Here is a 57,671-nt window from a genome sequence, read left to right on the forward strand (position 1 = left end):
GTGAAATCGAATTCGGTGCCGTCTGGTAGGGCGTCGGTGTCGGCGACGCTGTTTTTCGGCTCGGGGTCCTCGCCGTATTTGACGTTTTGGGCTTGGCCCTGCGGGTCGTAAAGGTCATCCATCGTTGTGACCGTCACCGTCACATCGAAGGCGGGAGATACAGAGCCGTCGGAGAATTCCACTTGAACTGGTACGTGATGTACCCCTTTCAATGCAATGTCGTTAGGGCGAGCGACAATTTCGCCGTTCTCGATGCGTACCCAGTCGCGATTATTCCCGACATCGGAAACGAAGAACCTCGCCCCCTCAGGCTGCTCGTAACTTTCACCACGAGCTTTATGCGTGTCGATCAACAGTGGCGTAGGTGTAGAGCCAGATGCATTCACCCCGACGGTAATCTCGCTGACCTTCTCTGGCAGATATTGGGTGGATTGGTGTGGCTCGCCCACAAAGATATGGAAGTTGGGCAGGTCATACTGGCCGTTGCTCTTGTCATAGTCGACATCGAGAGGGATTTCGAGTAAGCCAGCACGTTCAGCACCGTCAGCGACTTCGATCTTGAGCTTATTGTCGGTGACGCTGACATTGTTTCCTGGCTGGCTAAAGAAATCCCGAGTTTTTTTAAAAGCGGGCTCATTATCTAGCGTGTTGCGGTCTACGGTGAGGATAGCTTGCGATCCCGGTTTGCCCATATGTAGCGGCCATTTGTCGGAAGACTTCTCGCGGAACGGATCGGACCATGCAACCTCTTCCAGAATGAAAGGTTGGTCGCCCGGTTTTATCACCTGGGGGTGCCGGGGGAACTTTGGCTCGTAACGAATGTGAGCAGGAAGATCTTCTTCGCTATCGGCAAGGTAAACGTGGACATAAGTAGTAAAAGTGGTTCCGTCGAGAATAGCTTTGACCCCGAGGCGAGCCTGCTGGGCGTCGTTTGGAATCCCATTGGTTAAATCAAGGGTCATACTGCCGTCGTCGTGAAAGTCCACCCAGCTCAAGTCGTCACCATTTTGCACCAACTCGTATGTGACCCCAGAAGGTTCTGGGCGCTGCAGCTCGGAAGGGTAGAACTCCCAGTACTCGGGGGCGGGGACTTCTACTTTTTGGCCGACCTTCCCCAAAACGAAGTCGGGGTAGGTGGGTACGTAACTTTGGTACCACGCGTAGCCGGTCCCCGTCCCCTCGAGTCCCACGGGCGCGCCGTCCACCTCCGGGATCGCAGTGTCATCGCGCTCCGGTACTGCCGGCGCTTCGTCTTCGGCCTGCGCGTACGCTGCAGGCGGAGCTGCGATGCTTACCGCGGCGGTGCCAGAGATGGCCAGCGTAGCTGCCATGGATGCGGCGAGGGCCGGGCGAAGATCAACCTTGCGGGGGGTGAAGATAGACCGCATGTGGGTCCCTTTCTGAGGAGACGGCTAATAGGAAGAATCAGTCCCGGGAACCTGATCTACGGCACCAAACTGTTTTGAAAATCGCTTGATGCAGGGTTGGAGGGACCTTTGTATGGAATGTTACGGCATTGGTCATACAAAGGCACGGGGAGGCGCTGATACGTGTCGCCAAAATGGGGGTAACCGGCGGAATTCCAGCGCAGTTCGGGTGAGGTGGCTACAAGCGGGGCCCGGCAGCCAGCGACGCACCTTGGTTTTTCCTGGAATCGTCGGCGCTCGTCGCGAGCTCTTAGTGGCGGAAGTTGCCCACCCAACGCTGCCAGGCGTGCTGGGCGTCGGAGGAGAAGCCTCCGGGCTGCGGCGCGGCCGCTTCCTGCGGCTGCTCGGAGGAGGCTGCGGGTGCTTCCGGTGCTGCCGGTTCGGACTGCGGCTGCCCGGCCTGCTCAGCCTGGTTCGCCGGCTCTGCCGGTGCCTGCTGCTGCGGAGTGCCCGGCTCGCTCTGGCTGTTGTTGGCGCCATCGTTGAGGCCCATCGGGCGCAGTGCCTCGGAGGCCTGCTGTGCGGCCTCGCTGGCGGCGGACTGTGCTGCGGATTCGGCCGCGCTCGCCGGGTTCTCCGCACCTTGGTCGCCCGGGCCACCCGGGGTTGCGGATGCGGTCGGCTCCGTCGCTGGTGCGGCGGTCGTGGGCTCGCTGTTCTGGGCGTCGGCGGTGTCGGCGGTGCCCGGGGTGCCCGCAGCGCCCGGCTGCGCCGAACCGTTCGCGCCGCCGGTGGTGCCCGTGGTCGCCTGCGCCTCGGGGCCTGCCACCGCAGTCGTGGGCATCACGGTCGTGGGCACCACGTTGGTGGGGCGGAAGACGCGCGTGGACTGGTTCGACGGCTGTGCGGTACCCACCACCGCGTGCTGCGGCGCGTACGGGTCGGAGTTCAGGTTGTAGTTGGAACCGCCGCCCTGCTGGGCGGGCGCGGCCTGGTACGCGTCGGTGTCGTGGTGCGCGTTCTGGTGACGGGGGTCCTGGTTGTCCCCGCTGGTGGTGGAGGAATTGTGGTCCGCGGGGGCGTCGCTAAGCGCCGTTGCCTTCGTGGACTTCGAGATTGCAGACTCGGTGCTGGAGGCGGAGGTGTCCGGGTGCTTCGTGTCGCTGTCCGTGACGTACCCGGCCTGCGCGGAGCGGTCGGAGGCGGAGGTGTTGAACACCACGATGCCCACCACGATGGCTACCAGGATGCCGGCCGTCATGAAGAGGCCCACGCGGGGCTGGTTGTCCTTCATCGCTCCTCCTCTCGCATGTCACGCTATTGAGTCAAAAGTGTTACAACCCTATAACAAAAGTTGCGCTGAAGCCGTTATAGCACGCCGCAGGGGAAATTTTGTGTCCGAGTGATCGCAAACACACCCGCGGTGGCGCGATCGTGGTAGACCTAAGGGGCAAACTGCCCGATATAGAAGGAGACGCCGATGAGTACGTGGGACGAGGAAATCTTTTCCATCGACGCCAACACCGACTTTCTCGACGAGCTGGATACCCTCGAGGGGGACGAGCTCGAGCAGGCGCTTATCGACGCCGTGCTGCTGGCCGCCAACCAAGATCCCAGCACCGTCAACGAGGACGAGTTGCTGAACGCCCAGGCCGCGGCGACGATCGTGGCCATCTGGTCCGGCGCCCCCTTCTCCGCGGGCGAGACGGCCGATACGTACACCTTTATCCGCACGCACAACGGCGCGCTGGACGAGGAAACCTCGGAGGCGGCCACGTCCGTGCTCGAGGCCGCGGCCGAGCACACCGACGCGGACCTGGACCAGTTCCTCGAAGCGCTGGCGTAGGCGCGCGAGCATGATCATTGCAGTCGAAGGCATCGACGGCGCCGGAAAGAACACCCTGGTCCAGGCGCTGCGCCGCGAGCGGGGCGCGGACGCGCTGGCGTTCCCCCGCTACGCGGACTCGATCCACGCGCAGCTGGCGCAGCAGGCGCTGCACGGGAAGATGGGCGACCTGACCGATTCTGCGTACGGCATGGCCACCATGTTTGCACTGGACCGCTTCGGGGCGAGGGCGGACATCGCGCGCTACAAGGGCAGCGACGAGATCGTGATCCTTGACCGCTACGTGGCGTCAAACGCGGCGTACTCCTGGGCGCGCACCGGCGACGAGACGGTCGTGGAGTGGGTCCGCGAGCTCGAGTTTGACCGGCTCGGCCTTCCTCTGCCGGACCTGCAGGTGCTCGTGGACACGCCCCCGGAGGTCGCGCAGGAGCGGGCCGTCCAGCGCGCGGCGCAGGACGCCTCGCGCGAGCGCGACCGTTACGAGCGGGATGCGCAGCTGCAGCGCGACACCCACGGCGCCTACGTGTCCCTGGCGGAAGCCGGCTGGGTGAGTCCGTGGATTCGCACCAATGATGCGGGCACTATTATGCAAGCAGTGAAAGACTTCTACGCCAAGGAGCCGTGATGCAGCCGAAGATCCTCGTTGTTGATGATGACCCAGCCATCAATGAGATGCTCACCATCGTGCTGGAGGCCGAGGGCTTCCGCACCGCGTCCGTCCAGGACGGCGCGGAGGCGGTGGACGCGTTCCACAGCTTTGACCCGGACCTGATCCTGCTGGACCTCATGCTCCCGGGCGTCAACGGCATTGACATCTGCCGCGAGATCCGCCGCACCTCTCCGGTGCCCATCGTCATGCTGACCGCGAAGACCGACACGGTCGACGTGGTGCTCGGCCTGGAATCCGGGGCGGACGACTACATCACCAAGCCGTTCAAGCCAAAGGAGCTGGTGGCCCGCATTCGCGCCCGTCTGCGCCGTACCGACGACCAGGCCAGCGACGTCCTCCACGTGGGTGACCTGACCATTGACGTCCCGCAGCACATTGTCAGCCGCGGCAGCGAGGAGATCTCGCTGACCCCGCTGGAGTTCGACTTGCTGCTCGAGATGGCTCGCAAGCCCAACCAGGTGCACACCCGTGAGGAGCTGCTGGAAACGGTGTGGGGCTACCGCAACGCCTCGGACACCCGCCTGGTCAACGTGCACGTACAGCGCCTGCGCTCCAAGATCGAGCGCGACCCGGAGAACCCGGAGATCATCCTGACCGTGCGCGGTCTGGGCTACAAGACCGGCAAGCCGGGGGTGTAGCACATAAAGCGCAACGCAGTCTGGCGGGCGAGAGAGCGCGTCGCAGAATCTTGGCGCACCTCCCTGCAGGTTCGGTTCGTGGGCACGGTGCTCATCGTCTCCACCGTGGTCATGCTCGTGCTCGGCTTCGCCATGGCTTCCGTGGTCACCCAGCGCATCGCCGCCACCAAGCTCGACGCGGCGAGCGTGGAGATTGACCGCGCGCGGGTGATGGTGGAGGACCAAGTCAACACCACTGGCAGCGCGTCCTCCCTGCAGGTGCGGCTGAACTCAGCGCGCGCCGCGCTGACGCAGCGCTCCCAGCAAAGCGCTGAGGCTCCGAGCGTGTACGAGCCGGTCCTGGTGGTCAGCGGCGGCCCCGGCGCCGGTACCTCCTCGCCGGAGTCTTTCTCCATCCCGGAGCGGCTGCGAACTTACGTGTCCGAGGGCAACGTGGCCTACCAGTATTCCAGCGTGGAGCGCGCTGACGGCACGACCTACAACGCCCTCATCATCGGTACGCCGACGAACGCGGACGTGCAGGACCTCCAGCTGTACCTGGTCATGAACATGGACAACGAGGCCTCCACGCTCGCGCTTATGCGCGGCCTGATTGCGTCGGCGGCGGTGATCGTCATCGTGCTGCTGGTGGGCATTGCGTGGCTCGCTTCGCAGCAGATCGTCGCGCCGGTGCGCTCGGCGTCGCGCACGGCGGAGCGCTTCGCCTCCGGCCACCTCCGCGAGCGCATGCCCGTGGACGGCGAGGACGAGATGGCGGTGCTCGCACTGTCCTTCAACAACATGGCGGACAAGATCTCGCAGCAGATCAACCACCTCGAGCAGTACGGCGACCTGCAGCGGCAGTTCACCTCGGACGTCTCCCACGAGCTGCGCACCCCGCTGACCACGGTCCGCATCGCCGCCGACATGATCGCCGCCAATGAGGATGAGCTGGACCCGGCGACCAAGCGCGCCTCGCAGTTGATGATCAGCGAGCTCGACCGCTTCGAGGCCCTGCTCACCGACCTGCTCGAGATCTCCCGCCACGACGCCGGTGTTGCGGACCTCTCGCTGGCAAACATCGACGCCCGCGCGCCCATTGAGTCGGCCTGGGCACAGACGAAGCACCTGGCAGAGGAGCTCGAGGTCGAGGTGCTTTTCGACGTCCCCGAGGACCCCGTCAACATCGAGGGAGACCCGCGACGCATCGAGCGCATCGTGCGCAACCTCATGGCCAACGCCATCGACCACTCCGAGGGCAACCCGGTGCGCGTGGTGCTGCGCGCCAACGACGAGGCTGTCGCCATCACCGTCACCGACGGCGGCGTGGGCCTTAAGCCCGGCCAGGAGGAGCTGGTGTTCAACCGCTTCTGGCGCGCGGACAAGTCGCGCAAGCGCCATTCCGGCGGCACCGGGCTGGGCCTGGCCATTGCCCGCGAGGACGCGCTGCTGCACAAGGGAACGCTCGACGCTGCGGGCACCCCGGGCGTGGGCGCGCAGTTCCGGCTCATTCTGCCGCGCCACACCGAGGACGGGTTCACCGAGGAGCCCCTGCCGCTGGTCGCACCGGGGGCGGAGCTGGAAGCGGCGGCGGAGCCCGCGGAACCTGCGCAACCCGCGGGGCCGGCGGCACAGGACGACACTGCAGCGCTAAAGGAGGCGACAGATGCGGAGGAACGGTAAGGCCAAGGCGGCGGTGGCGGTGGCGTCGATAATCGCCCTGACCTCGGGATGTACCTCCTTGCCCGCGAATACTGACCCGCACGTGCTGCACCCCTTTGACGAGCAGACCGCGGGCGGCCCGGACGTGACCCCGGTGCAGGGGCGAGAGCCGGACCTGCTGCTGCGCGACTTTTACAGCGCGGCCGCGGTTCCCGCCGGCGACTACGAGGCGGCGCGCGCGTTCCTCACGGGCGACGCGCGCTCGGCCTGGGACCCGCGCGTGCAGACGCTGGTGGTGGACAGCCTCGGGGTGACCACGCTGGTCGGCAGCGCGGGGAACAAGCGCAGCTTCAGCGTCCACGGCGACGTGGTCGGCGAGCTGCACGACGGCGGCGCGTTCACTCCGGAGCATGGCTCGTACGAAGCCACGATCGAGCTCGAGCTTGTCGACGGCGAGTGGCGCATTTCCTCGCTTCCGTCCGGCGTGGTACTGGAGCGCAGCGAGATGCGCGACGAGTACCAGCCCTACGACCTCTACTTCTTCGACCCCGCCGGCAACGAGCTCATCACGGATCGTCGCTGGGTCTACGCCCGCCGCGAGTCGCTGCCGAGCGCCCTGATCTCCCTGCTCACACAGGGGCCGTCGGACCGCCTCCAGCCCGCGGTGTCCGGCCCGAACGCGCTCGCCTCTGCGGAGGAGGAGGACGCGACGATCGCGTACACCGGCTTCAACGACGGCGCGTACGAGTTCACCGGCTTCGGCGGCATGGACGAACAGACGCGCAAGCAGTTCGCCGCGCAGGTGGTCTGGACGCTCGCCTCCGCCGGCGTGACCGGGCCCTATAACCTGCAGGCCGACGGGGAAGCGCTCTTCGACGGCGCCGACAAGCTCACCGTCGACGACTTCGCCGAGTTCAGCCCCCTCGTGGACCTCGTGGGCGACAGCACGCTCTATTCGCTTACCGACGGCCACGTGTCCCGCGTCAGCGGCGGCACCGCCAGCCAAGTCGACGGCCCGCTTGGGCAGGACGGTAACGTCATGACCGCCGACATCTACGGCGAGGACGCCTGGGCCGGCGTCTTCGGCGACGGGCCCGAGGGCGAGGACGACACGTTCCGCGTCGGCCGTTTCGGCGGAGGGGACGAAGAGGTAGTGAAGGGCAAGACGTTCTCCAGGCCCACCTTCGAGCCGGACGCGGCCGCCGTGTGGATCGTTGCGGAAGGCAAGAACGTGCTGCGCACGTGGCGGTCCACCGCCACCGGCGAGTACACCACGAGCGAGATCACCGTCGACCTGCCGGAAGGCGTGGAAGGCAACATTTCGGTGCTACGCCTAACGCGAAGCTCGGCGCGCGTCCTCATGATCATCGACGGTCATCTGTACACCGGCATCGTGCAGCGCGGGCAGACCGGCGATCGCTCCATCGTGAACGTGATGGAGTACGCCTCCGAGCTCGGCGGGTCATTCATTACCGCCGAGTGGCAGCCGGACGGGTCGCTGCTGGCCGGCACCTCCAGCGCGGCCGCGCCGGTGCTGCGGGTGGAGCAGGACGGTTCCTCCACGACCACGCTGTCCGCGGGCAACATTTCCGCGCCGGTGGTGGCCGTGGGCACCTCGCCGAACATGCTCTACGTCACCGACGCCAACGCGTTGCTGCAGATGCCCATCTCCGGTGCGGATAACCCGCTGTGGCGCGAAGTCCCGGGCCTGCTGGGCACCCGTGCGCTGCCGATTGTGGCCCGCCACTAGGCAGCGGTTCCGGGGGAGGGGGAAGACAATGCTTGGGGGCGTCGCCGACCTGATCCTGCCGCGCTACTGCGTCGGCTGCGGCGAGCCGGGCGCGGTCCTGTGCGGGCGTTGCCGCACCCTGCTGGCGGCGCCGCCGACCCGCGTGTTCCCCAACGTCGCCGTCCACGCGCCCGTCTTCGCGCTCGGCCCGTACGCGGGGGCGCACCGCGGCGTCATCCTGGCGATGAAGGAGCGCAAGAACCTCGCGGTGCGCCGCCACGTCGGCGCGGTCATCGGGGCCGCGGTGGAATTCCTCGAGGTGCGCGGTGATCTCGCGGACGTGGACGTGCTCGTCCCCGCGCCGACGCGTGCCGCGAGCGCGCGAGAGCGCGGCGGTGATCCGGTGCAGGCCGTGTGCCAAGCGAGCGGGCGCGCGACGGTGCCTGCGCTGGAGTTGGACCCGCGCACCGCGGACCAATCCGAGCTGGACGAGGCGGGCCGCAGGGCCAATCTGGCGGGGGCAGTGCGGGTGACGGCTACCCCCGCTGGAAACGTGGTGATCGTAGACGACGTGGTGACTACGGGGGCAACGCTGGGGGCAAGCGTGGCCGGGCTGCTGGCCCACGGGGTGCGGGTCGTCGGCTGCCTCACGATGGCCGAGGCGTGAATAAAAGTGCAGGCAAGAGTGGGTTCTGTGTGGTATGCGTGCCGCCGGCTGCGAGGCGCGGACGCATTCAGGAAGTTGGGCGGGAGTTCTTTGGAAAAACAGACACATTGGTTATGACCAGTTGTATAGTGGACGTAGACCGAGTTCCTACTACTCAAGGGAGGACGCAGATGACTTCTGCAGACCAACACGACAGCCTGAGCCCCAACGCGCAGGTGACCATCACCGGCCGAAATGTCGATGTCCCTGAGCACTTCCAAGAGCGCGTGAACGCCAAGCTTGCCAAGGTGGAAAAGCTTGACCCGTCGCTCACCTTCTTCCACGTCGAGCTGCAGCACGAGCCCAACCCGCGCCGCGAGGCGCAGGCGCAGCGCGTGCAGATCACCGCAACCGGCAAGGGCCACCTCGCCCGCGCCGAGGCGAAGGAGGACAGCTTCTACGCCGCGCTCGAGTCCGCGCTGGGTAAGATGGAGCGCTCCCTGCGCAAGGTGAAGGTCCGTCGCCAGGTTGCCCGGTCCGGCCACCGCGCGCCGAAGTCCACCGGCCAGATCGCCGCTGAGCTGGCGCAGGAGGCCGAGGAGGCACGCAACAAGGCGGAGAATAACTACGACGTTGACCCGTACGCGGCCACCATTGAGGACGTGGAGCCGGGCCAGGTCGTGCGTCGCAAGGAGCACCCCGCCACCCCGATGAGCGTGGACGAGGCCCTCTCCGAGATGGAGCTGGTGGGCCACGACTTCTTCCTTTTTGTGGATGAGGAGTCTAAGCGCCCGTCCGTGGTGTACCGCCGCCACGCCTACGATTACGGCCTGATCGTCCTCGCGGACGCCGAGGCGTAAGCGCCGACGCCGGCTGTACCGCCCGCGCATCCCAAGTTCGCACGGGGTGCGCGGGCGGTTGTTGTGTGCGGTGGCGGAGGGGAGGGGGGCTCGGGGGCGTCGATAAGCATGCGCCCTTGCGCTCACATCAACCTTTTACCGGACAGTCAGGCCGGGGGTTGCCAACAGCTGGAGGAATATGCGTACAATTGCCCGTTGGTACACCATAATGAACTCCACGTAGAACGCGTTTTTTCGCATTCGCTACGCCAAGAACTGACTCAAGAAGGATTCGCACAACGTGTTTGGACTTTCCAAGTTGCTCCGCGCCGGTGAAGGGCGCACCGTCAAGCGCTTAGCCAAGATTGCTGACCAGGTCATGGCGCTGGAAGGGGAATACGAGGCCCTGACCGACGAGGAGCTCAAGGCGAAGACCGGCGTGTTCAAGCAGCAGGTCGAAGAGGGCGCGTCGCTGGACGACATCCTCGTCGACGCGTTTGCCACCGCCCGCGAGGCGTCGTGGCGCGTGCTGGGGCAGAAGCACTACAAGGTGCAGATTATGGGTGGCGCGGCGCTGCACTTCGGCTCCGTCGCCGAGATGAAGACCGGTGAGGGCAAGACCCTGACCTCGGTGCTGCCCGCATACCTCAACGGCCTGTCCGGCAAGGGCGTGCACATCGTCACGGTCAACGATTACCTGGCCAAGCGTGACGCGGAAATGATGGGCCGTGTGCACCACTTCCTCGGCCTGGACGTGGGCGTGATCCTCTCCGAGATGCGCCCGGACGAGCGCAAGAAGGCCTACGCGGCCGCGATTACGTACGGCACCAACAACGAGCTGGGCTTTGACTACCTGCGCGACAACATGACGCGCTCCATGAACGACATGGTGCAGCGCGGCCACAACTACGCCATCGTGGACGAGGTTGACTCGATCCTCATCGATGAGGCGCGTACGCCGCTGATTATTTCCGGCCCCGTCGACGGCTCGAGCCAGTACTACACCGTCTTCGCGCAGCTGGCGCCGCGCATGCGCGAGGGGAAGCACTACGAGGTGGACCACCGCAAGCGCACCATCGGTATTACTGAGGACGGCGTGGAGTTCGTCGAGGACCAGCTGGGCATTACCAACCTCTACGCGCCGGAGCACTCGCAGCTGGTGAGCTACCTCAACAACGCCATCAAGGCGAAGGAGCTCTTCGAGCGCGACAAGGACTACATCGTCCGCCAGGGCGAGGTCATGATCGTGGACGGCTTCACCGGCCGCGTGCTGGCCGGCCGCCGCTACAACGAGGGCATGCACCAGGCCATTGAGGCCAAGGAGCAGGTGGAGATCAAGAACGAGAACCAGACGCTGGCTACCGTCACGCTCCAGAACTACTTCCGCCTGTACGACAAGCTGGCGGGCATGACCGGTACCGCCGAGACCGAGGCGGCCGAGCTGCACCAGATTTACAAGATGGACGTCGTGCAGATCCCGCCGAACCGTCCGAACCAGCGCCAGGACCGCGACGACCTGATCTACAAGACGCAGGAGGCCAAGTTCGCGGCCGTGGCCGAGGACATTGCAGAGCACTCGGAGAAGGGCCAGCCGGTGCTGGTGGGCACCACCTCGGTGGAGCGCTCCGAGTACCTGTCGCAGCTGCTTACCCGCAAGGGCGTGAAGCACAACGTGCTCAACGCGAAGCACCACGAGGAAGAGGGCCGCATCATCGCCGAGGCCGGCCTGCCGGGCCGCGTGACCGTGTCTACCAACATGGCCGGCCGCGGTACGGACATCGTGCTGGGCGGCAACCCGGAAATTCTGCTGGACGCGAAGCTGCAGGCGCAGGGCCTGGACCCGTTTGAGAACGAGGAGGGTTATCAGGAGGCGTGGGACGCACAGCTCCCGGCTGCAAAGGAGCGCTCCAAGCAGCTTGGTGATGAAGTCCGCGCTGCCGGCGGCCTCTACGTCATCGGCACCGAGCGCCACGAGTCGCGCCGCATTGACAACCAGCTGCGCGGCCGCTCCGGCCGCCAGGGCGACCCGGGTGAGACCCGCTTCTACCTCTCCATGCGCGACGAGCTCATGGTGCGCTTCATGGGCCAGTCCATGGAGAACATGATGAACCGCCTCAACGTGCCGGACGACGTGCCGATCGAGGCGAAGATGGTCTCCAACGCCGTGAAGGGCGCGCAGGCCCGCGTGGAGAACCAGAACTTTGAGATGCGCAAGAACGTGCTTAAGTACGACGAGGTGCTCAACGAGCAGCGCAAGGTGGTCTACCGCGAGCGCCAGGAAATCCTGGGCTCCAAGGACATCAAGGACCAGGTCCGCCGCATGATCGATGACACCGTCGGCGCCTACGTCGAGGGAGCCACCATGAACGGTTACGTGGAGGACTGGGACCTGCGCGAGCTGTGGAACGCGCTCGACTCCCTCTACGGCCCGACGGTGTCCTCCGAAGAGCTCGTCGAGGGCTCCACCTACGGCAGCCCGGGTGAGATCAGCGCCTCCGAGCTGCGCCAGGCGCTTATCGACGATGCGCAGGCCCAGTACGACAAGCTCGAGGAGAACGTCGCCGCGATCGGCGGGGAAGACCAGATGCGCAACATCGAGCGTTCCGTGATCCTGCCGATCATCGACACCAAGTGGCGCGAGCACCTCTACGAGATGGACTACCTGAAGGAAGGCATCGGCCTGCGCGCGATGGCGCAGCGTGACCCGCTGGTGGAGTACCAGAAGGAAGGTGGCGACATGTTCGCCGCCATGAACGAGGCCGTCCAGGAGGAGACGGTGCGCCAGCTGTTCCTCATCCGCAAGCAATTCGAGGGGCAGAACGGCACTGAAGGCGCTGACGGTGCTGCGGGCGCAGAGGGCTCCGGCGACGCACCGCAGGGTCAGCAGGCCTAAGTTCCCGTACACTACCGGGAGTGAAGAAAGGAGAGAGGCAATGCAGGGACTGATTATTGATTACGCCGGCGTCCTGGACCAGGACCCGGAGGATGTCGCCCGCTGGCGCGAGCTCATCGCCGAGGTGAAGAAGCAGGAGATCTCCGTCGGCATCCTGTCCAACGAGGAGGCGGACAGCCCGATGGCGGAGGCCATCCGCGAGTGGGAGTTCCGCGGCGACGTGGACGCCGTTGTCCTCTCCGGCGAGGTCGGGGTGGGCAAGCCTGACCGCGCCGCGTTCCAGGCTGCGGCCGACGCCATCGACGTGATCATCAACGACTGCGTGATGATCGACGACGACATTGTCAACGTCCGCGCGGCCGTCGAGTTCGGCATGATCGGCATCCTGCACACCGCATTCGAGCGCACCGCGGTGGAGATCCAGACCCTGTTCGGAGTTGAGGGCGAGTTCTAATGCGCGTCTACATCCCCGCCACCTTCGCCATGCTGGAACAGCTCAACGAGCAGGGCGTCCTGCACGCCCGCAATGGGTGGGGCTTCGCCGCCACCCCGGAGCTCACCGAGTTTTTCAACTCCGGCGACCAGGAAGAGATCGAGGCCATCGCGTTCGATGACGCGGCGCTCGCCTCGATCCGCTTGCTCGCCATCGGCGACGAGGAGCGCTTCCCGCACCGCCGCGTCGTCGTGTCCGCCGACGTTGACGCCACCGGAGAGCCGGACATGGGCGAGTCCGTGGTCAAGGTGTCCGGCCCCGTCGAGCTCAAGGACGTCGCTGCCGTCCACGTGGACGTGCGCGAGGCCGAAGACGCCACGAAGCGGGCCACCGAGCTCATCGACGCCGCCGATCTCGGCGACGAGGACGCCGAGCTGGCCGTGGGCGACGCCCAGGACAACTACATGGCGTTCTTCGACCCCAGCGAGCTACCGTTCCTCATCGAGCTGCTTTAGCTCCCACTCATTATTCGAGTGCAGCGCAGCCAACAGGTTGCGCACCGCCGCCGCCCGCCTGCCCACAGGCGAGTCGGCGGCGAAGTCGTCCCACGCGCACTCCGGGTCCGCGGGCGGGCCCAGGTGGGTGCAGCCGCGCGGGCAAGCGTCTGCGGCCTCGGACAGGTCGGGGAAGACGTCGATGATCTGCTCCGGCTGGACGTGCGCCAGCCCGAACGACCGGATGCCGGGGGTGTCGATGATCCATCCGCCGCCCGGGCCGGTGAGCTCCAGGGCGACGGATTGGGTTGAGGTGTGGCGCCCCTTGCCCACGCCGGAGACGTCGCCGGTCTCGCGCTGGGCGTCCGGCACGATGCGGTTGACCAGGGTGGACTTGCCCACGCCGGAGTGGCCGATGAGGGCGGAGACGTGGGCGTCGAGAAGCTGCTTGAGCGTCGCCAGGTCGTCGTCCGTGCCCGTGCGGAGCACCTGGACGTCCAGGTCGGCGATCTCGCGCTCAAAGTCGGTGGGGTCGTCGAGGTCGGACTTGGTCACGCAGACCACGGGGCGCACCCCGCCGACGAACGCGGCGATGAGAGCGCGCTCGACAAAGCCGGTGCGCGGCGGCGGATCGGCCGCGGCGACGACGATGAGCAAGAGCTCCGCGTTGGCCACGATGATCCGCTCGTAGGGGTCCGTGTCGTCGGCGGTGCGCCGCAGGACGGAGGTGCGGTCGGCGCGTTTGACGATGCGCGCGATCGTGTCCTTCTTGCCCGACGTATCGCCGACGACGCCGACGCGGTCGCCGACCTCCAGGCTCGTGCGCTTGAGCTGGCGGGCGCGGATGCAGTTGACCACCGGGCCGTCGTCGAGGACGACGCCCCAGCGACCGCGGTCCTTGGTGACCACCATGCCGTAGACGGCGTCGTTGTGGCTGGGCCGGTCCTTCGAGCGGGGGCGTTTGCCCTTGCCGGGGCGGACGCGGACGTCGGACTCGTCGTAGTCGGAAAATCGACGGCCCATTAGCCCTCCACCATCGCGGTCCACATATCGGCGAAGCCCGGCAGGGTCTTCGCGGTCGTGGCGATGTTTTCCACCTGCACGCCTTCCACGGCCAGGCCGAGGATCGCGCCGGCGGTGGCCATCCGGTGGTCCTCGTAGGAGTGCCAGGTACCGCCGTGCAGCGTGGCAGGGGAGATGCGCAGCCCGTCCGACAGCTCCTCGCAGGAGCCGCCGAGCCGGTTGATCTCCGTGGTCAGCGCCTCGAGGCGGTTTGTCTCGTGGCCGCGCAGGTGCGCGATGCCGGTGAGCTCGGACGGGGTGGCCGCCAGGGCGGCCAGCGCCGCGACGGTCGGGGTGAGCTCGCCGATGTCGCTCATGTCCAGGCGGATGCCGCGCAGGTTGCCGCGCTGCGGGCCGCGCACCTGGAGGGTGTGGTCGGCGCCGGTGGCGTGCAGCTCGACCTCGCAGCCCATGCGCTCGAGGATGTCGCGGATCACGTCGCCCGGCTGCGTGGTCTGGATCGGCCAGTGCGGCACTGCGGCGACGCCGCCGGTGACGGCCGCGGCGGCGAGGAACGGGGTGGCGTTGGACAGGTCCGGCTCGATGACCCACCGGTTCGGCCGGATTGGTTGCGGCTCGACCTTCCAGGTGTGGGCGGTGGCGGTGGTGTGCACGCCGGCGTCGGCAAGCATGGCCACCGTCATCTCGATGTGGGGCATGGACGGCAAGGTGCTGCCGGAGTGGGTGATGGTTACGCCGCGGTCGAAGCGCGGCGCGGCCAGCAGGAGGCCGGAGACGAACTGGGAGGAACCGGACGCGTCGATGGTCACCGCGCCGCCGTCGGCGTGGCCGGTGCCGTGGACGGTGAAGGGGAGTGCGTCGCCCGCTACGGCGACGCCGAGGTGGCGGAGCGCGTCCAGGATGGTGCCCATGGGGCGGGCCTTGGCTTGCACGTCGCCGTCGAAAAGCACCGGGCCCTGCGCAAACGCGGCGACGGCGGGCACGAACCGCATGACGGTGCCCGCGAGGCCGCAGTCCACCTCTGCGCCGTGGAGTTCGCCGGGCGTGACGCGGATTTCCTCGCCGCTGTGGGTGAACGTGGTGCCCATCGCGGCGAGCGCGGACTCCATGAGTTCCGTGTCTCGCGAGCGCAGCGCGCCGACGACGGTGGACTCGCTGTCGGCGAGCGCGGCGAGGATGAGCGCGCGGTTGGTCATCGACTTCGACCCCGGCACCTGCTGCGTGTGCGAGATGGGGTCGGGCGAAAACGGTGCGGTCCACAGTTCAGTCATGCGGTCCATCATAATAGAGGCATGTGTGGTCGTTTCGTGCTTTTCACCACCGGCGACGAGCTGCTTGACGCCGTCGGCACCCTGCCCGGGGCCGGCACCGTCGACGCCCCCGACGGCACGCCGCCCGCCCGCTACAACATCGCCCCGACCCAGCAGGTGCCGCTCGTGCGCTTCCAGGAGCAGGGGGCGCTTGTCGACGCCGCCCGCTGGGGCCTCCTCCCGTCCTGGAAAAACGACGAAACGGGGCCGCCGTTGTTCAACGCCCGCGCCGAGACCGTGGCCGAAAAACCCTCGTTCCGCTCCGCCTTCAAGTCGCGCCGCGGCCTGATGGTGCTGGACGGGTACTACGAGTGGAAGGGGGAGAAGGGCAGCAAGCAGCCCTACTTCGTCCGGCCCGAGTCCGGCCTGCTGTTCGCCGCGGCCCTGTGGGAGACAGGTCTGGACCGGTTGTCCACCACGATGGTGACTACCGCGGCGGCTGAAAATATGGCGTGGCTGCACCACCGACTCCCGCTATTCCTGGCCGCAGACGAGGTGGAGCAGTGGGTGTCCGGCACCCCGGAGGAGGCCGCGGAGCTACTCGCGCCCTCGCGGGTGGCGGACACGCTGCGCTGGCGGAAGGCGGACCCGGGCGTGGGCAGCGTGCGCAACGAGTATGCGGAGCTGACCGGGGTGGGCGAGCTGACGGACGTGCCCGCGGAGTAGGGGCTTACTGCGCGGCGATGTCGGCGAAGTCCGCGCCGGTGAGGGCGGCGAGGTCCTGCGGGGCGAGCTCCGCGGAGAGCCCGCGTTGGCCGGCGGAGACGATGATGGTGGGGAAGGGGGAGACGGAGGCGTCGATAAGCACTGGCAAACGCTGCAGGGTACCGAGCGGCGAGATGCCCCCGACGACGTAGCCGGTCGCGTGCTGGGCTTTCTTGGGGTCCGCCATCGCCGCCTTCTTCCAGCCGAGTGCTTTGGCGGCGGCCTTGAGGGAGAGGTGGCCGGCGACGGGGACGCAGCACAGCGCCATCTCGCGCTCGTTGGTCTCGTTGCGGACAACGAGCGTCTTGAGCGCGGCGGCGGGGTCCACCCCGAGCTCGTCGACGGAGTGCTCGCCGAAGTGGTCCTGGCTGGCCGCATATTCCAAGATGGTGTGCTCGGTGCCTTCGAGCGCGGCGATCGCGCGCGTGCGTGCAGACATAATTGGTACTCCTTTTGGTTGCTCCCGCCCGATCGTACGCCCGGCGCATTGCCCTACAATGGCGGGCATGCCCGAGACAGACCTGAAATCGCGCTTCACTGATGAAGCCATGCCCCTGCTTGACCAGCTCTATGGGGGCGCGCTGCGGATGACGCGGAACCCGCAAGACGCCGAGGACCTCGTGCAGGAGACGTACCTGAAGGCCTACAACGCGTTCGATCGGTTCAAGCCGGGCACGAACCTGAAGGCCTGGCTGTACCGGATTATGACCAACACGTATATCAATACGTACCGGAAAAAGCAGCGCCGACCGCTGGTGACCTCGGCGGATGACGTGACGGACAACCAGCTTTATACGTCCAGCTCGCACGAGTCGACGGGGCTGGAATCCGCCGAGGTGGAGGCGCTGAAACTGATGCCCAATTCGCGGATCTCGCAGGCGCTCAACGAGCTGAACGAGGACTACCGCATGGTCGTGTACTACGCGGACGTTGAGGGGCTGGCGTACAAGGAGATCGCCGAGGTCATGGACATTCCGCTCGGCACGGTGATGAGCCGGCTGCACCGTGGAAGAAAACAGTTGCGCGAGATGTTGAAAGACGTAGCGCGCGATCAGGGCATCGGACTGGATCACGCTGACATGCAGGACAGCGCCAAGAAAAGCGCCAAGAAAGCGGAGGAGAAGTGATGAGCACGCCCGGAAAGCACAACGACGCCGCTGGTCGGAGCCACGACGGCGCAGGCGGATGCTCGGGGGACTGCAGCGACGTGCACCCGCTGCTGTGCGAACTGTTCGATCCGGATACCCCGCCCGCGCGTGTACTGGAAATTCGTGAGCAGATTGCGGCGTGCCCGCACTGCTTTGGCAGGCTTGAATCGGAGCAGGCCGTGCGCGATCTGGTCCGCGATTGTTGCGGGGAAGCGCGGGCGCCGGAGCCGCTGCGTGACCGGATCATCGCTTCCATCACGTCTGTGAGTTACACAGAAATTCGGTATAACTGACCATCAGCCAGTTTTTATTAATCCCGTGATCGCGCAGGTCACGGGATTTTTTGCGCCTAGATTTTGCTGAAATATGGGGGCATAGTAGTTCTTTGCTTAGAGCGTTCCACAGGTGCAAACGGGGGTGATTTTCGGGGGTGGCGATTGGTGAACAATTGCCGCCCCAGTCGGCTGAGGAAACCTAAGTATTTTTTGCCTAGGTGTTTCCTGATTGGTCTGTCTTAGGAAAACGTTCACTATTCGGAGGAATGTCCAAAAAGTCCAGGTTGCTGGGAATGATAGCTGTGATTGCATGTATAACTATTCTTAGTAGGTATAATATGCAATCTTGTGGGCTGTTGAACAATTCTTATGGTTCTTAAATGTCGGCCGTATTTCGGGGGCGGTTGTAGAACAATTTACGTATGCACGTGACCACAAAGCCCAGCCAGACCCTGATAGCGTGTTGAACAATCAGTAAATAGAACGGGTAAAACGGTAAAAATTCGTAGCTGGATTTACACAGCTTCCCTCTGCATAGTCCTTGTGCATAAACTAAAGCCCGTAAACAACAGAACAGACACGCTGCGGACAGCGCACGGACACCATCCCCGCGACCCGCTGAACCGAGAAGAGGAACCAGTCATGAACGTCATCGCCCGCAAAGCACTTGCCGCCACTTGCGCGCTCGCAGTAATGGTTCCCGCCTTCCGGGTTCCCGCGGAGGCAAAGGTTGTTGACGACCCGAGCGTGGTCACCGTGACCGCCGACGAGGTCGGCCCCTTCTTCCACAACGTCGAGCTGGACAAGGGGCGCATCTCCTCCTTTAAGTTCACCGACCCGGCTTCCGTCGGCGGCACCCGGGACTCTTCCTTCTACATCGACTTCCGCTTCGGCGGCCAGAAGCTTGAGATGAGCGGCGCGAACACAAAGGTGCAGACCCGCAAGGACGGCAAGGCTGACGTGATCACGATGCGCAACGAGGACCGCAACCTCGGCGTGCAGTTCACCCGCGAGTTCCGCATCGATGGCAACACGGCCACCGTCCGTACCGAAATCACGAACACCAGCGGCAGCGACTCCTACTACCAGCTGGACATGACCAACCAGATCAACACCGCGCGCGAGCTGCAGGGGTCGTACGAGGATGGCCGCTTCACGGTCGGCCCCGAGTCCCTGGGCTACGATACGGAGATCTCCTTCGATGGCGCGACCTACTCCGGCGCTGCGAGCTCCTTCAACGGCACGACCAACCCGGACGAGGTCGGCTTCGTCGACGAGTCCGGTGCCCAGTTCCAGCGCGGCCGCTGGTTCGACGACATCGCCGCCGGCCAGACCGTCGTTGCAGAGACCACGATGACGATGCGCACCCAGGACGGCGCCGAGGACACCGACGGCGACGGCCTCGCCAACGCGTGGGAGGAGCAGGGGCTCACGCTTAACGACGGCACCGAGCTCCCCCTTAACGCGTGGGGCGCAGATCCGAACCGCCCCGACATTTTCCTGCAGATGAACTGGATGCCGTCCGAATACGAGTCTCTCGGCTGCTTTGACAATCCGCAGCAGGCAGCCTGCGCGGACGCAAACACGAAGAGCTACCGCCCGAGCAACGACATCCTGCAGCAGCTTGTCGACCTTTTTGCGGACCACGACGTGAACCTGCACATCGACGCCGGCGAGTCCTACACCAACATCCCGAACTACTCGGAGCGCCACGGTGGCGTCTACGGCGACTATACGAAGTACTACTTCCAGAACGAGCCGCAGGGCGTCAAGCTCATGGACAACATCGATGAGATGCTGGGCGACCGCTCCGCAGTCTTCCGCAGCGGCATGGTCGGCGACCAGATGGACCCGAGCACCTACTCGGTGGGTGTCTCCACGGTTGGTGACAACGCGTTCTACGTGGCCAACCACGACCGGATGACCACTGACGAGCAGTTCCGCAACACCATCCTCCACGAGCTGGGCCACACCCTCGGCCTGGACCACAACGGCTCCACCAAGTTTGCCAACCAGGTCCCGGACTCCGACTACCTGCCCAACTACTACTCGGTGATGAACTACCTCTACCAGTTCAGCCACTTTGACTATTCCGACCACGAGTCCGTCTCCGGCGGCGAGCTGCCGCAGGAATGCTACAACCCGGGCGCAAACTGCTACACCGGTGACTACCGGGTCCCCGCCGACTGGGACAACCTGATCATCAACACCGGCCACATTGGCAAGCCCGTGGGCACCGTCGGCGTCAAGAGCACGAAGGTTGATGCCGCTGCCGCGAAGACTGCAGCCAAGTACCAGCAGGACCTGACCAAGGCGGAGAAGAACGAGGGCACCGTCGACGTCGAGGTGGCAAGCTCCAACCTCGAGGCGGGCAAGGCCGGCAAAGTCACCCTGAAGGTGAACAACAGGGGCGCGGACCTGAACCGCTACACCGTCCAGGTGGTCACCCCGCACGGCGACGCCTCCAAGGACATCGTCCTCGACGGCGCGCTGACCGACCGCGACGAGGCCACCGTCACCGTGCCGGTGACCGCTGGCGACGCAGCCATCATGCCGCTCGACGTGAAGGTCACCAACCAGAATGGCGAGACCGCCTTCGAAGATCGCTTCGCCGTTGACGTCAAGGCCGGCAAGGCATCCGCGAACCCTGCAGCGATGGCAGGCGCTACCAACGCGCCCGCAAAGACGACCAAGACCGCGAAGTCTCAGGAGGCTGCGACCGAGACCGTGACGGCAAATCCGACCGTCGAGGCGGCACCGTCCAAGGCGGCGCCGGCGAAGTCGGCACCGGCAAAGTCGAAGGAATCCACCAAGAACGACGACGGCGCAATGACCACGGTGGCGTCGCCGAAGACGCAGGACCAGCCGGAAAAGAAGGAGCTGCACACGGCTTCCGACGACAGCCGTACGGAAGGCGGCCCGAACATCGCCGCCATCATCGTGCCGATCATCGCGATCCTAGCCATTATCGGCGGCGCTGCCGCTGCCCTCGGCTCCGGGGTGCTCGGCTAAGCGTGTTCGGCTAAGCGAGACGGATTGTGCGGAAGGCCTGGCCATGTTGGCCAGGCCTTTGGCGTATCTACGCCAGGGTTTCTCGTGCGCGGAGGCGGAGTTTTCCGGGTTCTGGGGGGACTTGAGTTTGGGTGCGGTGCGGCGTCTGTTGGTGGTGCGGCGTTTGCTGGTGCGGTGGCGCGCGGCCAGATGGAGCTAGCTCCGTTTGGGTGACGGGCTGCGCGTCGACCTGGGGGTTTGTTGGTGGTGCGCGGCCAGATGGAGCTAGCTCCGTTTGGATTGCGGGTTGGGAGCCTACCTGGGGTTTTGTTGGTGGCGGCGGGCCAGATGGAGCTAGCTTCGTTTGGCTCGTCACCGTGGGTGAAGCGGCCATCACCGGGTCAGGCGGCACGCCCGGACGCAGTTGCCAAGACAGGCGCCGATGTCACCGATCGACCCCGCGCATGACAACGCCCCCTCGCCGACATTGCGTGAAAGTCGGGGAGGGGGGCGCTGCGCTGTTCTTAAGAGTTAGGACGCTTGCCGCGGTTTGCACTCTTCTTGCGACGGTCCTTGCGCTTACGACCACGCTTGCTCATGGGAGCCTCCTTAGTTCTGTTCGGTTCTGGGCGATCAAAGTTCAGGTACTCCACTTTATCGCTCGGACGTGCCTACAGGGAAATTGTCCCTGCTTCACGGGGATGTACGCCCGGGCGACGCGATGCGTGATGCGGAGTGGGGGGAGTTCGCGTTACGCGGACAGGCGGGCGCGGTTGCGAGCCAGTGCCTTGTTGCGACGCTTGATGGCGCGGCGCTCCTCCTCGGACAGGCCGCCCCACACGCCTGCGTCCTGGCCGGTCTCCAGGGCCCACTTCAGGCACTGGGAGGTGACGGGGCAGCGGTTGCAGACCATCTTGGCCTGGGCGATCTGGGACAGAGCCGGGCCGGAGTTACCGACGGGGAAGAACAGTTCCGGGTCCTCGTCGCGGCAAATTGCTTCGTGGCGCCAATCCATGATGAAATACTCCTTACATAAGCGTTGAACAGGTTTCGCGCACACCACTTCTTCGCCTCTTCGCGGGAGGCGAGTTGCAAACTAAGTTTGATTCCAGGTTCCGGGCGGTGTTCCCTTCGGTGGGATCCGGCGGCCGGTTTCCCTGGCGTTAACCCTGTGGTGTCTTGGGGTTAAGGGCTGTGTTACCAGCCCGTTGTTTTTGCTACCTGAGAATAATGGCACGAATTGCCAATGTGCGCTAGGGGTAAAGGCTGAAATGTGACACTAATCATATGAATTTTTCCCCTCCGCGCAGTTCATATTGGGATTTCCAACGAATTTGGGAACGCATCATCAACGGTTTGAACTGCGGAAATGGGAATTTTCGCGCACGCACACGCGGGTGGGAAGGTCAAATCAAGAATCTGTGATTCCGCCCCGATTCTTCCGCGGTGGCTGTGACGGTGCTGCTACTGCACCCGGTGATGTCGCGGTGAAGTCGACCGCAAAGTGACGGTTAGACTAACAAGACGTGACTGAAAAGAAATCCCGCTCTCCTCGTCAACCACGCCCGCCAATGGACCTGGAAACGGCACGGCGTGCCTCCGCAGTGGTTCCGCCCATCATGCGGTTCGGCGCCGTCGTCGTCCTCGTCCAATGCCTCGCCATGTTTGTGTACGCGGGCAGCCTCCTTGTCGCCCAGGTCCGCGGGGTGCAGGACAGCTCGCTGGAGTCCGATTCCGCAGCGACGCACTTCGTCCCCCTCGGCACTGCGGTCTTCCTGCTCATCATCTTCGGCTTTGTCGCGTTCGTGGCCGTCCGCACGCTGCAGGGCCGGCCGCGCAGCACGGGCGCAATCGTCTTGATCCAGGCGATCCTCATCGGTGTCGCCTTCTATATGGTGACCGGCGGCGCGGTCGCCCTGGGCATCGTTACCGGCATCTCCGCCGCACTCGTGTTGTTCACCGTGTTCCACCCGCAGACGGCGCAGTACAACGAAGCCCGTTACGAGCTGCGCAAAGCAGAGCGCTAATCGACGCCCCGGTGCCCGCGACTACTCGGCGCTGAGCGCGACGATCTCGTCGCCGCGCTTTTCCACCACGGTGGCGCCCGCGGAGTCGATGGAGATCGGCCCGTTGTAGTCGCCGCGGTCCACGGGGATGATCTTCTCCACGGAGTTTTTGTCCCAGTTGATGACCGCGACACCGGAATCCGAGGCGTAGAGGAGGCGATCGTCGGCGGCAAAGCCGGTGCCCTTCGCGCCCTGGAACACGCCGGTGACGTTGAGCTCGGCGGGGTCCAGGAGCAGGAGGTAGTCGCCCACGTGGTACGTCATGTGGTGGGGGAGGTCGTGGACGGGGAGGATGCGGGTGGCGTCGTCAAGCGGCTCAGGCTCTGGCAGCTCCGGGACCTCCGAGACCTTGAGCTCCTTGCCGTCCTTGTTGTAGGAGCGTACTTCTGAAGACTGCGGGTCGTAGATCGCGGCGGCGTCCTGGGAGATACCGACGAGGTAGGCGCCCTCGGGGAGCTCGACGGAGCCGTTCATCTCCGGGGAGCGGGAGTCCTCCGGGGTGGCGTTTTGGAAGCGGAGGAACGTGCCGCCGTCGCACACCTCGGTGACGGCGAGGAGCTCGGTGCGGGTGAGCGCCGACGTGATCGGGCACTCGTTGGGCTGCATGTCGGGCTCCTGCGGGGCCTCGATGGTGCCGTACTCCACGGTGCGCACCAGGTCAGAGCGCCACAGCTCGACGTGCTGGGAACTGACGTACCCGACGCGGTCGTTGGAGGAGACGTTCGCCACCTGTTCGGGGCCTGGGGCGGAGCGTGTCGACGCGTACTCGCCGGTCTTCGCGTCAATCCCCACGACGTCGCCGCAGCCGCCATTGCCGCGGTAGTCCGCAACCACCTTGTCCCACGCTCCGGCGAGCGTGCACAGCTCTTTGTCGCGGGTATACGTCCAGGCGGTGTCGCCCTCCGGGGTGGTGGCGGTGATGGTGTGGTCGTTGTACGTGATGATGAGGCCGTTGACCACCAGCGGAGCCGAGTTGGGGGAGGAGTCGGGCAGGCGGAACGACTCGGTGAGCGACTCCGGCACGACCGCCAACTGGCCGTAGTCCTCCTGCTGCTCGGCAGCCGGGGTGAGCTCAGAGGAGCGAATCGGCGCGGTGAAGAACGCTGTGGCCAGGAGGCCTGCCGATACGGCGGTTATGACACCGGTGGCGATCAGATCGCCCCGGGTACGTCGCAACGGTCTATTCAACGCCGGTTCCTTCCCTGCTTTTTCTGGCTCTTTTCCGCTGGCCGTTTTGGCCGCGCCCCGAGAACTTTACGCGGGCGGCCCACGGTTGGTGCAGCCGAGTCCGGAATGTCCAGCGCCTCGAACAGTTCCGGGGAGGTGGAAAACCAGGTGGGCAGCTCCTTCTTGCCTAGCGAGAGCTCGGAATCGATGAGTTCCCACTTGTGTTGCTCGTCGAACCCGACCAGGGTGACCGCCGTGCCGGAGTGGCCGGCGCGCCCGGTGCGTCCGATGCGGTGGACGTACGTCATCGGGTCATCCGGGGTCTGGTAGTTCACCACGTGCGTGACGTCGTCGACGTCGATGCCCCGGGCCGCGACGTCTGTGGCCACGAGGATCTCCACCTCGCCGGTGCGGAACGCGTCGAGTGACTTCTGCCGCGCCTCCTGGCGAAGGTCACCGTGGACGGTGCCGACGGGGAAGCCGCGCTGCGCCAGGTCCTCGGCGACCTCGGCGGCGGTGCGCTTCGTCCGTGCGAAGATAATGGTGCGCCCGCGGTGCGGGGCCTGCAGGAGACGTGCGAGGACTTCCGGCTTGTCCATCCGGTGGGAGCGGAACACCACCTGTTTCGTGCTCGCATGGGTGGCCGACGCGTTCGGTGCCTCGGCGCGGATGTGCACGGGGGTGCGCATCATTGAGCGGGCGAGCGTGAGGATCGGCGCCGGCATCGTCGCGGAAAAGAGCATGGTTTGGATCTGTTGCGGCAGCGCCGACCAGAGCTTCTGGATGTCGGGAAGGAAGCCCATGTCCAGCATCTCGTCGGCCTCGTCGAGCACGAGGATGGCCACCTGGCTCAGCGAGAGGTCGCCGCGCTGCAGGAGGTCGAGCAGGCGTCCCGGGGTGCCGACGATGACGTCCACGCCGGCGTCGATAGCCGCGAGCTGCTCCTCGTACGGCGTGCCGCCGTAGATGGTGGCGACACGGACCGGGGTGTGTATGGAGGCGCGCTCGAGGTCCTCGCCGACCTGGGCGGCGAGCTCGCGCGTGGGCACGACGACGAGGGCGCGCGGCGTGCCGTCGAGTTCCGAAATCGCGGCGTCATCAAACACGCGGTCCAGCAGGGGGATGCCGAAGGCGTAGGTCTTGCCCATGCCGGTGCGGGCCTGCCCGATGAGGTCGCGCCCGTCGAGCGCGAGTGGGATGGCCAGCTCCTGGATGGAGAAGGTCCGCTCGATGCCCTGCTCTGCCAGCGCGTCGAGCAGCTCGGCGGCGACACCGAGTTCCTCGAATGTCGGGGCGGGGCGGTGTTCACTCTCAGCTGATCTAGGCACACGCTCATCTTAGCTTGGGGCCGTTACAATAGGGCCACCGCTTAACAACGAGCCGGTACAAGCAAAACTACTAGTGAAGGAACGTGACCCGCTTTTATGGACATCAAGTTTGGTCTGGCCGACACCGCGCGCGAACTCGTGATCAAGCTGCCGGAAGGGCAGGAGGACATCCTCAGCGTGGTTGAACAGGCGATTGAGTCCGGGCAGTCGACCCTGAAGGTGGTGGATGAGAAGGAGCGTACCTACCTCATCCGCACGGACCGGATCGCGTACGTGGAGCAGGGCTCGACCACCGCGCGCTCTGTCGGCTTCATGCGATAGATTGAGAGGTTATGACGACGAGGCAGAGCAACGCCGAGTGGCCCGACGCGAACGACCGGCGCGATGTGGACGCACCGGGTGCGGATGACGCAAACGCCAACGCGGAGGACTTCTTCGGTGAGTGGGATGGCGACGATGACGGCGGCGAAGGCCGCCTCGTCCGCTTTGCCCGCGAGTACGGGTGGCGTGCCTACGCAATCCCGGTCCTCGCGGTCCTGACGCTGCTCGTCGTAGTGAACATGTTCCAAAACCCGGGCTCTCCCGTGGTGGACGCTGCCGGTTCGGAGGGGCACTCCGAGCGCGGAATTGGCGCCGCAGGCCAGGATTCGAGCAGTGACGAGGGCGGCGTTGAGGGCGACGTCGAGCGCAAGCCCGCCGAACTGCCGGAGGGGGTGCAGAACGCGTTGGAGCTGCCGCCGGGTGGACCGATCGCGGAGGCCGGAGAGGGCACGTACCGCGAGGTGGGCGCGCCGGGCGCCAACGGGGGCAAGGGCGACGAGCTGACGCTGCGCTACGTCGTCGAGGTGGAAAACGGGGTGGATACCAACCCGTACGGCGGCGACCAAGCCGTCGCTGAAATGGTGGACGCGACGCTGCTGGATCCGCGCAGCTGGACCAACGACCCGCGCTTCCGCTTCGAGCACGTCTCCGGCGCTGACAACCCGGACGTGAAGATCCGCCTTACCTCCTTGAACACCGCTAAGGAGATGTGCGGCATGGAGCTGGACATGGAAACGAGTTGCCGGACCATGATCACGGGGGATGACACCGTGGTGCTCAATGAGGCCCGCTGGGTGCGCGGCGCAGCGCCGTTCGAGGGCGACCTGGGCCGCTACCGCCAGTACCTGATCAACCACGAGGTGGGGCACGCTCTTGGTTTCGCATCGCACGAGCCGTGCCCGGCGGATGGCGCCCTCGCGCCGGTGATGATGCAGCAGACCCTGAGCCTGAACAACGGCCAGCTGCACTCCTTTGACCCGGAAGAGGTCTACCCGGATAACCCGGACACGTGCCTGGCCAACCCGTGGCCCTACCCGCGCCCTGCGGCGAGCTAGGGGGGCGCCTTGATTCCGGAGCACGTACTTTCCGCCTTCCAGTTGGAGGGGCGCGGCACGCCGACCTCGCCCGCGTGGGACAACGGCCTGCGCTTCGGCCACGTTGTGGTGGCTCGCGCGACGCAGACCGCCGCCTGGTCGGGCAAGGTGCGCGACAAGCTGGGCGATTCGCTCGGCGGCGTCCGCTTCGCGCGACCGGTGCGCTCCACCGACGGCCGCCTCGTGGTCAACGGGTTTTGCGCCAACGAGTTCGCGCCAGGGGAGCCGGCCGCGCGCGTCGATGAGGCGATCGCTGCGGCGTTGCTTATCGACGCCCCACTGACCCAGTTCAACGCCCCACCCGCACCCCGCGACGATGCGTGGGCGGAGGCGGACCGCGCGGCATGGCGTGGCTTCGACCTGGACCCCGCGGAGAACCAGCTGGTCACCGCCCATATCGATTTCCTCGCCTGCTGCCTGTTTTCCGGCACGGATGCGCCGGTGGTGACGGAGCTGGTGCCCTCGGTGAGCCCGCGCCCCCGCGGGTATACCGCCGCGCTGACGATGGTGGACGGCCTGCTCGCCGGGGCGGTGGATGATGGCGTGGTGTCGCGCTGGGCGCACATCCCCGACGTGGGGTTCTTGGCTGAGCGGGCGCTCGAGTTCCGTGAAATCGCAGCCCGCACCGCGGGTGCGAACATAGGTTCGAGGGTTTCGTGGGTGCGTGAGGTCCTCGTGTCCGCCTAGCCTGGCAGACTAGGGCGCATGCCAACCCCACGCACCGAACCGATGACTCCCGCCGCGCGGATCCCCCGCGCGCGCCTTGTCCCGCGCCGCCGCACGACCACGCAGCGCTCGTGGCCCGTCACGCTTCCGGCGAGCGGGCTGTGGAAGGTCACCGGCGAGGCCGGCTCCGGCGTGTCCAGCTTCCTGGCGGATACGGCGGTGGCCGCGGCGCTTCGGCTGGCCGAGCAAGGCGGGGACGCCAGCGGCGTCGTCGTGGTCACGGACTCCAAGGAGGCGGCGGCCCGGCTGCGCGCAGAGATCTCCGACCGGCTCGCGCGCAGCGGGTTTGTCGCCAGCGAGCCGATGGTGCGCTCCGTCCATTCGCTCGCGTTCGCGGTGCTGCGGCAGCGCTTCGACGAGGAGATCCGCCTGATCTCCGGCGCCGAGCAGGACGCCGTGATCCGCGAGCTTCTTGCCGGCCAGGTGGAGGATGTACGCGGCACCTGGCCCGAGGAGCTGCGCCCCGCGATGGGCATGCTCGGCTTTGCCCGACAGCTGCGCGATGTGCTCCTGCGCGCGGTCGAGCGCGGGCTCACCGCTGACGAGCTGCGCGGACTCGGCGAGCGCTACGACGTGCCCATCTGGTGCGCTTCCGCCGACTTCCTGCGCGAGTACCAGCAGGTCATGGCGCTCACCCCGGCCACCAGGTTCTCCGCGTCCGAGCTGGTCAGCGAGGTCCTGCGCGGGGAGGTGCCTAGGTGGGACGCAGTGCTTGTCGACGATGCCCAGCACCTCGCCCCCGCCCCCGCCGAATTCGTGCGGCGGCTCCTTTCCGGCGCAGAACTCGGCGTGGTCGGGGGAGACGTCGCCCAGTCCATCTTCCACTTCCGCGGCGCCTCCCCGCGCTTCTTCCACGACCTGGGCGGTCTCGACCACCAGGTGATCGACCTGGGGGAGTCGCGCCGCGACCCCGAGCGGCGCGTGGCCGTCACGCGGAGCGACGCCGCCCAACACGCCACGGCGGCGGACGCCCTGCGCCGCGCGCACCTGGAGGACGGGGTGGCCTACCGGGACATGGCCGTCGTGGTGCGTTCCACGCCGATGCTGGAGCCGGTGCGCCGCGCGCTGCTGCACGCCGGGGTGCCGGTGATGCTCAACCCCACCGACGTGGTGCTCGGGGAGCAGCGCATCGTCGCGGCCCTGCTCACCGGCCTGCGCGCGCTAGACCAGGAGCTCACCCCCGCGCAGTGGCGCGACTTCCTGCTCGGCCCCGTCGGCGGCGCCGACCCCGTCACCCTGCGCCGCCTGTTGCGCGGCCTGCGCCGCTGGGAACCCGAGGTGCGCGCGGAGGAGAGTCTGCGCCGCCTGCTGCTCAGCCCTGCGGAGCTGCCGGACTTCGGCCCCGTGCTCACGGACCGCGAGCTCTCGATCCTCACGCGCGTGCGGCGGGTGCTCGACGCCGCCAGGCGCGCGCAGGCGGACGGCGGCAGCGTGGAGGAGGTGCTCTGGGCGCTCTGGCACGCGACCGGGCTGTCGGACCACCTGCTCGCGGTCGCCCTGCGTGGCGGGGCGAGCGGCTCGCAGGCGGACCGGGACTTGGACGCGGTCATGGCGCTTTTCGACGCCGCCGGCGACTTCACCGAGCGCCGCGCAGCAGCAGGAGTGGACTCGTTCGTGGCGGACATCGACGCGCAGGAGCTGCCGACGGGCGTGCGCGACCGCCGCAGCGCGGCGCCCGACGCGGTGGCGCTGCTCACCGCGCACGGCGTGGCGGGCCGCGAGTTCGCGCGCGTCATCGTGGCCGGCGTGCAGGAGAACTCGTGGCCGAGCCTGGGAGAAACCGGCTCGCTCTTCCGCCAGGAGGACCTCATGGACCTGCTGGACAACGGGGTTGAGCCGAACGTGCCGATCTCGCGGACGGCCGAGCGCCTGGCCGAGGAGCGCCGACTGTTCTGGGTGGCTGTCACACGCGCGACGGATCGCGTGCTCGTCACCGCGGTGGACGATCAGGACGGTGACGAGCTGATCGTCCCCTCGCGGTTCATCGAGGAGTACTGTCGCGACTTCGACATCGAGGCCCAGGACGTGGAGCTCGCCCGAGAGACCAGCGGGGTCGGGGGCGACGCGGAGCCGGAGGCGCGGGTGCGCCTGCTCGCCCGGGACGAGATCGTCGCGGAGCTGCGCCGGGCGCTCGCCTCGCCCGAGAGCAGCGAGGCGGTGCGGGAGCAGGCGGTGCGCCAGCTGGTGCGGCTGGGCCGAGCCGGTGTGCCCGGGGCTGATCCTGCGCAGTGGTGGGGGATCGGAGGGGCGTCGGTAAGCACTGCCCTGGCGGAGGCGACGACGCTGTCACCGTCGCGCATCGAGCGGCTACTGCAGTGCCCGATGCGCGAGGTGCTTGAGCGGATGGTTGGGCTGGATGACAACCTGGCGATGATTTACGGGTCGATGGCGCACGCGTACCTGGAGGCGCTGGGGCGCGACGTGGACGAGGCGGAGGCGCGCGCGACGGCCGTGGCGGCGCGGCGCGACGCCGAGGACGGGCCGGCGTGGAAGGCGGAGCGCGACGTGGCTGACTTCGAGGCGATGCTGGAGCGGACCGCGCAGTGGCTGGAGGAATCCAGAAGCGCGTTTACCCAGGTTGGGGTGGAGATCCCGGTGAGCGTGGACGTGGGCGATACGGTGCGCATCGCCGGGCGGCTGGACAGGCTTGAGCGCGAGGAGTCCGGGAAGGTCCACATCGTGGACCTGAAGACGGGCAGCGCGGTGCCAACGAACGCCGACACGGCCGAGAACATGCAGCTCGCCGCCTACCAGCTGGCGCTGTCGCGGGGGCGGATCGACGGGAACGCCGTCACCACCGCGCGCGACGGCGACGAGCCGCTGGAGGTGGGCGGGGCCGTGCTGGTCTACCCGAATGCGGACAAAACGAAGCGCGCCACCCGCGAGCAGGCGCCGAAAACGCCCGAGGAGCTGGACGCACTCACACAGTTGTTGGAGCCGCTGCCGGCGGCGCTGGCGGGGCCCGAGCTGCGCGCCGTGGCCGGGCCGCATTGTGAGCGCTGCGCGGTGCGCGCCCTGTGCCCAGTACAACCGGAAGGAGAGGTGGTCACCCGTGTCGCAGACGACGCCTGATATGTCACCAACCGTGCTCTCGCGGTACCTGCAGCAAAAGTTCCCGCCCACCGAGCAACAGGCCGACGTGATCGGCGCGGCACCGGGCCCGCTGCTGGTGGTCGCCGGCGCTGGGGCCGGAAAGACGGAGACCATGGCCGCGCGCGTGGTGTGGCTCGTGGCCAACGGCTACGCCCGCCCCGACGAGATCCTGGGCCTGACGTTTACCCGCAAGGCGGCGCAGGAGCTGGGCAAACGCATCCGCGACCGGCTCGGCACGCTGGCCGCCAACCAGGACCTGGTGCGCCGCCTGGACCCGGGCGGGCAGCTCGCGGACGCGCTGCAGGTCATCGCCCCGACCGTAGCTACGTACGACGCGTACGCCGGAGACCTCGTCCGCGAGTTTGGGCTGCTCGTGCCCGTGGAACCGGACTCGCGGCTCATCACCGCGGCGGAACTGTACGCCATCGCCACGGAGGTGGTCACCGACTACCCCGGACGCATCATTTCCGCCGACGGGCGCAACCCGTCCGTGTCCACCGTGGTGGACGGGCTGCTGGCGCTGATGACCTCCATGGGCAACGAGCTGACCACGCCCGACGAGGTAGACCAGGAGGCGGCGGCGTTCCTCGCGGAAACGGAGTCGCTGCCCTTGGCGCCGCGGGCGCGCACCGAATTCACCAAGAAGCTGCGCGGATGGCGCGCGACCCAGGAGGAACGCCGCGCATACCTGCCGCTGGCCCGGGCCCTGAACGAGGAGCTGCGGGCGCGCGGGGTGGTCACGTTTAATGAGCAGATGTCGGTCGCCGCCAAGCTGGCGCGCGACCACCAGGGCGTGGGCAAGGCGCAGCGCCAGCGCTTCCGCGTGGTCATGCTGGACGAGTACCAGGACACCTCGCACGCCCAGCGCGTGCTACTGCGCAACCTGTTCGGGCAGGGCGCGGACCCAGACCTCACCGTGACCGCCGTCGGCGACCCGATGCAGGCCATCTACGGCTGGCGCGGGGCCACCGCCGCCAACCTCCAGGCCTTCGTCCACGATTTCCCGGCCGCGGGCGGCGCACCCGCGCCGAAGAAGCAGCTGACCACGTCCTGGCGCAACCCGCCGGAGGTCCTCGCGCTGGCGAACAGCATCTCCGACGCGGTCCTCAGGCGCGGGGACAACCGCGCTGTCGCGCCGTTGGCGGCCCGCCCCGGGGCGCAAGCAGGCGAGGTCGCACTCGGCTTCTTTGCCACCAACAAGGAGGAACTCGCGTTCGTGGCGGACGATCTGGCCGCCCAATACGTACAGTGCGCGCGAGACAACGCACCGTTTTCCGCCGCCGTGCTGGTGCGCAAGAACCGGCACTCCGCCGAGATGGCGGAGGCGCTCGCGGAGCGCGGCGTGCCCTTCGAAATCGTCGGCGTGGGCGGGCTGCTGGACATCCCCGAAGTCGCCGACACCCTCGCGGTGGCCACGATGCTGGTGCGGCCCGCGGACTCGGCAGCCGCCCTGCGCATCCTCGGCGGCCCCGCCGTCGGCCTGGGCCTGGCGGACCTCGCCGCGCTGGCCTCGCGTGCGGTGAACCTGCGCGCGACCGGAGCCAGCGCCGGCGTCGACCCCAGCGGGCCCGAGCACGCGGACCCGCAGACCGCGCAGGAGCGGCTGGCGGCCCAGCTGGACGAGCTCGTGGCCCGCGCCGCGGAACTCAATGCGTCTACCGATCGCCCCGCAGGCCTCGCCGACGCGGTGGCGGACCTGGGCGAGCCCGAGCGATACAGCGAGGAAGGACTGCGCCGCTTGCAGGACCTGGCGGCTAAGCTCCGCTCCCTGCGCACCAACAGCCTGGGCAAACGCCTGCCTGACCTGTTCGCGGACATCATCGACGTCTTTGGCATCCGCACCGAGGTCCTGGCCCGCCAGGGGATGGGCAACACCGCAGGCACCGTCCACCTGGACAGTCTGCTCTCCGCGGTCGCCGCCTACCCCGGCACCAGCGTGGAGGGACTGCTGGACTATTTCGCGCTCGCCCGCGAGCACGAGGACGGCCTGGCACCCGGCAACGTGCCGACACGCACGGACCGGGTGCAGATCCTCACAGCGCACAAGGCGAAGGGGTTGGAGTGGGACACCGTCGCCGTCCTGCACGCAGACGCCAACACGTACGCGGCCAAGGCGGAGACATTCCTCACCTGGGTCCAGCGCGTGCCCGACGCGTCGTTTGGCAACCCCGAATACCTGCCGGACTTCGGTGAGGTGGAAAACCGCACCCAGTTTGAAAAGGCCGCCGACGCCTGGCTCAAGCTCGTCCGCGCGGGCCTGGCGGAAGAATCGGCGCGCCTGTTCTACGTCGCCGTGACCCGCGCGGAGCGCAAGCTCCTCATCACCGGATCGCGCCGCAAACCCGACGTGCGCCGCGACGCGAAGCCCTACGAGCACTTCGCCCCGCTGCGCCAGCTGGTCCCCGAGACGGTCGAGTGGGCCGAGGCAGCGGAGGCCGAGGAAACGCCCGCCGAGGACGCCCCGGCGCTTGTCGACGCCCCCGCCACCGGCACCTGGCCCGCCTACCAGCTCGCCCCGGGGGAGGTGGAGGCCGCGGGGTGGGTGCGTGGCGTCGAGAAGCTGCCCGAGCTCGCGGAGGGCGAACTCTTCTCGCTGTGGGAACGCGACGTCACCGCGCTCATCGAGGAACACGAACGGGCGAAGTCCCCGGACACGCTGGTGGTCATGCCCGCGGAGCTGACGGCCTCGGACGTCGTCGCGCTCAAGGCGGACGAGGAGCAGTTCGCGCGCCGGGCGCGCAGGCCGGTCCCGTTCAAGCCGAACACCTACGCCAAGCGCGGCACCGCGTTCCACGAATGGCTGGAAGAGTTCTACGGGCAGCGCCCGCTGCTCACGGAGGACGAGCTGCCCGGCGGCGACGAGGCGGAGGTGGACGCCGCGACGCTGCGCCGACTCAAGGACTCCTTCGAGCGCAGCGAGTGGGCCGCCCGGACCCCGGCCCACGTGGAATATCCGTTTGAGCTGGCCCTGGGTACCTCCGTGGTGCGCGGCCGGATGGACGCCGTGTTCCGGGATGCGGGCGGCGCAGGGTGGGTCGTCGTGGACTGGAAGACCGGCGAGAAGCCGAAGCCGACGCAGATGGAGGCAGCGAAACTGCAGTTGGCCGTCTACCAAGAAGCGTGGCGCAGGATCGCGGGCGATGGCGCCCCGGTGCGCGCGGTGTTCTTCTACGTGCGCACCGGCGAGACCTTCGCACCCGAGCACCTGCCGGGCGCGGACGAGCTGGAACAGCTCCTCGACGTTGACGGTGATAATGTTTCGGATTCGGAGACAATTCCGTCCACCGACCCTGCCGTACCTGCGGCGGAGCGATAGAGCAGAAGGGAGCCCGATTCGATGCAGCTGCGCTACCCCTTTGCCTGGCGCGACCGGGTCCGCGACGACGAGGAGCGCGACGACATCCCAGTCCATACGCTCCTGGACGTCATCAATATCCCGACCGCGGAGCGCACGACGCCGTGGGTGCTCATTGCCCGCCGCTTCGGCTACGCGGCGGTGCTGGTCCTGGCCATGGCGCTCATCGTGTACCTGGACTCGAACGGCTACTCCGAGCCGCTGACGTTTGTGGACGCCCTGTATTACTCGGCCGTGTCGCTGTCCACCACCGGCTACGGCGACATCACGCCGGTGACGCAAGGCGCGCGCCTGGTCAACATCTTCGTGGTCACCCCGGCCCGCGTCGCCTTCCTGATGCTCCTGGTCGGTACAACCCTGTCCGTGCTTACGGAGGACTCCCGTAAGACACTCCAAATTCAGCAGTGGAGGAGAACTGTGCGTAATCACACCATCGTCGTCGGCTACGGCACGAAGGGGCGCTCCGCAGTGGACGCCCTGCTCGCCGGTGACACCGCGCCCACCAGCATCGTCGTCATCGATTCGGACCCGGTCACCCTGGGCCAGGCGGAGAAGCGCGGCCTGGTCACCGTCCACGGCGACGCTACCAAGTCCGACGTGCTGCGCGTCGCCGGCATCACCCGCGCCCGCTCCGTCGTGGTGGCCCCGAGTTCGGACGACACCGCGGTCCTGGTCACGCTGTCCGTGCGCGAGCTCGCCCCCAGCGCCATGATCGTGGCCAGCGCCCGCGAGAGCGAAAACCAGCACCTGCTCATGCAGTCCGGCGCGGACTCAGTGGTGGTCTCCGCGGAAACGACGGGCCGCCTGCTGGGACTCGCCACCGTCACCCCGCCGGTGGTGGAGATGATGGAGGACCTGCTCAGCCCCGACGAGGGCTTTGCCGTGGCGGAGCGCCCCATCGCAGACGACGAGGTCGGCTCCAACCCGCGCCACCTCGCCGACATCGTGCTCGGCGTCGTCCGCTCCGGAGAGCTCTACCGCATGGACGTGCCCGAGGCGGAAACCGTCGAGCCGGGCGACCGCCTGCTCTACGTGCGCATGACCCAGCCGCAGGAGTCGCCCGAGGCACAGAAGCCGTCGGAGTAGCGCGCCCGTGCTCTTGCTTATCGACGCCACCTCGCACCTCCCCCTCACCGCCGAGGGCGCACCACTCCTGTTTCCGGAGCTTCCGGCGGGGATCGAGGTGACCACCCGGGTGCAGATCACGCCCGAGGTCACCGCCGCGCGGCTGCGCTCCGCCAGCGCCGCCGACCTCGCCCCGCGCACCGGCCACGCGCGCAGCCATGCGGACAACTACCTCGTCTCCCGGGCCGTGGGGCTGCTGGCTGCGCGGGAGCGTTACGCCTTCGACCCGACGGACGGCTCGCCGCTGACCTGGGGCGAGTCCGGGATCGTCGCTCGCGGCGCGTCCGGCACGCCGATCTTCCCGCGGATCGACCCGTGCGTGATCGGGGTCGTCGAGCACGCCGCCGGCGACCGCATCCTGCTGGGGGAAAACCGCCGCCGCCCGGGGTTCTTCACCTGCATCGCCGGCTACATGGACGTGGGCGAGAGCGCGGAGGACGCGTTCGCGCGCGAGGTCATGGAGGAGACGGGGCGGCGGGTCACCGACATCACGTATGTTGGGTCCCAGCCGTGGGCGCTGTCGGGCTCGCTGATGCTGGGCTTCCGCGCCCGCACCGTCAACGACGCCCAGGTGGGGGACACAGATGGAGAGCTCAGCCAGGTCATCTGGGCGACGCGCGAGGACCTGGGCGAGCTTACGCTCGCGCCCGAAGGCAGCATCGCCCGGCAGCTGATTGAGCGCTGGGCCGCAGGCGAGATCTAAGAGGGAAGGACAAAGGACACACCGATGGCAGTGGACTTGAGTTTGTTGGATGAGGACCAGCGCGTGGCAGCCACCGCTCCGCGTGGCCCGGTGTGCATCCTCGCGGGCGCCGGCACGGGCAAGACGCGCACCATCACGTACCGCATTGCCAACCTGGTGGACCAGGGGATCGTGGCGCCCACGAAGGTGTTGGCGGTGACGTTCACGCAACGCGCCGCGGGCGAGATGCGCGACCGCCTGCGCACCATGGGGGTGGGCGGGGTGCAGGCCCGCACCTTCCACGCTGCGGCGCGCCGTCAGCTGCAGTACTTCTGGCCGCAGATCGCCGGCGACCTGCCGTGGAAGCTGCTGGACAACAAGTTCCCGCTCGTTGGCCGCGCGGCGCGCTCCGCCGGGCTGGACTCCGGCAAGGAAATGGTGCGCGACCTCCTCGGCGAGATCGAGTGGGCGAAGTCCAGCGTCATCGGCCCGGACGACTACGCCGAGCGAGTCGCGGGCACGAAGCGCACCCCGCCCGCGGACGCGGCGAAGGTGGCCCAGGTCTACCGCGCCTACGAGGAGTCGAAGACGTCGCCGGACGGCATGCTGCTCGACTTCGATGACCTCTTGCTGCACGTCGCGGGCGCGCTGGAGAACGCGCCCGCGGTGGCGGAGGAGTTCCGCGCCCAGTACCAGTCCTTCGTGGTGGACGAGTATCAGGACGTCACGCCGCTGCAGCAGCGCGTCCTGGAGGGGTGGCTGGGCCAGCGCGACGACCTCACCGTCGTCGGCGACGCCAACCAGACCATTTACTCGTTTACCGGCGCGACCCCGGAATACTTGTTGAACTTTTCGCGGACGTACGAGCACGCGACCGTCGTGAAGCTGCAGCGCGACTACCGCTCGACCCCGGAGATCACGGACTTGGCCAACACCGTGATTGGGAAGGCGAAGGGGCGCGAGGCGGGCACCCGGCTCGAGCTGCAGGGCATGCGCGAGCACGGCCCGCAGCCCACGTTCACCGCGTACGATGACGAGCCGACCGAGGCGCGCGAGGTAGCCATCCAGATCAGGGAGCTTCTCGACGCCGGCGTGCCCGCCCGAGAAATCGCCGTCCTCTACCGCATCAACGCACAGTCGGCGGCGTTCGAAGCGGCGCTCGCGGACGCGGGCATCATGTACCAGGTCCGCGGCGGGGAGGGCTTCTTCCAGCGCGGCGAGATCCGCGAGGCGATCCGCGCACTCGTTGCTGCATCGCGCCGCGGCGACCTGCCGGACGATCCGGTGGCGGTGGCCCGCGCCGCCCTCGGCCCGCTGGGGCTGACGCCGACCGAGCCGGAGGGCGCGAAGGCGCGCGAGCGCTGGCAGACCCTCGGCGCGCTGGTGGACCTCATTGAGGAGATCGTGCGCAGCCGCGAGGCGGAGACCCTGCCGGAAGTGCTGATGTCGCTGCGCCGCCGCGCGGACGCGAAGCAGCCGCCGTCGGTGGACGGCGTCACGCTGGCCAGCCTGCACGCCGCGAAGGGCCTGGAGTGGGACGCGGTGTTCCTGATCGGTCTGGTGGAGAACACGCTGCCGATCTCGCACGCGATCAAAGCGGGCGATGACCAGGTTGAAGAGGAGCGCCGCCTGTTCTACGTCGGCGTGACGCGCGCCCGCGAGCACCTGCGCCTGTCCTGGTCCTTCGCCAGACAGGAGGGCGGGCGCAAGTCGCGCAGCCGCTCGCGCTTCCTCGACGGCATCGCCCCCGAGCTGGAGGTGGAGAAGGCCCCCGAGCGGCTGAAGCGCAACCGTCGCTGCCGCGTGTGCAACAACCTGCTGTTCACCCCCGCGGAGAAGACGCTGGGACGCCACGAGGACTGCGAGCCCAGCTACGACGAAGCCGTCTTCGGCGCCCTCAAGCGCTGGCGTAGGGACCAGGCGCGCGAGGCCGGCAAGCCCGCCTACATCGTGTTCACGGACGCCACGCTGCTGTCTATCGCGGAGGCCATGCCCGCCGACGAGCACGAGCTCCTCGGCATCTCCGGCGTCGGCCCCGCCAAGATTGAGCAGTACGGCCAGGGCGTGCTGGACACGCTCGCGGAGTTCCGGTGACGCGCGTGAGCGAGCAGCCCTACCGCGTCATCCGCTCGGCCCGCCGCACCCGGTCTGTGCAGGCACGCCTGGTCGGCGGCGTCGTGGAGATCCGAATCCCCGCGCGTTTTTCTCAGGCGCAAGAGGCCCAGACCGTGGAGGAGATGCTCGCGCGCGTCGCGAAGAAGACGCAGGCGAGCGCGCTTAACGACGCCAACCTCACCGCCCGCGCCACGCAGCTGAACGACACCGTGCTCGACGGCCGCGCCCGCGTCGGCTCCATCCGCTGGGTGGACAACCAGCAGACGCGCTGGGGGTCGTGCACCACGACCACCGGCGACATCCGGATCAGCTCCCGGCTCAAGGGCGTCCCGGACTACGTGCTCGACGCCGTGATCGTCCACGAGCTGGTGCACACGTTTATCGCCGGGCACTCCGCCGAGTTCTGGGAGTGGGCGGACCGGGCGCCGCGGGCGGAGCGGGCGAAGGGCTACTTGGAGGCCTACCAGCGCTTCGGGTGAGCGCTACTCACCGCAGCCGTGGACTTCCTTGCCCGCGGCGAAGTTGTCCATGGCGGTGACGGCGTCTTGCAGTGAGCCCACGCTCGCCACGGTCATGTCGCCGGGGTCGACGGTGCGGACCGCGTCGCAGTTGCCCTCCGGGGCGAGGAACAGCTCGACGTGCTGGTCGCGCGCTGCGGCGAGCTTGTGCTGGATCCCGCCGATCGGGCCGACCTCGCCGTCCTCCGCGATGGTGCCGGTGCCGGCGACGAACTTGCCGTGGTTGAGCTCGCCGGGGCTCAGTTTGTCTATCACGGCCAGCGAGAAGATCATGCCGGCGCTGGGGCCGCCGACGTCGTTGAGGTTGTAGTTGACCGTCACGTCGCCGCCAGGCTCCGAGGTCATGAGGATGCCTACCATCGGGGTGCCCTTGTCCTCGGGGCTCTCGCCGAGGCGGACGCGGACGTCCATCGGGGCGCGGTCACGCTCGATGCTCACGGTGATCTCGTCGCCGGGGGAGTGGGCGTGAACCTTTTCCTGCACCTCGCTGGGCTCGGTGACGGGGGTACCGTCGATGCGGGTGATCACGTCCTCTGCTTCCAGCACACCGGACGCGGGGGAGTCATCCACTAGGTCGTGGATCAGCACGCGGGTCGGTTTGCCCAGGTAGCGCATGGCGGCCACAGTCGCGTTGCCCTCCGAAGCGGCGAACTCGGCCTGGTTGTATTGGCGCATCTGCTCCTCGTCCACGTCAGGCGGGATGATCTGCTCCACCGGCACGATCGTGTCGTCTGTGCCGATCCACCGGCCGACCGCCTGCGCGAGCGACATGTTGGTGCGCACGGACACGGTGGTCATGTTGAGGTTGCCCGAGACGGGGTCCGTCTCAGTGCCCTCGATGTCAATCACCGGCTCTCCCTCGACCTCACCGAGGGTATTGAACATCGGGCCGGGGCCCTCCGCCGCGTACGGCACGGCCAGGGAAATGTTGGTGCCGGGGACGTGGTTGATGGACATCATGACGGCGAGTGCTGCCACGGGGATCGCTCCCCACACCACGGTTGACCACCGCCTGCTGTGAGTGGTTTCCTGCGCGGATGCGTCCGCCTGGGGCTGCGCCCCGTCTTCCTGTTCTTCCACGCAGCGCATCTTAGCGCAGCCGTCATCGATCACCGTGTTCGCTCTCAGCGTCCCGGTCTGCGCAAAAAGTGCTCGCGCGCAAGAGTCGGCGCTATGTATCGTGGCAGGTATGAATAACGGATTTGGATTTTCCTTTCCCAACAATGATGACGACGAAGACAAGAACAAGCGCGGCGACAACAACGGTGGCGACGCGTCGAACCCCTTCGCCGCCTTCGGGTTTGGTGGCGGACAGCAGGGCGGCGGGTTCGGCGACATGCTGAACCAGTTCGGCCAGATGCTGTCCGGCATGGGCAATTCGTTTAATCAGGCGAGCCAGTCGGGCGACTCGGCCGTGAACTTTGACATGGCGCTGCGCATGGCCCGCCAGCGTGTTGGTGACAAGGCGGCGGTCTCCGCCGGCGATAAGAAGGCGGTGGAGGAGTCGCTTGGGTTGGTCAACCACTGGCTGAGCGAGACGACCACGCTGCCCGCTGCAGATTCGAAGGCGCAGGCCTGGAACGCCGACGATTGGCTGGTTGAGACCATGCCGATGTGGAAGCGCCTGGTAAATCCAGTTGCGGAGCATATGAACCGCGCGCAGTTAGACCAGATGCCCGCTGAGGCCCGCGAGATGATGGGCCCCCTCGCCGGCATGATGAACTCGATGAATTCCATGAACTTCGGCATGAAGCTGGGCCACGCGCTGGGAGATCTGGCGCAGCAGGCGCTCACCGGCACGGACTTCGGCCTGCCGGTCGCGCCCCGCGGCGTGGCGTCGGTGCTGCCCAAGAACGTGACCCGGATTTCCAAGGACCTCTCGGTGCCCGGGCAGGAGGTGCTGGTCTACATCGCGGCGCGAGAGGCCGCGCGCCAGCGTCTGTTCCAGCACGTGCCGTGGCTGGTCGAGCGGATCGTGGCCTCGGTGGAGGAGTACGCCGCGGGCCTGGAGATTGACACCTCCAATATTGACGAGGCCACGCGGAGCCTCAACCTGGAATCGGGCGACCCGCAGCAGATCCAGGAGGCGCTGCAGAACCTGCAGAACATGGACCTCTCCCCGCGTGTGGTGTCGCGTAACGCTGGGGCAACCTCGCGGTTGGAGACGCTGCTCGCGCTGGTGGAGGGCTGGGTCGACGTGGTCGTCGACGCGTCGCTGGCGGAGCGCATCCCGTCTGCTGCCCAGCTCGCGGAGGCGTGGGCGCGCCGACGCGCCACCGGTGGATCCGCAGAGCAGGCCTTTGCCAGCATCGTCGGCATTGAGCTCGGCGCCCCGAAGGTCCGCGAGGCAGCGGAGCTGTGGCGCCGCGTGGACAATGCCGTGGGCGTCGAGCGCCGCGATCAAGTCTGGAACCACCCGGACTTCCTGCCGGACGCGGAGCACTTGGATAACCCGGCAGCGTTCATTGACACGCTGCTGGACGACACCACCGACGCGGACTTCGATGCGGAGTTTAGCAAGCTCGAGGAGGAGCTGCGCAACAACCCGGAGCTCAAGCGCGAGGACGGCGACGGCAAGGACAACGGCAGCGAGGACGGCACCGAGCTCTAGACCTTCGCACGCGCTCGTGTCAGGAGCGGGGTGAGCGACTGCACAGCGCTCACCCCGCCCTTTTGCCTGCATTTCTCCTGCAAAGCGCAATAAAATAGATGGTGAAGCCACGCTGCTCGCAAGGAGAACACGCCATGACCGCCGCCGCCCGGGCCGAGAACCTTTTTAAGCAATACGGCGACGCAGATACCGCTGTTGTTGCGCTTGACCACGTCACGGTCGAGTTCCATCGCAACTAGTTCACCGCCATCATGGGGCCATCCGGGTCCGGCAAGTCCACGCTCATGCACGCAATGGCGGGGCTGGACACGGTCACTTCTGGTGAGGCCTACATCGGCCAGACCTGCCTGACCAACCTGCGTGACCGGGAGATGACGCAGCTGCGTCGCGATCGCCTGGGCTTTATCTTCCAGTCCTTCAACCTGGTGCCCACGCTCACCGCGCGGGAAAACATCACGCTTCCCCTTGATATTGCGGGGCGTGACGTGGATGAACGATGGCTCGAGGAGATCACCACCCGGTTAGGTCTGGCGCAGCGCCTCAATCACCGCCCGGCGGAACTCTCCGGTGGGCAGCAGCAGCGTGTTGCGTGCGCGCGAGCGCTGGTATCGCGCCCAGAGATCATTTTCGGCGACGAGCCGACCGGCAACCTGGACTCGAACGCCACGGCTGAGGTGCTCGACATTTTGCGGACGGCGGTGGACAAAGACGAGCAGACCGTGGTCATTGTCACGCACGATGCGAAGGCTGCGTCCTACGCTGATCGAGTGCTCTTCCTCGCCGATGGCCGGATCGTGCGGGAGCTTCGCGACCCGACGATGGAGGATATTCACACCGTCATGGCGGAAATAGAGGGCTGACATGGCACGCAACGCAATGCGCACCGTTTCGCTGCGCACCATCGCGCAACACAGGCTTCGGCTCGGACTCACCGTGCTCGCGGTCATTTTGGGAACGGCGTTTGTTTCCGGTTCGTTCATGTTCACTACCTCGCTGTCGAACACGTTCGACGCGGCGGTCAACAACGTCTATCGCGGCGTGGATGTAGGCGTAGGGGACAAGGACGGGGATGGCCCTCCACTTGACGCGAGCATGCGCGACCGGCTTGCGCAGGACTCGCTGGTGCGCGAGGTCAACGTGCTGAGCCCGCAACCCGTGGTGATTGCAAACGAGGACGCTGTGGCGTATCAAACGCAAGGCGATACCTCGGAGGTGATCGCGTACTACCCACCGGAGCAGACTGTGGGCGGGGAGAACGCGCTTGTGCAAGGTCGCGCGCCACGCGGCGCGGGCGAAGTCCTGGTAAGCGAATCTGCCGTTGAGGACTACGGTATTGGGCTCGGTGATCGGCTCATGCTGGTGCACCCGGAACATCGCGACACGGTCACCGTCGTGGGGGTGTCTACCCCCGCGTCGCAGCTTGGCGACGACATCACGATCAGCATGGCCGCGCCCGCCTTCCTTGACGTGTACGGCGACCCTGTGCAGCTGAAGCTCTCCGCTGCCGAAGGCACCACGGCAGAGGACCTTGCGCAGCACCTCAGCAGCACCTACGACGTGGAAGCAGAGACCGGCGAGGCGCTTGCGGACGCGGCCCGCGAGGAGATGGCGTTCGCGCTGACAGCGATCCGCTACCTGCTCATTGCCTTCGGCCTGATTGCGTTGCTGGTCGGCACGTTCATCATCGCCAACACGTTCTCTATGATCGTCGCCCAGCGCACCAAGGAGTTTGCGCTGCTGCGTGCGCTGGGGGCCTCGCAGCCGCAGGTCGTCGGCTCGGTGGTGGTGGAATCCGCCATCGTGGCTATCTTGGGCTCGCTGGTTGGTGTTGCTACCGGTATTGGGCTGGTCGCGCTGATCAAAGCAGTCATGGGCACCCAGGGCATGCCGTTTGAGCCGGGCCTTGGGCTCAGCCCCGCGGCCATCATCGTTCCGCTGGTGCTTGGCGTGCTGGTCACGACGCTCTCCGCCTATGCCCCGGCCCGGCGTGCGGGCTCGGTGCAGCCAGTCGAAGCGATGCGTGGTACCGACGCAGATGCGCCCGGTTCGTTGCGCCGCAGGACGATCGCAGGGGTGGTGCTCGCCGTCGTTGGCATTGCGGCGGCAAGCACCGGGGCGATTATCGACGCCTCGACGAACCCCCGCGTCACCGCCGTCGGTATTGGTGCAGCGTGTCTGATTGTTGGCGTGTACTTGGCGGGCCCGGCACTGTCTTCGGTTGTCGTCCCTGGTCTTGGCAAGGTCGTTGGTGCGCCCTTCGGAGCGGTTGGTTCCCTCGCGGGGACAAATACGCACCGCAATCCGCGTCGCACTGCTGCGACCGCGTTCGCGCTGATCCTGGGCGTTGCGTTGGTGACGGTCATCGGCATGCTGGGGGCGACGATGAAGGCCTCACTGCAAGACGATATCGCCGACCACATCAGCGCTGACTACGTGCTCACAGGCCCCGTCAACGGTAACTTCCCGGCACCGAGCGACACTGTCGCCATGACCGAGGGCGTTGACGGCATCGATGCGCGTGTGACCGTCGGCGCGGTCCCGGCCACCGTCGGCGGGCAGTCTTCATTGGAGGAGCAAGCCCAGCTGACCATGACGGTCGATGCTGATCCGACCCAGGTGTTCGCCCTCGAGTTGAAAGACGGAGACCACGACATTGCCGGAGGGTTCCTTGCAGACGAGGAGTTGGCCACCGAGCAAGGCTGGAAGGTTGGCCGGGAATACGAGGTCGCAGGTCCGGTCCCCGGGATGACAGCGCAGGCGACGCTGCGGGGGATCTACGAGCCGACTGAGGTTGCAACGCGGATCCTGCTCGACGCCGAGGTGGCGGACCAAGTTGCACCACCCGAGGCGCAGCTTGTGCGCATGGTCGGCATCGTGGCTGAGGACGGCGCGGACCGTGACGCGATGCGTGCGGACCTCGAGGCCGCGGTGCGCGACGCGGTGGTGCTCCAGGTGATGACGGGCGACGAGTATGCCGCGCAGCTGGCTGGCAAGATTGACCAGATGCTCGCCGTGCTCTACGGGCTGCTCGCGCTGGCCGTGATCATTGCGGTGCTGGGCATCATCAACACGCTGACGCTTGGTGTGATTGAGCGGCGCAAAGAGATCGGCATGCTGCGTGCGGTGGGTACGCAACGTCGACAGGTGCGCACGATGATCACGTTGGAATCGGTGCAGATCGCTGTCTTCGGCGCGTTTGCCGGGGTGGTGCTGGGCCTTGGTTTGGGTGTGGCGTTTATTGCCACGTTGGCAGACGAGGGGTTTGACAGTCCCCAGGTGCCCTGGGCACTCGTGGGCGTGATGCTCGTTGGTTCGGCGGGTGTGGGCGTGATCGCGGCGCTGTGGCCCTCGCAGCACGCGGCGAAAACCCCGCCGCTTGACGCTATCGCTGCGTCGTAGTCGCAGCCGCCGACGTGCGCGTCATGGACGCGGGGGAGCCCGCGGCGGTCTCGCCCTCGGCCTCCACGTCAGCCAGGCCCAGCTTCTCGATGCGCTCGCGCGGATCCTCCTGCTCAGAGGACACCAGCTGCTGCATCACTTGGCCGCGCTGATTGTCCACCACCGTGATGATTGCGGAGGTGCCCAGCGTGGACCAACCGACGATGCGCTCGCCGTCATCTTCCACGATCCGCGAGGACCGCAGCTCCGTGAGCAGCTGCGTCGTCGACGCCGCCTTCGCCTCGGAATCGAAGAATTGGAACTGTCCGATCTCCGCGCCGGAGCAGTCGTAGGAGCCGCTCACCCCAGTTGCCGAGCACGTATCCAGCTGCGCGAACAGCGACTCCGGCGCCAGCCCGGCGAAGGAATCGGTCACTTCCTGCACCGTCTTGTCTTTCGCAGAAGTGCTTGTCGACGCCCGCGTGCCCGATTCCTTCGACGTGCTCGACGCTGAACTCACGGTGCTCCCAGTGCTCTCAGTGCTTTCCGCCGTGGAACTCGTCGCGCTGCTGGACGGCGCCTCGCTCTGCGCCGTCTCGGTCTCTTCCGGTGCCGGTGCTGCTGTAGTGCTCGTCTCGTCGTCCCCGTTCCCGCACGCGGTAAGTGCGAGCGAGGCGGCGAGGAGAGCGGGGACAAGAGTGCGGCGGTGCGTCACGGGTAGGCTCCTTATTTCCTGTGCGTATGGGTAACGATAGTACGTGAGCGCTCGACCTAGGTCAGCTCGTCGGGGTCCTGCGCGAGGCTGTAGCGCAGCGCGGCGATCACGTTCGGGGCGACGTTGGGCCCGCCGCGCAGCTCGATCTCGTCCTGGGCAAACATGCCACGTTCCTCCAGTTCTTCCTCAGTAAGCCGCATCTGCAGGAGAGTCTGCTCGATGTCGTCGTCGCGCAGCACGCCGGAGAAGAGGCGCGCGGGGCGCGGTTGGGAGTCCGGCCCGGCGGAGGTGTCGCGGAAGATGATCTCCTGGGCGAGGACGACGCCCTCGACCTGCTCGGGCCACGCGACGCGCGCGACGTAGTCGGCTAGCTCATCGCTACCGGGGCGGATGTGCTCCGGCAGCTCCTGCACAACCAGGGTGAGGGGGGAGTGGTCGGCGTCGTCGGTGAGTTGCGACAGCTCGTCGATAAGCAACTGCGAGGGGACCAGCGCAAAGAGTGAGGGCGGTGCGTCCCAGCCCTCCGCGTGGACGAACTCCACAGCTTCCGTCATGGCTTTGTTCAGGGCCTGCTGTGAGCTGAAGTGACGCTGCACGGGAACCTTTCTGGCTGTCGAATCGTTGAAACTTTAAGCTAGAAGCTTAATACGCACGTAAAGACTATTTCGAAGGAGCAGGATTGGCTACCCGCGTCAACCAGCCTCAACCCAGCGCGAAAAAGTCGAACCGTACGCTGCTGACGGCGGTCATCGTCGTCGGCGCAATATTTACCCTTGTGCCCATGCTGGTCGGTCTGTACACCGACTTCCTGTGGTTCGGGGAACTCGACTTCCGCGGTGTGTTTAACCGGGTGATTATTGCCCGCATTGTTTTGTTCGTCCTTTTTGCGCTGGTTGGCGGCGGTGTCGCGTACGCGGCTGCCCTGCTGGCCTGGCGGGGGAGACCGGCGGGTGCGCCCACGGCGGATCCGTTCTCGCCGTCCGCGCAGTACCGCGAGACGATTCAGCAGGGCATTCGTTCCCTGCTCTTCGTCGTGCCGCTGGTCGTCGCCGTCCTGTCGGGCCTGGCGGGGCAGCGCATGTGGCGCACATTCCTGCTGTGGTTCAACGGCTCCGATTTCGGAGTATCCGACCCGCAGTACGGCAAGGACCTCGGCTTTTACGCGTTCGCGCTGCCGGGGCTTTCCGCCATCGTGGGCACGCTGAGCATGCTGCTTATCGTCGCGTTCCTCATCGCCCTCGTTGCGCACTACCTGCTGGGCGGGATCCGCATTGGCAACCGTGCGTCGGGGCAGCGCGGCTTCGTCTCCAAGGCGGCGCGCGTGCAGCTGGCGTTTACTGCCGGTCTGTGGATGCTACTTAAGGCCGTGAGCTACTGGCTGGAGCGCTACTTCCTGCTCTACGGGCAAAACGACATTTTCACGGGCGCGTCTTATACCTCTATTAACGCGATGCTGCCTGCCAAGATGATCCTCACCGTTATCGCGGTCATCGTCGCCGCGGCGTTCTTCGCGTCGGTGGTGTACAAGGATTTCCGCATCCCGGTGCTGGCCACGGTGCTGATGCTGGTGTCCTCGCTGGTGATCGGCAACGTCTGGCCGGCCTTGCTCGAGCAGTTCTCGGTGAAGCCGAACCGCCAGGCTAAGGAGCGCGAGTACATCGGCCGCAACATCGAGTCCACCCGTTTCGCTTACGGGCTGACGGATGACACGGTGACGTACGAGGACAACTGGGGCTCGGACAACGTCTCCAACAACGAGGTCGCGGACGATTGGTCCACCATCAGCAACATCCGTCTGCTGGACCCGGACGTGCTCTCGCCCACGTTCACCCAGAACCAGCAGCTGCGCAACTTCTACGGCTTCCCGGACCAGCTGGCCATGGACCGCTACCAGGTCGACGGGGAGATGCGCGACTTTGTCGTCGCTGCGCGCGAGATGGATCCGAACGCCCTGCGCGAGAACCAGCGCGACTGGATCAACCGCCACACGGTCTACACGCACGGCAACGGGTTCGTGGCCGCGCAGGCGAACACCGTGGACGAGGCAGCGCAGGACGCCGGCTCGACCCGCGGTGGTCTGCCCATCTTTACGGTCTCGGACCTGCAGTCCAACGCGAAGGCGGCGGAGAAGAAGGACGCCGAGGAGCTGGGCATCCGCGTTGACGAGCCCCGCATTTACTACGGCCCAGTGATCTCCAGCGCCGAGGATGGGTTGGACTACGCGATCGTGGGCGACAACGGGCAGGGCCCGGTGGAGTATGACACGGACAACTCCACCTACACCTACGAGGGTGAGGGCGGCGTGAACATTGGCAACTGGTTCAACCGCGCTGCGTACGCGGTGAAGTACCAGGAGCTGAACATGATCCTGTCGGACCGCGTGGGCGGCAACTCCAAGCTGCTCTACGACCGCGACCCGCGCGAGCGTGTGGAGAAGGTCGCGCCGTGGCTGACCACGGACTCCAAGACCTACCCCGCAGTGATTGACGGGCGAGTGAAGTGGATCGTGGACGGCTACACCACGCTGTCGCAGCTTCCGTACTCCACGAACACGTCGCTGCAGGACACCACGCAGGACGCGCTGAACCCGGACGGGACCACGCAGCGCCTGGTGAACAACAACCTGGGCTACATCCGTAACTCGGTGAAGGCGACGGTGGACGCGTACGACGGCTCTGTTGACCTCTACCAATTCGACGAAGAAGATCCCGTGCTCAAGGCCTGGATGGGCGTGTTCCCGGATACGGTGCGTCCGCACAGCGAGATCAGCGATGATCTACGCGAGCACCTCCGCTACCCGGAGGACCTGTTCAAGGTGCAGCGCGAACTGCTGGCCCGCTACCACGTGGACGACCCGGGCGTGTTCTTCAACAACGACGCCTTCTGGTCCGTGCCCAACGACCCGACCGCGCCGGAGGGCCGTCAGGAGCTGAACCAGCCGCCGTACTACGTGGTGGCCGCTGACCCGGAGACCAATGAGTCCTCCTTCCAGCTGATCACCCCGTACCGCGGCCTGAACCGCGAGTTCCTGTCGGCGCACATGTCGGTGTCCTCGAACCCGGAGACGTACGGCAAGATCACGGTCCGCGTCCTGCCCACGAATACGCAGACCCAGGGCCCGAAGCAGGCGCAGGACGCGCTGATGTCCTCCGACCAGGTCGCGCGTGACCGCACGCTGTGGGAGGGTTCGAACGACCTGAAGAACGGTAACCTGCTCACCCTGCCGGTGGGCGGCGGCGAGATCCTCTACGTCGAGCCGATCTACTCTCAGCGCAAGGACCAGGAGTCCGCGTTCCCGAAGCTGCTGCGTGTGCTCGTGTTCTACCGCGGCCAGGTTGGCTACGCGCCGACGGTGTCGCAGGCCCTGAAGCAGGTGGGCATTGATTCCCAGGCGGCGCAGGACATCGAGCTTGTCGACGAAGGCGCGTCCGACAACCAGGACGCCGAGGCCTCCGCCGAGCAGCCGAAGGAAGGCGACAGCGAGGCGCCTGCCCCGGGCAACAAGGACGAGGCGATGCAGGGCATTAACGACGCCCTGCGCAACCTTGAGGGCGCCCGCGACGGCTCCTTCGAGGAGTACGGCCGAGCCCTCGACGAGCTGGACCGCGCTGTGGAGGCGTACCAGAGCGCGCAGTAGGCGCTTACCCTAGTGGGTTGCGGACCAGGAGCCGGTCGATCTGTTCACGCAGATCCTCCGGTGCCGGGCGAAGAAAATCGCCGGGCTTCTCCTGGTCCGCTTCGTCGTTCTCGGGGCCCGGCCCGCCCGGATCCACCATGGCCGCCTCCGTGAGGTCGAGCATCCTGCCCAGGCGTGCCAGGTTGAGTTGGTATGCGCCATCCAGCGCCGGCTCCTCCACCTCGCGGATCCAGCCGGTCTCTTTGAACAGTGGGATGTGCGTGGCGACGATGTTTGTTCTTGCGAACCCGCCCTTCGCCCCCGGAGGCCCGAGCCGGGTAATGAGTCCGGTGCGGCCGGGGCGGATCGTTCCGTCGAGTTCGAGCGTCGGCTCGTCGGAATCGTCGGCGAGGAAAGCGAGGGTGCCGAGGATGTTCCGCTCCTTTGGTAGGAGCGAGGGGATCTCAACACAGTAGATTGCGGCTCGAAGTAATTCTCCCAAGGGCGCCTCCTGACGTCGTGTGACTGGATGGAGCGCAATTGTATCGCCCGGCCCGGACACGGCACCGGGTCGGTTCGAACTGGTGAACGAACCTGAGCGTGGTGGGCGTGCGTTGGGCAAGCCGTATGAATCTCACGATTATGGGTTCTGCCCAGGGGATTTGGCCTTTGGTAAAGTGATCAGTATAGTTACTTCACGTTGCCGATACGGCAGCAGGTGAAAAGAAAATATCACCCGACGCGGGGTGGAGCAGCTCGGTAGCTCGCTGGGCTCATAACCCAGAGGTCGTTGGTTCGAATCCAGCCCCCGCTACTAAGATAAGGCCCCTACCAGTGCAAATGCTGGTAGGGGCCTTCTTCATTTTGTGAGCGGATCACCATTTGGTGCACTAGCTGGTGCACTAGGGTCAAAATCCTGCACCAAACGGAACTGCGACGCTCCAACGAAGCGGCGCAGGTTTTCGGGGCATTGCTTAGTGATTGCGAGGTCGGCGGCAACGAAGGAACGCCACGGGAGCCGGCAGTTCGGGGGGTCTGCCTATCTCGGGGGGTGAGACTGCTCAACCGTGGCGTTCGGGAGAAAGCTTATTGAGGGCGGCAAGTCCGTCAGCGCAGTAGCCAGGACACTCAACGTCTCGCGGCCGACGATCTATCGCGCTCTCAAGCGCATCGAAGCCGACGCTTAGGCACAGGCTGCGTCGCTAGCGCTCGCACCCGGCGAGAAGGCATCAGGCTGCGCTAGCGACGCTCGGCACACATGAGTGCTGCACTGCTGGGATACGCCTGCGACCGGCAGAGCCGGGCCGAATTCGGGATTGACCATGTACACCCCGTATTCGTGCAAAGGAGCACTGCCATGTCCACTCATTCCCACACGCTTGCATCCCACGGTGAGATCCTCGCGAACCTCCCCGGCATCCTCGGCTTCTACCCGAACAACTCGCTGATCCTCGCGTTCTTCGTCGACGACGAGGGGGTCGACACCGTCCGCCTCGGCCCGGTCGCGCGGTTCGACCTGGACGAAGCTGTTGCAAAGCTCACCGAGAGCCGCGAGCGGTTCGCAGCGTGGGTCCACCACCTCGAACTCGACGCTGTTATCGCGTACATGATCAGCGATGGCATTGCGCAGCCGGTCTTCGAGGAGACGGCAACGTATCTCACCAGCGGGGCAGTGCACCTACCGCCGCTGCTCGGGGTGGTGCAGGTGCCTGAGATCGTCACCGGGGCTGCGTGGTGGTCCGTGTATCAGCATCCGCTCATCGACGAGCCGCGCCACGGCGTTGTCGGCGAGGTCGCCGCATCGGCGGCGCTGCGGCAGATGCTAGAGCACACCGGCGAGCTGCCGGAGCCGAGCAAAGACGACATCGAGGCACGGTTGAACAGCACCGATCACGGCATCGACGCTGCCGAGCACGCCGACATCATCGAAGACGCGCTGGCGTATATCCCGCCCATGTTCTCCGACGTGCTGCAGCGTGAGTACGAGCAGGCGGCGGCAGGGATGACCCAGCCGAGCACTCGCGCTGTTCGATCCGCGCTGAAATGCTTCACCACGCCGCGCTTGCGAGACACGCTGCTTGCAGCGCTGCTCGATGACCCGCAGGCGGGCCTTGCGTTTATAGAGAAGGTTATGCGTGCCGTCCCGACCAGCTGGCCAGGGATGCGCTCGCAGCTCACGGCCACTGTTGCCGTGCTCGCGCACGCCACAGGCCAGCCGGGGCTGGCTGGCGTGGCTGCGCAGCGAGCCACCGAGATCGGGCCAGACGAGAACTTCCCGTCTCTGGTGGCCAAGCTGACCGACATCGGCCAAGGCGAGCGGATGGTTGAACTCGTTCGCGAGGGCGCTGAGAAGACCCGAACGATCTTGTTCGCCGAGTAATCCCACACACCCCGTTGCAGCGATGCAACGGGGTTTCTGTTTCTCGTCGGCCGTGGCTTGCGACGACAGACACCTCAACGAGGCAAGGGAGCGACCCCTAGACAGCAGAGCTGTCTCCAACAGACGGATTGACCACCAATCCGAACAAGGAGGCACCTGATGGGCGACTTCATCCACACCGACCTGGAACTGCTCTACCAGCTCGCCGACGGCATCGACGGCGAGGACGCCGATCCGGGCGCAACACAAGAACTGCGCGACCTAGAGGCGGCAGGCACACCGCTGCCCTGGGCAGTGCTGTAGCGACAGCGCAACCACCCCGCAGCAGCAAAGCCGCTGCTTAAGTACCCAAATTGCACGGCAAATCACACCCACTCAGATAAGGAGAACCATCATGTCCAACCCCTTCAACAACGGCACCATCGTCGGCAACGCAGCTCGCGCACCGAAGCTGTTCGAGCACGCAAACGGCGGTGCGACGGTGAAGCTCAGCGTCTATGCGCGCAACACCTTCAAGAACAAGACCACCGGCAAGGTCGAGTCCGAGATTGTCGAACTCACTGGCTACGTGGCTGACGCCAAGAACCTCGGCGTCTTCGGATGCATCGGCGCTGGTGATCGCGTTGCAGTGAGCTACTCGCTGAAGACTGACAACTACACCGATAAGGACGGCAACAAGCACTATCCGCTGGTAGCGCGCATCGACACTGTGCAGCTGATCGACTCCAAGAAGGAGTCTGAGGCACGAGCAGCACGCCGCGAGAACAGCGCAGATAACGCTGCTGCTAATGACTCTGAAGAAGTGCCGTTCTAGTTGCAACAACACCCCGCAGGGAAACCTGCGGGGTTATTTTTTCAGCACAGACCACGCATAACGCCGTCGCCGTCCAGTACGGGAGCGCTGATACTCCTGCTCCAGACGCTCTGTCTCTACACAGTGCATTACATGAGCCATTACATGCGCTGTTTTACTGCACTGTGTACTAGCCATTCCATTACGCACTACGCTGGCGCACTTCAAGTTCATTGAAATCTTCTCAGACATTAGTGGTTCTCCTTCAAGTGAAGAATGCTTTAACTGGCCCCACCTTACCGGCATTCCTCTCAAACTTGGCCTCTGTTCGCTATGAGCGTTGGGGCACAGCGCCTAAGGCGCATACGGAAGCTGGGTTAACATTTACTCATGTCTGTTTCTGAGCTGTCCACCAGTACCCAGAACTATTTGAAAGCTATCTGGGGGCTAAAGGAATGGTCATCCGAGCCCGTTACCGCCACACTTATAGCGAAACAGCTGGGACTCAAGCTCTCCTCGGTCTCCGATGCAGTGCGCAAAATGTCGAAGCAAGGGCTCGTGTCACACACGCCCTATGGCTCTGTGGAGTTAACCGAACTTGGCAGGCAGTACGCATTGGTCATGGTGCGCCGCCACCGATTGCTTGAGTCTTTTTTGGTTCAAGCATTGGATTATACGTGGGACGAGGTCCATGATGAAGCCGAAAATCTTGAACACGCGGTGTCTGACATGCTCATAGAGCGCGTGGATAAGTTCCTCAATTACCCCACTAGGGATCCACACGGCGACCCTATCCCTACGGTTGATGGACAGGTCACTATCCCCAGTGTGCACCGTCTCACCGACAGCGGCGCACAACCGCAGGTGACCGTGGAACGCATTTCTGATTCCGACCCACAACTGCTGGCCTTCCTCAAAGAGCAAGGCATCGTCATTGGGGCTGTTCTTACCACGCGCGAAGGAACGCCCTTTTCAGAATCGCTCGAAGTACAGGTAGCCGACAGTACTCAGTGGGTAGTACTTGGGCGCCCAGCTACGGACGCAGTGTTTGTAGCACACCACAGCCTGTAGTCTTTCCCTTTCTCATTAATCCTGTCCCTACCTGCCCTTTTAAAAACTACGGTGCGGCGTAGTTTGCAACTACGGTAGTACGTAGTTAATCTTTTCGATCATCACCTATCCCACTTATGGCTAAGGCCAGGATGAGCAGGATTGTCATGTCAGACTCACCAGATTTGGTGTACTTTTCTAGCGTTTCTGAAAACACAAAAAGATTCGTCGAACGCTTAGATAGACCCGCAGTGCGCATTCCACTGCGGCCCAAGAAAACCGGAATGATCCAGGTTTCACACCCGTACGTACTCATCGTTCCAACCTACGGCGGTGGCTCGCTCAAACGCGCAGTCCCCAAACAGGTCATCGACTTCCTCAATGACCCAATCAACCGTTCCTTTATCCGGGGCGTGATTACCTCAGGCAATACCAACTTCGGAAGCGCTTACTGCGTCGCCGGCCGCATCATTTCCGCTAAGTGCCACGTTCCAGAGCTGCATCACTTCGAGCTACTCGGCACGCAGAAGGACGTTGCCGCTGTAAAGCAGGGCCTTCACAAGTTTTGGGAGCAGCAAAGCAACTAACAATTACACCCCATTGATTTCCCACAAAATGAAGACCACATCCGCAACACACAGATTGGAAACCACAATGCCGCCACTTAAGGCCACCCCCACACAGCCCATTGGCCCTACGCCCCGCACCGCTTCAGCAGACGATGCCGGCGGTGTCGGTAAGCGCAAGAGCTACCATGCACTCAACGCGCAGCTGAACCTATTCGACGATTCGGGAAGAATCCAGTTCGACAAGGACATTGAGGCAACACAAGACTTTTTAGCGCACCATGTCACTCCCCGCATGCATCAGTTTGAATCCACCAAGCAGCGCTTGGAGTGGTTGGTTGATAACGAATACTACGAGCGGGAATTCCTTGAGCTTTATGATGACGATTTTCTGTGCACTATGTACGACAGAGCCCACCGAGCCAAGCATCAGTTCCGCACTTTCCTCGGCGCATTTAAGTTCTTTACTTCATACGCACTGAAAACCTTTGATGGCTCGCGATTTCTGGAAGGCTACGAAGAACGCGTCGCCACCACAGCTTTGTACCTTGCACAGGGCGATGAGGAGCTTGCGGAGAAGCTGGTGGATGACATCATGACCGGACGCTTCCAGCCCGCCACCCCTACTTTTCTCAACGCAGGAAAAGCCCAGCGTGGCGAAATGGTCTCCTGCTTCCTCCTTCGCATCGAAGACAATTTGGAAAGCATTGGCCGCAGCGTGAACTCTGCACTGCAGCTTTCAAAACGCGGCGGTGGTGTGGCCTTGTTACTGAGCAATCTGCGCGAATCCGGAGCCCCAATCAAAAAGATTGAGAACCAAGCTTCCGGCGTAGTCCCAGTCATGAAAATTCTGGAAGATAGCTTCAGCTATGCCAACCAATTGGGCGCTCGACAGGGCGCTGGAGCCGTCTACCTACATGCGCACCATCCAGATATTCTTCGTTTCCTGGATACCAAGCGGGAAAATGCCGATGAGAAAGTCCGCATTAAGACTCTTTCGCTGGGAGTTGTTATTCCAGATATAACCTTCCAGCTGGCCAAAGAGAACAAGGATATGCATCTTTTTAGCCCGTATGACATCGCTCGCGAGTACGGCGTAGCCATGTCTGACATGTCTATCACCGAGTATTACGACGAGCTGGTTTCCAATCCGCGAATTTCTCATACGACTATCAAGGCCCGCGAGTTTTTCACCACGCTGGCTGAGCTTCAGTTTGAATCTGGATACCCCTACATACTCTTTGAGGATACGGTCAACCGCGCTAATCCCCTCAAAGGACATATCAATATGTCCAATCTGTGTAGTGAGATCCTCCAGGTCAACACGCCATCCACCTACGGCGCCTCAGGTAACTACACCACCGTTGGCCAGGACATTTCCTGCAATCTAGGGTCGCTCAACATCGCTAAAGCTTTTGAATCACCGGACTTTGGGGAAACTGTTGAAACCGCGGTGCGCGCTCTCACGAAGGTCTCAGACCTAACAAATATCGAAGCTGTTCCTTCCATCGCTCACGGTAATGCATCCATGCATGCCATCGGGTTGGGCCAAATGAATCTCCACGGTTTCCTGGCTTCCAAGCGTATTCCTTATGGCTGCGCCGAAGCACTGGACTTTACAAATATCTATTTCCTGACCGTGACCTATCATGCGCTCCGTGCATCCCATGCGCTAGCGGTTGAGAAAGGTCAACGATTCACTGGCTTTGAAGAATCCACCTATGCCACTGGCGTCTACTTCGACAAGTACATCGACCAAGACTGGGCGCCGGCCACTGACCACGTAAAACAGCTATTCCATGAGGCTGGCGTGCAGATTCCTCAACGCGAGGATTGGCTATGGCTCAAGAACCAAGTGATGCAAGACGGCATCTACAACGCCTACTTGCAGGCAGTTCCACCCACTGGATCAATTTCCTACATCAATGACTCCACCGCGTCCATACACCCGATTGCCTCCAAGATTGAAATACGCAAGGAAGGCCGCTTGGGGCGCGTGTACTACCCCGCACCGGAAATGACCAACGACAACTTGGAGTATTTCGATGACTCCTACACCGTGGGGTACAAAAAAATCATCGACACCTACGCTATGGCCACCCAACACGTGGACCAAGGGCTTTCCCTGACTTTGTTCTTCACCGCTGACACCACTACGCGGGACATCAACAAGGCACAAATCTATGCCTGGAAAGCCGGAATCAAGACCTTGTACTACATCCGTTTACGCCAACCTGCACTCCAGGGAACCGAGGTCGAAGGCTGCGTTTCCTGTGCTCTGTAGGAACACGGTCCTTCCTTCATTCACAACCATCCATCAAGAAAGAAAGAAGCTATGTCTTCAACATCAAACACTGCTGAGCTAACCAGCATCTCAGTTACGCCGCCAAGTTACCGGCATGACCCTTCAGCCCGCATCCGCGCCATCAATTGGAATCGGGTGAGCGATGAGAAGGATCTTGAAGTGTGGAACCGCCTCACCGCCAACTTTTGGTTGCCAGAAAAGGTTCCACTTTCAAACGATCTCCCGGCGTGGCAGAGGATGACACCGGAGGAACGCAACCTCACCATGCGGGTGTTCACGGGACTCACCACCCTGGACACCGTCCAGGCCACTGTGGGCGAAATCTGTCAGATCCAAGATGCCCGCACCGAGCACGAGGAGGCCGTGTATACCAACATCGCCTTCATGCAATCAGTCCATGCCCGTTCTTACTCTTCAGTGTTTTCTACTTTGAGCAGTACGAAAGAAATTGATGAGGCATACCGCTGGGCGGTGAATAATGACCTTCTCCAGGCACGCGCCAAAAAAGTGCTCACTCATTATTTTGGACCCGATCCACTCAAGCGCAAAGTGTCATCGACGCTGCTTTCCTCGCTGCTTCTCTACGCGGGTTTCTATCTTCCCCTGCATTTTTCCGTCCACGCCACCCTGACAAATACGGCAGACATGATTCGCCTCATTCTGCGTGACAAGGCAGTGCACGGTTACTACTCAGGCTACAAGTACCAGCGCGGACTGGAAACGTCTGCTCCACAACGGCAACAGGAGATGCATGATTTCACTATTTCCTTGCTCGAAGAGCTTTATGCCCTAGAGCTGGATTATTCCGGCGAGCTATATGAGCCGTTGGGGCTCATGGATGATGTAGCTGTATTCGTTCGCTATAACGCCAATAAGGCGCTCATGAATTTGGGCTACCCGGACTACTTCCCACCTGAAGAAACGGAAGTGAACCCGGAAATCCTCGCTGCCCTAGCACCTGGAGCAGATGAAAACCATGACTTCTTCTCCGGCTCCGGTTCCTCCTATGTCATTGGCACCGCTGAAGAAACGAGTGATGATGACTGGGATTTCTAAACCGTTTCCACGACCAGACCAAGGAAGCTGGCTTGAGACCATCGCGCTGTTTGAAGCCATCCGCGAAGGAAACCAACCAGCAGCCATGCGGCTTTTGGATACGTCCGCCGCACGGGAGGCCGTCCTCGGGGGACTGTTAGGACTCATCGAACTGTACTTCCGCCATGAAGAAGACAAAGTGGATAACTTTCTTACTGCCGCCCACGCCGCCGGGCCACCGCCTGCCTTTGGCTGCAAGCCTTTTCTCCCTTGATCGCACGTACCTACGCCCAACTAAGAAGAAAGGACTTCCTATGACCACCCCACGCATTAGTGTTATCGTCGGCAGCCTGCGCCGCGGCTCATTTGCGCGCAAGATTGCACACGAAGTGCTCACAATGATCCCTGAAAACTACCAGGCAGACATCGTTGAAATCCGTGACTTGCCGCTCTATGACTTCGACTACGATGACCCCTCGGTCACGGACAAGCCCATTCCAGCTGAGTACACCACTTTCCGCGACACCATCAAGAACTCGAGCGGCGTCCTCTTTGTTACCCCGGAAAATAACCGTACTATCCCTGCCTGTCTCAAGAATGCAGTGGACATCGGTTCCAAGCCCAACTCGGATGTGGCTTGGAAGAACCTTCCCGCAGGTATCATCAGTCACTCTGTAGGCCGCATGGGCGGCTACAGTTCACAGAAGAACCTCCGGCTCGCCCTGTCCTACTTCGATATGCCGCTTCCTGGTCAGCCCGAGGTATTCCTTGGCCAATCCCCCACCCTCTTCGAAGACTCCGGCCATCTCAATGAAGGCACCGCAGGCTTTGTCAAAGACTACGTTATACGCTTCCTGCAGTTGGTCGACATGACATTAACAGCCAAGCACAGCTAGCGACGGCGACTAACCCTAGCCACCGCCCTCTACGAAGTACTTGAAGGCTTCTAAAGGGCCTTCTCAAAGACACAAACCCCGGATTCAC

At 65.1% G+C, this 57,671-nt stretch carries 50 protein-coding genes, 1 tRNA gene and 1 pseudogene; 39 read left to right on the forward strand and 13 right to left on the reverse strand.

The genetic code is table 11. The annotated features are described in order from the left end of the window. Together OVO38_RS02020 and OVO38_RS02025 are read right to left on the reverse strand one after the other, a co-directional pair. The coding region (locus tag OVO38_RS02020; RefSeq protein ID WP_267207648.1) for a Rib/alpha-like domain-containing protein at positions 1-1,388 on the reverse strand (1,388 nt) is incomplete at its 3' end. Positions 1,389-1,677: 289 nt separating this feature from the next. After that, entirely contained in the window at positions 1,678-2,661 is a 984-nt protein-coding gene (locus tag OVO38_RS02025; RefSeq protein ID WP_267207649.1) for a hypothetical protein, read from the reverse strand. Between the two features lie 186 nt (positions 2,662-2,847). Here OVO38_RS02025 and OVO38_RS02030 point away from each other — a divergent pair, with 186 nt between their 5' ends. The 10 genes from OVO38_RS02030 to OVO38_RS02075 all read left to right on the forward strand — a co-directional run bounded on the left by OVO38_RS02030 (position 2,848) and on the right by OVO38_RS02075 (position 13,217). After that, a complete protein-coding gene (locus OVO38_RS02030; protein WP_267207650.1) occupies positions 2,848-3,213 on the forward strand; it encodes a DUF4259 domain-containing protein in 366 nt (121 codons plus the stop codon). 10 nt (positions 3,214-3,223) lie between these two features. Next, positions 3,224-3,838, forward strand: coding sequence for a dTMP kinase (locus OVO38_RS02035; protein ID WP_267207651.1), 615 nt, complete (start codon positions 3,224-3,226; stop codon positions 3,836-3,838). Further along, on the forward strand, positions 3,838-4,521 hold the full coding sequence (gene mtrA, locus OVO38_RS02040; RefSeq protein WP_095278806.1) for an MtrAB system response regulator MtrA: 684 nt from the start codon (positions 3,838-3,840) through the stop codon (positions 4,519-4,521). The genes OVO38_RS02035 and mtrA overlap by 1 nt, the downstream gene beginning before the upstream one ends. Positions 4,522-4,584: 63 nt before the next feature. Continuing rightward, entirely contained in the window at positions 4,585-6,183 is a 1,599-nt protein-coding gene (gene mtrB, locus OVO38_RS02045) for an MtrAB system histidine kinase MtrB (RefSeq protein ID WP_323746817.1), read from the forward strand. Further along, entirely contained in the window at positions 6,167-7,912 is a 1,746-nt protein-coding gene (locus OVO38_RS02050) for an LpqB family beta-propeller domain-containing protein (RefSeq protein WP_267207652.1), read from the forward strand. Before mtrB ends, OVO38_RS02050 begins: the two co-directional genes overlap by 17 nt. 28 nt (positions 7,913-7,940) lie before the next feature. Further along, positions 7,941-8,558 (forward strand): ComF family protein, encoded by a 618-nt coding sequence (locus OVO38_RS02055; RefSeq protein WP_267207653.1) that lies wholly within the window; start codon positions 7,941-7,943, stop codon positions 8,556-8,558. A gap of 170 nt (positions 8,559-8,728) precedes the next feature. Further along, positions 8,729-9,397: a ribosome hibernation-promoting factor, HPF/YfiA family gene (gene hpf / locus OVO38_RS02060; protein ID WP_095536395.1), complete on the forward strand. Its 669-nt coding sequence runs from the start codon at positions 8,729-8,731 to the stop codon at positions 9,395-9,397. A gap of 280 nt (positions 9,398-9,677) precedes the next feature. After that, the gene (gene secA, locus OVO38_RS02065) at positions 9,678-12,269 is read left to right on the forward strand and encodes a preprotein translocase subunit SecA (protein WP_267207654.1); all 2,592 of its coding nucleotides are present in this window, start codon (positions 9,678-9,680) and stop codon (positions 12,267-12,269) included. A gap of 40 nt (positions 12,270-12,309) precedes the next feature. Next, positions 12,310-12,723: an HAD family hydrolase gene (locus tag OVO38_RS02070; protein ID WP_095536393.1), complete on the forward strand. Its 414-nt coding sequence runs from the start codon at positions 12,310-12,312 to the stop codon at positions 12,721-12,723. Next, on the forward strand, positions 12,723-13,217 hold the full coding sequence (locus OVO38_RS02075; protein ID WP_095536392.1) for a DUF6912 family protein: 495 nt from the start codon (positions 12,723-12,725) through the stop codon (positions 13,215-13,217). The genes OVO38_RS02070 and OVO38_RS02075 overlap by 1 nt, the downstream gene beginning before the upstream one ends. Here the strand turns inward: OVO38_RS02075 and rsgA are convergent. Together rsgA and aroA are read right to left on the reverse strand one after the other, a co-directional pair. Next, positions 13,191-14,219, reverse strand: coding sequence for a ribosome small subunit-dependent GTPase A (rsgA, locus tag OVO38_RS02080; protein WP_095536391.1), 1,029 nt, complete (start codon positions 14,217-14,219; stop codon positions 13,191-13,193). The two genes, OVO38_RS02075 and rsgA, sit on opposite strands and share 27 nt — an antisense overlap. Further along, positions 14,219-15,499, reverse strand: coding sequence for a 3-phosphoshikimate 1-carboxyvinyltransferase (aroA, locus tag OVO38_RS02085; RefSeq protein ID WP_233127038.1), 1,281 nt, complete (start codon positions 15,497-15,499; stop codon positions 14,219-14,221). Before aroA ends, rsgA begins: the two co-directional genes overlap by 1 nt. A 12-nt stretch (positions 15,500-15,511) precedes the next feature. Between aroA and OVO38_RS02090 the strand changes: the two genes are divergently transcribed. After that, complete coding sequence (locus OVO38_RS02090; protein ID WP_095536389.1) at positions 15,512-16,195, forward strand: SOS response-associated peptidase; 684 nt, start codon at positions 15,512-15,514, stop codon at positions 16,193-16,195. A gap of 4 nt (positions 16,196-16,199) precedes the next feature. Here OVO38_RS02090 and OVO38_RS02095 read toward each other — a convergent pair whose 3' ends face one another. Further along, positions 16,200-16,673 (reverse strand): aminoacyl-tRNA deacylase, encoded by a 474-nt coding sequence (locus tag OVO38_RS02095; RefSeq protein WP_095537115.1) that lies wholly within the window; start codon positions 16,671-16,673, stop codon positions 16,200-16,202. 67 nt (positions 16,674-16,740) lie between these two features. Between OVO38_RS02095 and OVO38_RS02100 the strand changes: the two genes are divergently transcribed. The 3 genes from OVO38_RS02100 to OVO38_RS02110 all read left to right on the forward strand — a co-directional run bounded on the left by OVO38_RS02100 (position 16,741) and on the right by OVO38_RS02110 (position 20,669). Then, positions 16,741-17,361 (forward strand): sigma-70 family RNA polymerase sigma factor, encoded by a 621-nt coding sequence (locus OVO38_RS02100; protein WP_095537253.1) that lies wholly within the window; start codon positions 16,741-16,743, stop codon positions 17,359-17,361. Continuing rightward, the gene (locus tag OVO38_RS02105; protein ID WP_323746815.1) at positions 17,361-17,675 is read left to right on the forward strand and encodes a mycothiol system anti-sigma-R factor; all 315 of its coding nucleotides are present in this window, start codon (positions 17,361-17,363) and stop codon (positions 17,673-17,675) included. The genes OVO38_RS02100 and OVO38_RS02105 overlap by 1 nt, the downstream gene beginning before the upstream one ends. A 624-nt stretch (positions 17,676-18,299) precedes the next feature. After that, the gene (locus OVO38_RS02110; protein ID WP_267207655.1) at positions 18,300-20,669 is read left to right on the forward strand and encodes a hypothetical protein; all 2,370 of its coding nucleotides are present in this window, start codon (positions 18,300-18,302) and stop codon (positions 20,667-20,669) included. A gap of 503 nt (positions 20,670-21,172) precedes the next feature. On the opposite strand, the gene OVO38_RS12440 is transcribed toward OVO38_RS02110, so the two are convergent. Next, positions 21,173-21,247, reverse strand: a complete 75-nt coding sequence (locus OVO38_RS12440) for a 50S ribosomal protein bL37 (RefSeq protein ID WP_095066802.1) — start codon at positions 21,245-21,247, stop codon at positions 21,173-21,175. Positions 21,248-21,399: 152 nt separating this feature from the next. Continuing rightward, positions 21,400-21,663: a WhiB family transcriptional regulator gene (locus OVO38_RS02115; RefSeq protein WP_095278793.1), complete on the reverse strand. Its 264-nt coding sequence runs from the start codon at positions 21,661-21,663 to the stop codon at positions 21,400-21,402. A 511-nt stretch (positions 21,664-22,174) separates the two neighbouring features. Between OVO38_RS02115 and OVO38_RS02120 the strand changes: the two genes are divergently transcribed. Further along, positions 22,175-22,675, forward strand: a complete 501-nt coding sequence (locus OVO38_RS02120; protein ID WP_233125489.1) for a hypothetical protein — start codon at positions 22,175-22,177, stop codon at positions 22,673-22,675. A 21-nt stretch (positions 22,676-22,696) separates the two neighbouring features. Here the strand turns inward: OVO38_RS02120 and OVO38_RS02125 are convergent, their stop codons facing one another. Both OVO38_RS02125 and OVO38_RS02130 read right to left on the reverse strand, forming a co-directional pair. Further along, on the reverse strand, positions 22,697-23,902 hold the full coding sequence (locus OVO38_RS02125) for a hypothetical protein (RefSeq protein WP_267207656.1): 1,206 nt from the start codon (positions 23,900-23,902) through the stop codon (positions 22,697-22,699). Then, positions 23,899-25,209 (reverse strand): DEAD/DEAH box helicase, encoded by a 1,311-nt coding sequence (locus OVO38_RS02130; protein WP_267207657.1) that lies wholly within the window; start codon positions 25,207-25,209, stop codon positions 23,899-23,901. Before OVO38_RS02130 ends, OVO38_RS02125 begins: the two co-directional genes overlap by 4 nt. A gap of 96 nt (positions 25,210-25,305) precedes the next feature. Between OVO38_RS02130 and OVO38_RS02135 the strand changes: the two genes are divergently transcribed. The 9 genes from OVO38_RS02135 to OVO38_RS02175 are packed head-to-tail and all read left to right on the forward strand — an operon-like array spanning position 25,306 to position 38,199. Then, entirely contained in the window at positions 25,306-25,530 is a 225-nt protein-coding gene (locus tag OVO38_RS02135) for a DUF3107 domain-containing protein (protein WP_095278790.1), read from the forward strand. Between the two features lie 11 nt (positions 25,531-25,541). Next, entirely contained in the window at positions 25,542-26,585 is a 1,044-nt protein-coding gene (locus OVO38_RS02140) for a DUF3152 domain-containing protein (RefSeq protein ID WP_267207658.1), read from the forward strand. 9 nt (positions 26,586-26,594) lie between these two features. Continuing rightward, positions 26,595-27,311 carry a hypothetical protein gene (locus OVO38_RS02145; RefSeq protein WP_095536383.1) on the forward strand — a complete coding sequence of 239 codons (717 nt, stop codon included), beginning with the start codon at positions 26,595-26,597 and terminating at the stop codon, positions 27,309-27,311. 18 nt (positions 27,312-27,329) lie between these two features. Then, a complete protein-coding gene (locus OVO38_RS02150; RefSeq protein ID WP_267207659.1) occupies positions 27,330-30,422 on the forward strand; it encodes an ATP-dependent DNA helicase in 3,093 nt (1,030 codons plus the stop codon). Position 30,423: 1 nt separating this feature from the next. Then, on the forward strand, positions 30,424-33,759 hold the full coding sequence (locus OVO38_RS02155) for an ATP-dependent helicase (protein ID WP_267207671.1): 3,336 nt from the start codon (positions 30,424-30,426) through the stop codon (positions 33,757-33,759). A gap of 21 nt (positions 33,760-33,780) precedes the next feature. Further along, positions 33,781-34,884 carry a potassium channel family protein gene (locus tag OVO38_RS02160; protein ID WP_154880319.1) on the forward strand — a complete coding sequence of 368 codons (1,104 nt, stop codon included), beginning with the start codon at positions 33,781-33,783 and terminating at the stop codon, positions 34,882-34,884. Positions 34,885-34,891: 7 nt separating this feature from the next. After that, entirely contained in the window at positions 34,892-35,626 is a 735-nt protein-coding gene (locus tag OVO38_RS02165; RefSeq protein ID WP_267207660.1) for an NAD(+) diphosphatase, read from the forward strand. 24 nt (positions 35,627-35,650) lie between these two features. Then, on the forward strand, positions 35,651-37,699 hold the full coding sequence (locus OVO38_RS02170) for an ATP-dependent DNA helicase UvrD2 (protein ID WP_095547509.1): 2,049 nt from the start codon (positions 35,651-35,653) through the stop codon (positions 37,697-37,699). A gap of 5 nt (positions 37,700-37,704) precedes the next feature. Next, positions 37,705-38,199: a M48 family metallopeptidase gene (locus tag OVO38_RS02175; protein WP_267207661.1), complete on the forward strand. Its 495-nt coding sequence runs from the start codon at positions 37,705-37,707 to the stop codon at positions 38,197-38,199. Between the two features lie 3 nt (positions 38,200-38,202). Here the strand turns inward: OVO38_RS02175 and OVO38_RS02180 are convergent, their stop codons facing one another. Further along, positions 38,203-39,318, reverse strand: coding sequence for a PDZ domain-containing protein (locus OVO38_RS02180; protein ID WP_323746816.1), 1,116 nt, complete (start codon positions 39,316-39,318; stop codon positions 38,203-38,205). A 109-nt stretch (positions 39,319-39,427) separates the two neighbouring features. Here OVO38_RS02180 and OVO38_RS02185 point away from each other — a divergent pair, with 109 nt between their 5' ends. From OVO38_RS02185 to OVO38_RS02195, 3 genes and pseudogenes are all read left to right on the forward strand, one after another. Then, the gene (locus OVO38_RS02185; protein WP_267207662.1) at positions 39,428-40,849 is read left to right on the forward strand and encodes a zinc-dependent metalloprotease; all 1,422 of its coding nucleotides are present in this window, start codon (positions 39,428-39,430) and stop codon (positions 40,847-40,849) included. Between the two features lie 98 nt (positions 40,850-40,947). Further along, a pseudogene (locus OVO38_RS02190) lies at positions 40,948-41,709 on the forward strand (ABC transporter ATP-binding protein). A 1-nt stretch (position 41,710) separates the two neighbouring features. Next, positions 41,711-44,248 carry an ABC transporter permease gene (locus tag OVO38_RS02195; RefSeq protein ID WP_267207663.1) on the forward strand — a complete coding sequence of 846 codons (2,538 nt, stop codon included), beginning with the start codon at positions 41,711-41,713 and terminating at the stop codon, positions 44,246-44,248. Here the strand turns inward: OVO38_RS02195 and OVO38_RS02200 are convergent. Continuing rightward, a complete protein-coding gene (locus OVO38_RS02200) occupies positions 44,232-44,942 on the reverse strand; it encodes a hypothetical protein (protein WP_267207664.1) in 711 nt (236 codons plus the stop codon). The two genes, OVO38_RS02195 and OVO38_RS02200, sit on opposite strands and share 17 nt — an antisense overlap. A 56-nt stretch (positions 44,943-44,998) precedes the next feature. Continuing rightward, positions 44,999-45,496, reverse strand: coding sequence for a PPA1309 family protein (locus tag OVO38_RS02205; RefSeq protein ID WP_095278810.1), 498 nt, complete (start codon positions 45,494-45,496; stop codon positions 44,999-45,001). 179 nt (positions 45,497-45,675) lie between these two features. Between OVO38_RS02205 and OVO38_RS02210 the strand changes: the two genes are divergently transcribed. Then, positions 45,676-48,579 (forward strand): UPF0182 family protein, encoded by a 2,904-nt coding sequence (locus OVO38_RS02210; RefSeq protein ID WP_416358561.1) that lies wholly within the window; start codon positions 45,676-45,678, stop codon positions 48,577-48,579. Between the two features lie 4 nt (positions 48,580-48,583). Here the strand turns inward: OVO38_RS02210 and OVO38_RS02215 are convergent, their stop codons facing one another. Next, on the reverse strand, positions 48,584-49,060 hold the full coding sequence (locus tag OVO38_RS02215; protein WP_095536373.1) for a hypothetical protein: 477 nt from the start codon (positions 49,058-49,060) through the stop codon (positions 48,584-48,586). A gap of 238 nt (positions 49,061-49,298) precedes the next feature. Here OVO38_RS02215 and OVO38_RS02220 point away from each other — a divergent pair. From OVO38_RS02220 to OVO38_RS02275, 11 genes are all read left to right on the forward strand, one after another. Next, a tRNA-Met gene (locus tag OVO38_RS02220) sits at positions 49,299-49,372 on the forward strand. Between the two features lie 253 nt (positions 49,373-49,625). Next, complete coding sequence (locus OVO38_RS12445) at positions 49,626-49,745, forward strand: helix-turn-helix domain-containing protein (protein WP_083583987.1); 120 nt, start codon at positions 49,626-49,628, stop codon at positions 49,743-49,745. 170 nt (positions 49,746-49,915) lie between these two features. Beyond that, positions 49,916-50,938, forward strand: coding sequence for a DUF4192 domain-containing protein (locus OVO38_RS02225; RefSeq protein ID WP_267207666.1), 1,023 nt, complete (start codon positions 49,916-49,918; stop codon positions 50,936-50,938). Between the two features lie 159 nt (positions 50,939-51,097). Beyond that, positions 51,098-51,241: a hypothetical protein gene (locus OVO38_RS02230; protein ID WP_267207667.1), complete on the forward strand. Its 144-nt coding sequence runs from the start codon at positions 51,098-51,100 to the stop codon at positions 51,239-51,241. A 91-nt stretch (positions 51,242-51,332) separates the two neighbouring features. Next, the gene (locus OVO38_RS02235) at positions 51,333-51,752 is read left to right on the forward strand and encodes a single-stranded DNA-binding protein (RefSeq protein ID WP_150386892.1); all 420 of its coding nucleotides are present in this window, start codon (positions 51,333-51,335) and stop codon (positions 51,750-51,752) included. 369 nt (positions 51,753-52,121) lie between these two features. Continuing rightward, positions 52,122-52,802: a metal-dependent transcriptional regulator gene (locus OVO38_RS12385; RefSeq protein ID WP_144718279.1), complete on the forward strand. Its 681-nt coding sequence runs from the start codon at positions 52,122-52,124 to the stop codon at positions 52,800-52,802. A 116-nt stretch (positions 52,803-52,918) separates the two neighbouring features. Next, positions 52,919-53,368, forward strand: a complete 450-nt coding sequence (gene nrdI / locus OVO38_RS02255; protein WP_267207668.1) for a class Ib ribonucleoside-diphosphate reductase assembly flavoprotein NrdI — start codon at positions 52,919-52,921, stop codon at positions 53,366-53,368. Positions 53,369-53,435: 67 nt separating this feature from the next. Next, positions 53,436-55,631 (forward strand): class 1b ribonucleoside-diphosphate reductase subunit alpha, encoded by a 2,196-nt coding sequence (gene nrdE / locus OVO38_RS02260; RefSeq protein ID WP_034666261.1) that lies wholly within the window; start codon positions 53,436-53,438, stop codon positions 55,629-55,631. A gap of 51 nt (positions 55,632-55,682) precedes the next feature. Then, positions 55,683-56,708, forward strand: coding sequence for a class 1b ribonucleoside-diphosphate reductase subunit beta (gene nrdF, locus OVO38_RS02265; protein WP_034666259.1), 1,026 nt, complete (start codon positions 55,683-55,685; stop codon positions 56,706-56,708). Continuing rightward, complete coding sequence (locus tag OVO38_RS02270) at positions 56,689-56,961, forward strand: hypothetical protein (protein ID WP_133065267.1); 273 nt, start codon at positions 56,689-56,691, stop codon at positions 56,959-56,961. Before nrdF ends, OVO38_RS02270 begins: the two co-directional genes overlap by 20 nt. Positions 56,962-57,001: 40 nt before the next feature. Further along, positions 57,002-57,583 carry an NADPH-dependent FMN reductase gene (locus OVO38_RS02275; protein ID WP_022862715.1) on the forward strand — a complete coding sequence of 194 codons (582 nt, stop codon included), beginning with the start codon at positions 57,002-57,004 and terminating at the stop codon, positions 57,581-57,583. Positions 57,584-57,671 lie beyond the last annotated feature (88 nt).

The sequence above is a fragment of the Corynebacterium sp. Marseille-P8863 genome (genome assembly GCF_946902955.1).
Lineage (GTDB): Bacteria > Actinomycetota > Actinomycetes > Mycobacteriales > Mycobacteriaceae > Corynebacterium > Corynebacterium gottingense.

Coding starts and splice junctions, on each gene's coding strand:
- OVO38_RS02025 (WP_267207649.1), bottom strand. CDS start 2,661: ATGAAGGACAACCAGCCCCGCGTGGGCCTCTTCATGACGGCCGGCATC.
- OVO38_RS02030 (WP_267207650.1), top strand. CDS start 2,848: ATGAGTACGTGGGACGAGGAAATCTTTTCCATCGACGCCAACACCGAC.
- OVO38_RS02035 (WP_267207651.1), top strand. CDS start 3,224: ATGATCATTGCAGTCGAAGGCATCGACGGCGCCGGAAAGAACACCCTG.
- mtrA (WP_095278806.1), top strand. CDS start 3,838: ATGCAGCCGAAGATCCTCGTTGTTGATGATGACCCAGCCATCAATGAG.
- OVO38_RS02050 (WP_267207652.1), top strand. CDS start 6,167: ATGCGGAGGAACGGTAAGGCCAAGGCGGCGGTGGCGGTGGCGTCGATA.
- OVO38_RS02055 (WP_267207653.1), top strand. CDS start 7,941: ATGCTTGGGGGCGTCGCCGACCTGATCCTGCCGCGCTACTGCGTCGGC.
- hpf (WP_095536395.1), top strand. CDS start 8,729: ATGACTTCTGCAGACCAACACGACAGCCTGAGCCCCAACGCGCAGGTG.
- OVO38_RS02070 (WP_095536393.1), top strand. CDS start 12,310: ATGCAGGGACTGATTATTGATTACGCCGGCGTCCTGGACCAGGACCCG.
- OVO38_RS02075 (WP_095536392.1), top strand. CDS start 12,723: ATGCGCGTCTACATCCCCGCCACCTTCGCCATGCTGGAACAGCTCAAC.
- rsgA (WP_095536391.1), bottom strand. CDS start 14,219: ATGGGCCGTCGATTTTCCGACTACGACGAGTCCGACGTCCGCGTCCGC.
- aroA (WP_233127038.1), bottom strand. CDS start 15,499: ATGGACCGCATGACTGAACTGTGGACCGCACCGTTTTCGCCCGACCCC.
- OVO38_RS02090 (WP_095536389.1), top strand. CDS start 15,512: ATGTGTGGTCGTTTCGTGCTTTTCACCACCGGCGACGAGCTGCTTGAC.
- OVO38_RS02095 (WP_095537115.1), bottom strand. CDS start 16,673: ATGTCTGCACGCACGCGCGCGATCGCCGCGCTCGAAGGCACCGAGCAC.
- OVO38_RS02100 (WP_095537253.1), top strand. CDS start 16,741: ATGCCCGAGACAGACCTGAAATCGCGCTTCACTGATGAAGCCATGCCC.
- OVO38_RS02105 (WP_323746815.1), top strand. CDS start 17,361: ATGAGCACGCCCGGAAAGCACAACGACGCCGCTGGTCGGAGCCACGAC.
- OVO38_RS02110 (WP_267207655.1), top strand. CDS start 18,300: ATGAACGTCATCGCCCGCAAAGCACTTGCCGCCACTTGCGCGCTCGCA.
- OVO38_RS02115 (WP_095278793.1), bottom strand. CDS start 21,663: ATGGATTGGCGCCACGAAGCAATTTGCCGCGACGAGGACCCGGAACTG.
- OVO38_RS02135 (WP_095278790.1), top strand. CDS start 25,306: ATGGACATCAAGTTTGGTCTGGCCGACACCGCGCGCGAACTCGTGATC.
- OVO38_RS02140 (WP_267207658.1), top strand. CDS start 25,542: ATGACGACGAGGCAGAGCAACGCCGAGTGGCCCGACGCGAACGACCGG.
- OVO38_RS02150 (WP_267207659.1), top strand. CDS start 27,330: ATGCCAACCCCACGCACCGAACCGATGACTCCCGCCGCGCGGATCCCC.
- OVO38_RS02155 (WP_267207671.1), top strand. CDS start 30,424: ATGTCACCAACCGTGCTCTCGCGGTACCTGCAGCAAAAGTTCCCGCCC.
- OVO38_RS02160 (WP_154880319.1), top strand. CDS start 33,781: ATGCAGCTGCGCTACCCCTTTGCCTGGCGCGACCGGGTCCGCGACGAC.
- OVO38_RS02170 (WP_095547509.1), top strand. CDS start 35,651: ATGGCAGTGGACTTGAGTTTGTTGGATGAGGACCAGCGCGTGGCAGCC.
- OVO38_RS02185 (WP_267207662.1), top strand. CDS start 39,428: ATGAATAACGGATTTGGATTTTCCTTTCCCAACAATGATGACGACGAA.
- OVO38_RS02195 (WP_267207663.1), top strand. CDS start 41,711: ATGGCACGCAACGCAATGCGCACCGTTTCGCTGCGCACCATCGCGCAA.
- OVO38_RS02205 (WP_095278810.1), bottom strand. CDS start 45,496: ATGACGGAAGCTGTGGAGTTCGTCCACGCGGAGGGCTGGGACGCACCG.
- OVO38_RS02225 (WP_267207666.1), top strand. CDS start 49,916: ATGTCCACTCATTCCCACACGCTTGCATCCCACGGTGAGATCCTCGCG.
- OVO38_RS02230 (WP_267207667.1), top strand. CDS start 51,098: ATGGGCGACTTCATCCACACCGACCTGGAACTGCTCTACCAGCTCGCC.
- OVO38_RS02235 (WP_150386892.1), top strand. CDS start 51,333: ATGTCCAACCCCTTCAACAACGGCACCATCGTCGGCAACGCAGCTCGC.
- OVO38_RS12385 (WP_144718279.1), top strand. CDS start 52,122: ATGTCTGTTTCTGAGCTGTCCACCAGTACCCAGAACTATTTGAAAGCT.
- nrdI (WP_267207668.1), top strand. CDS start 52,919: ATGGCTAAGGCCAGGATGAGCAGGATTGTCATGTCAGACTCACCAGAT.
- nrdE (WP_034666261.1), top strand. CDS start 53,436: ATGCCGCCACTTAAGGCCACCCCCACACAGCCCATTGGCCCTACGCCC.
- nrdF (WP_034666259.1), top strand. CDS start 55,683: ATGTCTTCAACATCAAACACTGCTGAGCTAACCAGCATCTCAGTTACG.
- OVO38_RS02270 (WP_133065267.1), top strand. CDS start 56,689: ATGATGACTGGGATTTCTAAACCGTTTCCACGACCAGACCAAGGAAGC.
- OVO38_RS02275 (WP_022862715.1), top strand. CDS start 57,002: ATGACCACCCCACGCATTAGTGTTATCGTCGGCAGCCTGCGCCGCGGC.